At 49.5% G+C, this 57,671-nt stretch carries 54 protein-coding genes and 1 tRNA gene (2 of these 55 running past the window's edge); 25 read left to right on the top strand and 30 right to left on the bottom strand.

Features of this window, described 5'->3' with window-relative positions:
- The 8 genes from fabF to H8K29_RS09290 all read right to left on the bottom strand — a co-directional run.
- Positions 1–103: the beginning of a beta-ketoacyl-ACP synthase II gene (gene fabF / locus H8K29_RS09325; RefSeq protein WP_186885376.1), read on the bottom strand. 1,139 nt of this gene lie to the left of the window's left edge; only the first 103 of its 1,242 coding nucleotides appear in the window; it begins with the start codon at positions 101–103; its stop codon lies beyond the left edge, outside the window.
- Between the two features lie 35 nt (positions 104–138).
- Complete coding sequence (acpP, locus tag H8K29_RS09320; protein WP_008449912.1) at positions 139–378, bottom strand: acyl carrier protein; 240 nt, start codon at positions 376–378, stop codon at positions 139–141.
- A 149-nt stretch (positions 379–527) separates the two neighbouring features.
- A complete protein-coding gene (fabG, locus tag H8K29_RS09315; protein ID WP_186885377.1) occupies positions 528–1,280 on the bottom strand; it encodes a 3-oxoacyl-ACP reductase FabG in 753 nt (250 codons plus the stop codon).
- Positions 1,277–2,209, bottom strand: a complete 933-nt coding sequence (fabD, locus tag H8K29_RS09310) for an ACP S-malonyltransferase (protein WP_186897362.1) — start codon at positions 2,207–2,209, stop codon at positions 1,277–1,279. The genes fabG and fabD overlap by 4 nt, the downstream gene beginning before the upstream one ends.
- A 33-nt stretch (positions 2,210–2,242) precedes the next feature.
- On the bottom strand, positions 2,243–3,229 hold the full coding sequence (locus tag H8K29_RS09305) for a beta-ketoacyl-ACP synthase III (protein WP_222611446.1): 987 nt from the start codon (positions 3,227–3,229) through the stop codon (positions 2,243–2,245).
- 4 nt (positions 3,230–3,233) lie between these two features.
- Entirely contained in the window at positions 3,234–4,304 is a 1,071-nt protein-coding gene (gene plsX / locus H8K29_RS09300) for a phosphate acyltransferase PlsX (RefSeq protein WP_186885379.1), read from the bottom strand.
- A 245-nt stretch (positions 4,305–4,549) separates the two neighbouring features.
- Positions 4,550–4,732, bottom strand: coding sequence for a 50S ribosomal protein L32 (gene rpmF, locus H8K29_RS09295; protein WP_162018712.1), 183 nt, complete (start codon positions 4,730–4,732; stop codon positions 4,550–4,552).
- A 138-nt stretch (positions 4,733–4,870) separates the two neighbouring features.
- Positions 4,871–5,395 (bottom strand): DUF177 domain-containing protein, encoded by a 525-nt coding sequence (locus H8K29_RS09290; RefSeq protein WP_186885380.1) that lies wholly within the window; start codon positions 5,393–5,395, stop codon positions 4,871–4,873.
- A gap of 187 nt (positions 5,396–5,582) precedes the next feature.
- On the opposite strand from H8K29_RS09290, the gene H8K29_RS09285 reads away from it, so the two are divergent.
- From H8K29_RS09285 to H8K29_RS09275, 3 genes are all read left to right on the top strand, one after another.
- A complete protein-coding gene (locus H8K29_RS09285) occupies positions 5,583–6,200 on the top strand; it encodes a Maf family nucleotide pyrophosphatase (RefSeq protein ID WP_255423318.1) in 618 nt (205 codons plus the stop codon).
- 285 nt (positions 6,201–6,485) lie between these two features.
- Positions 6,486–7,238: an SAM-dependent methyltransferase gene (locus tag H8K29_RS09280; RefSeq protein WP_186897360.1), complete on the top strand. Its 753-nt coding sequence runs from the start codon at positions 6,486–6,488 to the stop codon at positions 7,236–7,238.
- Between the two features lie 63 nt (positions 7,239–7,301).
- Positions 7,302–8,462: an iron-containing alcohol dehydrogenase gene (locus H8K29_RS09275; RefSeq protein ID WP_186897359.1), complete on the top strand. Its 1,161-nt coding sequence runs from the start codon at positions 7,302–7,304 to the stop codon at positions 8,460–8,462.
- 171 nt (positions 8,463–8,633) lie between these two features.
- Here the strand turns inward: H8K29_RS09275 and H8K29_RS09270 are convergent, their stop codons facing one another.
- From H8K29_RS09270 to H8K29_RS09245, 6 genes are all read right to left on the bottom strand, one after another.
- Positions 8,634–9,428 carry a HEPN domain-containing protein gene (locus tag H8K29_RS09270; protein WP_186897358.1) on the bottom strand — a complete coding sequence of 265 codons (795 nt, stop codon included), beginning with the start codon at positions 9,426–9,428 and terminating at the stop codon, positions 8,634–8,636.
- Positions 9,429–9,491: 63 nt separating this feature from the next.
- The gene (locus tag H8K29_RS09265) at positions 9,492–10,715 is read right to left on the bottom strand and encodes a hypothetical protein (RefSeq protein WP_186897357.1); all 1,224 of its coding nucleotides are present in this window, start codon (positions 10,713–10,715) and stop codon (positions 9,492–9,494) included.
- Positions 10,716–10,858: 143 nt separating this feature from the next.
- Complete coding sequence (locus tag H8K29_RS09260; protein WP_186897356.1) at positions 10,859–11,617, bottom strand: hypothetical protein; 759 nt, start codon at positions 11,615–11,617, stop codon at positions 10,859–10,861.
- Between the two features lie 9 nt (positions 11,618–11,626).
- Positions 11,627–12,226: a hypothetical protein gene (locus tag H8K29_RS09255; protein WP_186897355.1), complete on the bottom strand. Its 600-nt coding sequence runs from the start codon at positions 12,224–12,226 to the stop codon at positions 11,627–11,629.
- Positions 12,223–12,501 carry a DnaJ domain-containing protein gene (locus H8K29_RS09250; protein WP_186897354.1) on the bottom strand — a complete coding sequence of 93 codons (279 nt, stop codon included), beginning with the start codon at positions 12,499–12,501 and terminating at the stop codon, positions 12,223–12,225. Before H8K29_RS09250 ends, H8K29_RS09255 begins: the two co-directional genes overlap by 4 nt.
- 326 nt (positions 12,502–12,827) lie before the next feature.
- Complete coding sequence (locus H8K29_RS09245; protein ID WP_186897353.1) at positions 12,828–13,307, bottom strand: peptidylprolyl isomerase; 480 nt, start codon at positions 13,305–13,307, stop codon at positions 12,828–12,830.
- Between the two features lie 339 nt (positions 13,308–13,646).
- Between H8K29_RS09245 and H8K29_RS09240 the strand changes: the two genes are divergently transcribed.
- Complete coding sequence (locus H8K29_RS09240) at positions 13,647–14,222, top strand: SAM-dependent methyltransferase (RefSeq protein WP_186897352.1); 576 nt, start codon at positions 13,647–13,649, stop codon at positions 14,220–14,222.
- A 119-nt stretch (positions 14,223–14,341) separates the two neighbouring features.
- Here H8K29_RS09240 and H8K29_RS09235 read toward each other — a convergent pair whose 3' ends face one another.
- From H8K29_RS09235 to ispD, 3 genes are all read right to left on the bottom strand, one after another.
- Positions 14,342–14,614, bottom strand: coding sequence for a DUF4404 family protein (locus H8K29_RS09235; protein WP_186897351.1), 273 nt, complete (start codon positions 14,612–14,614; stop codon positions 14,342–14,344).
- 156 nt (positions 14,615–14,770) lie between these two features.
- Positions 14,771–15,274, bottom strand: a complete 504-nt coding sequence (ispF, locus tag H8K29_RS09230) for a 2-C-methyl-D-erythritol 2,4-cyclodiphosphate synthase (protein WP_186897350.1) — start codon at positions 15,272–15,274, stop codon at positions 14,771–14,773.
- Between the two features lie 154 nt (positions 15,275–15,428).
- The gene (ispD, locus tag H8K29_RS09225; RefSeq protein ID WP_186897349.1) at positions 15,429–16,136 is read right to left on the bottom strand and encodes a 2-C-methyl-D-erythritol 4-phosphate cytidylyltransferase; all 708 of its coding nucleotides are present in this window, start codon (positions 16,134–16,136) and stop codon (positions 15,429–15,431) included.
- A gap of 117 nt (positions 16,137–16,253) precedes the next feature.
- On the opposite strand from ispD, the gene mfd reads away from it, so the two are divergent.
- The 4 genes from mfd (at position 16,254) to H8K29_RS09205 (ending at position 23,312) form a co-directional block, all read left to right on the top strand.
- Positions 16,254–19,685: a transcription-repair coupling factor gene (gene mfd / locus H8K29_RS09220; protein ID WP_186897348.1), complete on the top strand. Its 3,432-nt coding sequence runs from the start codon at positions 16,254–16,256 to the stop codon at positions 19,683–19,685.
- 36 nt (positions 19,686–19,721) lie between these two features.
- On the top strand, positions 19,722–20,582 hold the full coding sequence (gene serB / locus H8K29_RS09215) for a phosphoserine phosphatase SerB (protein WP_186897347.1): 861 nt from the start codon (positions 19,722–19,724) through the stop codon (positions 20,580–20,582).
- 312 nt (positions 20,583–20,894) lie between these two features.
- On the top strand, positions 20,895–21,968 hold the full coding sequence (locus tag H8K29_RS09210; protein WP_186897346.1) for a phosphotransferase family protein: 1,074 nt from the start codon (positions 20,895–20,897) through the stop codon (positions 21,966–21,968).
- Positions 21,969–22,052: 84 nt separating this feature from the next.
- The gene (locus tag H8K29_RS09205) at positions 22,053–23,312 is read left to right on the top strand and encodes an acyl-CoA dehydrogenase family protein (protein ID WP_186897345.1); all 1,260 of its coding nucleotides are present in this window, start codon (positions 22,053–22,055) and stop codon (positions 23,310–23,312) included.
- Positions 23,313–23,420: 108 nt separating this feature from the next.
- Here H8K29_RS09205 and H8K29_RS09200 read toward each other — a convergent pair whose 3' ends face one another.
- Entirely contained in the window at positions 23,421–24,302 is an 882-nt protein-coding gene (locus H8K29_RS09200; RefSeq protein WP_186897344.1) for a DMT family transporter, read from the bottom strand.
- 182 nt (positions 24,303–24,484) lie between these two features.
- Between H8K29_RS09200 and H8K29_RS09195 the strand changes: the two genes are divergently transcribed.
- From H8K29_RS09195 to H8K29_RS09170, 6 genes are all read left to right on the top strand, one after another.
- On the top strand, positions 24,485–25,177 hold the full coding sequence (locus tag H8K29_RS09195; RefSeq protein ID WP_186897343.1) for a glutathione binding-like protein: 693 nt from the start codon (positions 24,485–24,487) through the stop codon (positions 25,175–25,177).
- 66 nt (positions 25,178–25,243) lie between these two features.
- Complete coding sequence (locus H8K29_RS09190) at positions 25,244–26,470, top strand: DUF2863 family protein (protein ID WP_186897342.1); 1,227 nt, start codon at positions 25,244–25,246, stop codon at positions 26,468–26,470.
- A 314-nt stretch (positions 26,471–26,784) separates the two neighbouring features.
- Positions 26,785–27,975: an acyl-CoA dehydrogenase family protein gene (locus H8K29_RS09185; RefSeq protein WP_186897341.1), complete on the top strand. Its 1,191-nt coding sequence runs from the start codon at positions 26,785–26,787 to the stop codon at positions 27,973–27,975.
- Between the two features lie 10 nt (positions 27,976–27,985).
- Positions 27,986–29,125, top strand: a complete 1,140-nt coding sequence (locus H8K29_RS09180; RefSeq protein WP_186897340.1) for an acyl-CoA dehydrogenase family protein — start codon at positions 27,986–27,988, stop codon at positions 29,123–29,125.
- Between the two features lie 218 nt (positions 29,126–29,343).
- Positions 29,344–29,808, top strand: a complete 465-nt coding sequence (locus H8K29_RS09175; protein WP_186897339.1) for a MaoC family dehydratase — start codon at positions 29,344–29,346, stop codon at positions 29,806–29,808.
- Positions 29,809–29,817: 9 nt separating this feature from the next.
- Complete coding sequence (locus H8K29_RS09170; protein ID WP_186897338.1) at positions 29,818–30,270, top strand: MaoC family dehydratase; 453 nt, start codon at positions 29,818–29,820, stop codon at positions 30,268–30,270.
- 82 nt (positions 30,271–30,352) lie between these two features.
- Here H8K29_RS09170 and H8K29_RS09165 read toward each other — a convergent pair whose 3' ends face one another.
- Complete coding sequence (locus tag H8K29_RS09165) at positions 30,353–30,823, bottom strand: CYTH domain-containing protein (protein WP_186897337.1); 471 nt, start codon at positions 30,821–30,823, stop codon at positions 30,353–30,355.
- 133 nt (positions 30,824–30,956) lie between these two features.
- Positions 30,957–32,081 (bottom strand): carboxypeptidase family protein, encoded by a 1,125-nt coding sequence (locus tag H8K29_RS09160; protein ID WP_186897336.1) that lies wholly within the window; start codon positions 32,079–32,081, stop codon positions 30,957–30,959.
- Positions 32,082–32,318: 237 nt separating this feature from the next.
- On the opposite strand from H8K29_RS09160, the gene H8K29_RS09155 reads away from it, so the two are divergent.
- Positions 32,319–32,395 (top strand) — tRNA-Pro (locus tag H8K29_RS09155).
- A gap of 179 nt (positions 32,396–32,574) precedes the next feature.
- Here H8K29_RS09155 and H8K29_RS09150 read toward each other — a convergent pair.
- Positions 32,575–32,820 carry a hypothetical protein gene (locus H8K29_RS09150; RefSeq protein ID WP_186897335.1) on the bottom strand — a complete coding sequence of 82 codons (246 nt, stop codon included), beginning with the start codon at positions 32,818–32,820 and terminating at the stop codon, positions 32,575–32,577.
- Between the two features lie 768 nt (positions 32,821–33,588).
- Between H8K29_RS09150 and H8K29_RS09145 the strand changes: the two genes are divergently transcribed.
- The 5 genes from H8K29_RS09145 (at position 33,589) to H8K29_RS09125 (ending at position 40,877) form a co-directional block, all read left to right on the top strand.
- A complete protein-coding gene (locus tag H8K29_RS09145) occupies positions 33,589–33,744 on the top strand; it encodes a hypothetical protein (protein ID WP_186897334.1) in 156 nt (51 codons plus the stop codon).
- A 114-nt stretch (positions 33,745–33,858) separates the two neighbouring features.
- Entirely contained in the window at positions 33,859–35,163 is a 1,305-nt protein-coding gene (locus tag H8K29_RS09140; protein ID WP_186897333.1) for a dicarboxylate/amino acid:cation symporter, read from the top strand.
- A 296-nt stretch (positions 35,164–35,459) separates the two neighbouring features.
- Positions 35,460–37,340 carry an ATP-binding protein gene (locus H8K29_RS09135; protein ID WP_186897332.1) on the top strand — a complete coding sequence of 627 codons (1,881 nt, stop codon included), beginning with the start codon at positions 35,460–35,462 and terminating at the stop codon, positions 37,338–37,340.
- Complete coding sequence (locus H8K29_RS09130) at positions 37,333–38,664, top strand: sigma-54 dependent transcriptional regulator (protein ID WP_186897331.1); 1,332 nt, start codon at positions 37,333–37,335, stop codon at positions 38,662–38,664. Before H8K29_RS09135 ends, H8K29_RS09130 begins: the two co-directional genes overlap by 8 nt.
- 206 nt (positions 38,665–38,870) lie before the next feature.
- Positions 38,871–40,877: a bifunctional diguanylate cyclase/phosphodiesterase gene (locus H8K29_RS09125; protein ID WP_186897330.1), complete on the top strand. Its 2,007-nt coding sequence runs from the start codon at positions 38,871–38,873 to the stop codon at positions 40,875–40,877.
- Between the two features lie 150 nt (positions 40,878–41,027).
- Here H8K29_RS09125 and H8K29_RS09120 read toward each other — a convergent pair whose 3' ends face one another.
- From H8K29_RS09120 to H8K29_RS09080, 9 genes are all read right to left on the bottom strand, one after another.
- On the bottom strand, positions 41,028–41,642 hold the full coding sequence (locus tag H8K29_RS09120) for a Crp/Fnr family transcriptional regulator (protein ID WP_186897329.1): 615 nt from the start codon (positions 41,640–41,642) through the stop codon (positions 41,028–41,030).
- A gap of 40 nt (positions 41,643–41,682) precedes the next feature.
- Positions 41,683–41,793 carry a cytochrome bd-I oxidase subunit CydX gene (cydX, locus tag H8K29_RS09115; RefSeq protein ID WP_186897328.1) on the bottom strand — a complete coding sequence of 37 codons (111 nt, stop codon included), beginning with the start codon at positions 41,791–41,793 and terminating at the stop codon, positions 41,683–41,685.
- Positions 41,794–41,815: 22 nt separating this feature from the next.
- Positions 41,816–42,952: a cytochrome d ubiquinol oxidase subunit II gene (gene cydB / locus H8K29_RS09110; protein ID WP_186897327.1), complete on the bottom strand. Its 1,137-nt coding sequence runs from the start codon at positions 42,950–42,952 to the stop codon at positions 41,816–41,818.
- Position 42,953: 1 nt separating this feature from the next.
- Positions 42,954–44,573, bottom strand: a complete 1,620-nt coding sequence (locus H8K29_RS09105; protein WP_186897326.1) for a cytochrome ubiquinol oxidase subunit I — start codon at positions 44,571–44,573, stop codon at positions 42,954–42,956.
- Positions 44,570–44,845, bottom strand: a complete 276-nt coding sequence (cydP, locus tag H8K29_RS09100; protein WP_186897325.1) for a cytochrome oxidase putative small subunit CydP — start codon at positions 44,843–44,845, stop codon at positions 44,570–44,572. The genes H8K29_RS09105 and cydP overlap by 4 nt, the downstream gene beginning before the upstream one ends.
- Before the next feature lie 180 nt (positions 44,846–45,025).
- Positions 45,026–45,448, bottom strand: a complete 423-nt coding sequence (locus tag H8K29_RS09095) for a DUF2946 domain-containing protein (RefSeq protein ID WP_186897324.1) — start codon at positions 45,446–45,448, stop codon at positions 45,026–45,028.
- Between the two features lie 99 nt (positions 45,449–45,547).
- Complete coding sequence (locus tag H8K29_RS09090) at positions 45,548–46,915, bottom strand: PepSY domain-containing protein (RefSeq protein ID WP_186897323.1); 1,368 nt, start codon at positions 46,913–46,915, stop codon at positions 45,548–45,550.
- 84 nt (positions 46,916–46,999) lie between these two features.
- The gene (locus H8K29_RS09085) at positions 47,000–48,931 is read right to left on the bottom strand and encodes a TonB-dependent receptor (protein ID WP_255423316.1); all 1,932 of its coding nucleotides are present in this window, start codon (positions 48,929–48,931) and stop codon (positions 47,000–47,002) included.
- A gap of 477 nt (positions 48,932–49,408) precedes the next feature.
- Complete coding sequence (locus H8K29_RS09080; RefSeq protein WP_186897321.1) at positions 49,409–49,831, bottom strand: DUF2946 domain-containing protein; 423 nt, start codon at positions 49,829–49,831, stop codon at positions 49,409–49,411.
- Positions 49,832–50,018: 187 nt separating this feature from the next.
- Here H8K29_RS09080 and H8K29_RS09075 point away from each other — a divergent pair, with 187 nt between their 5' ends.
- The 5 genes from H8K29_RS09075 to H8K29_RS09055 all read left to right on the top strand — a co-directional run.
- Positions 50,019–50,687 (top strand): response regulator transcription factor, encoded by a 669-nt coding sequence (locus tag H8K29_RS09075; protein ID WP_186897320.1) that lies wholly within the window; start codon positions 50,019–50,021, stop codon positions 50,685–50,687.
- A 5-nt stretch (positions 50,688–50,692) separates the two neighbouring features.
- Positions 50,693–52,081: a sensor histidine kinase gene (locus tag H8K29_RS09070; protein ID WP_186897319.1), complete on the top strand. Its 1,389-nt coding sequence runs from the start codon at positions 50,693–50,695 to the stop codon at positions 52,079–52,081.
- 120 nt (positions 52,082–52,201) lie between these two features.
- A complete protein-coding gene (locus H8K29_RS09065) occupies positions 52,202–53,587 on the top strand; it encodes a TolC family protein (RefSeq protein WP_186897318.1) in 1,386 nt (461 codons plus the stop codon).
- On the top strand, positions 53,584–54,747 hold the full coding sequence (locus H8K29_RS09060; RefSeq protein WP_186897317.1) for an efflux RND transporter periplasmic adaptor subunit: 1,164 nt from the start codon (positions 53,584–53,586) through the stop codon (positions 54,745–54,747). Before H8K29_RS09065 ends, H8K29_RS09060 begins: the two co-directional genes overlap by 4 nt.
- Positions 54,737–57,671, top strand: the 5' portion of a protein-coding gene (locus tag H8K29_RS09055) for an efflux RND transporter permease subunit (RefSeq protein WP_186897316.1). It continues 152 nt past the right edge of the window; only the first 2,935 of its 3,087 coding nucleotides appear in the window; its start codon is at positions 54,737–54,739; its stop codon lies beyond the right edge, outside the window. Before H8K29_RS09060 ends, H8K29_RS09055 begins: the two co-directional genes overlap by 11 nt.

The raw sequence follows: 57,671 nt of genomic DNA, 5'->3' as shown, positions 1-57,671 counted from the left end.
TGCCAGCTTTTGCAGCATCCCACGCGGTAGCAATTGAATTGCCAATGGGCGAGATACATCCAAGTCCGGTTACAACGACACGACGTTTAAGCGTACGACTCAAGCGCTTCTCCTGGATTTAAAAACGTGGTAACCGAATTACGCCTTAACGTGTGCAGTAGCGTAATCAATCGCTTGTTGCACAGTTGTGATTTTTTCAGCTTGTTCGTCAGGGATTTCCATTTCGAATTCGTCTTCGAGTGCCATCACCAGTTCAACGGTATCAAGGGAATCAGCACCCAGATCATCAACGAAAGAGGATTCAATTTTGATGTCAGCTTCAGCGACGCCCAGTTGTTCAGCGACGATTTTCTTAACGCGTTGTTCGATATCGGACATGTGTATCTCCAGTGAAAAAATCAAAAATAAGGGCTTACAGAAAGTGCGCGCATTTTAGCAGGTTTGTACGCAAAAAAAGCAAGCCTGACGATTTTAGCAATAACTCCTGTTATTTTCGCAGAAATTACCACCAACTATCGTTAAATAAATTATGCCAGGTACATCCCACCATTAACATGAAGGGTCGTACCGGTAATATAACCTGCATCTGGCGACGCCAAAAAGACCGTTGCTGCCGCAATATCTTCTGGACGGCCAAGTTTCGCCATCGGGATTTGCACCAAAATTGCCGCCTTTTGCTCATCCGTCAGCGCCTTTGTCATATCCGTATCGATAAATCCGGGAGCAATACAGTTAACTGTAATGTTGCGGCTACCGATCTCACGCGCCAATGCACGACTCATGCCAGCCACACCTGCCTTAGCCGCAGCATAGTTCATTTGCCCCGGATTACCGGATGAACCAACCACAGACGTGATATTGATGATGCGGCCATGTTTTGCCTTCATCATGCCGCGCAATACTGCACGGGATAAACGGGCCACTGAATTCAGATTGGTGGTGATGACGTTATCCCAATCCTCTTCTTTCATGCGCATTGCCAGCTGATCCTGAGTAATTCCCGCATTATTAACGAGAATTGACAGACTGCCGTATTCCTTCTGGATTTCATCCACCAATGACGTACAGCGCTCAACATCATTCACGTTGAATGCAACGCCCTTGCCTGCACCAGGGGCAACATCGGCAAGATAGGCAGAAATCGCCTCAGCACCTGCTTCAGTCGTTGCAGTACCGATCACCTTTGCACCAGCCTGTGCCAATGCAATAGCAATTGCCTTACCAATACCGCGCGATGCGCCGGTCACTAAAGCGACTTGATTTTCTAATTGTCGGGTCATTTTAAAGATTCCAATACTTTTTCCAGAGTTACCTGATCGTAAATTGCTTCACCGATCAGTTCTGCATTAATACGCTTAGTCAAACCAGCCAATACCTTGCCAGGACCGCATTCAATAACGTTGCGTATACCACTTGCATGTACCGCCTGAATGGTTTCAACCCAACGAACCGGACTCGCCGCCTGACGAACCAAAGCATCTTTGATCAGCGCAGGATCTGTCACGATCGCGACGTCAACGTTATTAATCAATGGAATCGCTGGTGCCGAAAACGCGATCCCAGCCATATATTCACGCAGCTTGTCAGATGCCGGTTTGAGCAAGGACGAGTGAAATGGTGCGGAAACTGGCAGCGTCAGAGCGCGCTTGGCGCCTTTTGCTTTGGCAATTTCGCAGGCGCGCTCAACAGCCGCCTTACTACCTGCAATCACCACTTGCGCAGGCGCATTGAAATTGACGGCTTCAACAACCTCACCCTCGGCCGCTTCGTTACACGCAGCAATGACATCCTCATCGCTCAAGCCAAGAATTGCCGCCATCCCGCCTTGACCAACAGGCACGGCATCCTGCATTGCCTGCGCACGAAAGCGTACCAGAGGAACCGCATCTTTAAACGCAATCACTCCGGCAGCCACTAATGCGGAATATTCACCGAGGCTATGGCCCGCCACCAATTTAGGTGCAGCACCACCAGCGGCAATCCATGCGCGGTAACAGGCAACCGCTGCAGTTAACATCACCGGCTGTGTGTTCGTCGTTAAATCGAGCGCTTCCTTCGGCCCTTCGGAAATCAGTTTTCCCAGATCAAGCTGCAAGGCATCAGATGCCTCAGCGATCGTTTGCTGAACCACAGGATTATCAGCAAAGCCATTCAGCATGCCGATCGCTTGCGAACCCTGCCCGGGAAATACAAATGCAAATTGGGTCATATTATCTATGTCTCTCTTTGGTTATGTTGATTACTACATCTGCACAATGGCGGCACCCCAGGTAAATCCGCCACCAACGCCTTCTAACAATATTTTATGACCGGGCTGCACCCTGCCATCGCGCACAGCCTGATCCAGTGCCAGAGGAATTGACGCCGCCGACGTATTGCCATGCTGATCAACCGTCACGACCAACTTCTCTAAAGGCAAACGCATTTTCTTTGCGGTACTGTGCATGATGCGCAGATTTGCCTGATGAGGAATCAGCCAGTCAATATCCTCCGCGTTCAAGCCAGCCTGCGCCAATGCCTCATTCGCCACTTTTTCCAACACAGATACCGCCAGTTTAAAGACTGCCTGACCATCCATCTGCAAATAACCACTTCCTGCAATGGCGCCATCCTGTACAGTACCTGGCACAGACAAGATGTCTGCGTATCCGCCATCGGCATGCAACTTGGTCGCCAGCACCCCGGGCTCATTCGACGCACTCATTACCACCGCACCGGCGCCATCTCCAAACAACACGCAAGTGGTGCGATCATCAAAATTCAGAATACGGGAAAACACTTCAGCACCGATCACCAGTACATTTTTATGCGCGCCGGATTTAATCATGCTGTCAGCGATAGACATGCCGTACATGAAGCCGCTGCAAACGGCCTGCACATCCATCGCAGGCGCACCATTGGTCAAGCCCAATTTATTCTGCACCACGCAGGCTGTACTCGGAAATCCACCAATAAAATCCGGAGTGGACGTCGCCAGAATAATCAAATCAATGTCATCAGGCGTCAGCTTCGCTGCTTCCAGCGCTTTTTTCGCGGCCTCGACACCCATATCGCTGGACTTCTCTCCTTCGTCCGCATAATGGCGCGATGAAATGCCACTGCGAGAGACAATCCACTCGTCGGAGGTTTCTATCCCTTTTTTTGCCAACTGATCAGCCAACTCCTGGTTACTGACTTTTTTTGCTGGCAGATAGCTGCCAGTACCTATGATTTTGCTAAAAATTGTCATGCGCTTATTTTGCCATCAGGTCATTATTATCTTCAGGCGAAGCCAGGTCTGCCACTGGCATGAGTTTCGCCATCGAATTAGAAATACGAGTCAGGACATCATTTTTTGCCGCATCAAATGCGCGCTGTATTGCCCACTCATAGCTATATTTATCTGCACTGCCGTGGCTTTTAAAAACCAGACCGCGCAAACCAAGTAAACAACCGCCATTGTAGTTGGAAGGGTTCATCGTCTGCGAAATCGACTTTAAAGCACCGCGCGCAATCAGCGCACCCAACATATTCAATGGATTACTCTTAAATGCGCCAGTCAGGGTCGTCTTTACAAAACGCCCCATGCCCTCGGCTGCTTTCAAGGTCACGTTACCGACGAAACCGTCGCACACCACGATGTCGGTGGTGCCTTTAAATATATCATTACCCTCAACGTTGCCATAAAAATTCAACAACCCACGTTCGTGATCAGCCCGCAGCAACTGCGCGGTTTTTTTAACGACATCGTTACCCTTAATATCCTCTTCACCGACGTTTAGCAGACCAATACTCGGTCTTTCCTTGCCTTCCAGCGCCGATACCAGCGCCGACCCCATAATCGCAAACTGATGCAAATGCAAAGGTTCACAATCAACGTTCGCACCGAGATCCAGCATGTAAGTTGGCAGATTTTTTTGATTTGGCAGCATGCCGCTGATCGCAGGGCGATCCACACTTTGCATGGTCTTCAGGACGTAACGCGATACCGCCATCAAAGCACCTGTGTTGCCAGCTGAGACGCAGGCTTGCGCATGTCCATCTTTTACCTGAGTGACGGCAACGCGCATCGAAGAATCTTTTTTCCGGCGCAGTGCAATCTCGATAGGATCGTCCATTTCCACCACTTCGGTAGCGTGGATTATTTTCATGCGTGGATGATGTTCGGCATGATTCTTTTTAAGTTCAGCCTGGATAACGGATTCAAGCCCGACCAGCAGAAATTCAACATCAGGCTCGCGATGAGCGAAAGCAACCGCCGCCGCCACTGTAACTGACGGGCCGTGATCGCCACCCATGCAGTCTATGGAAATTTTTATTGTCATGTAGTGTTACTAAACTTCGATCCGAAACGACTAGTGTACCAAACGGAGAGGCAATTTCCGTCAATTCCATTTCCACACAGAAATGAAAAAAGAAAAAACAGAGAAAATCAGTCTGGATCCAGAAACGTGTTTATAAAATCAGGGCACAGACAAATCTGAACACCAGAATTCGGGAAAAACAGGCATAAAAAAAGCGGCGCCAAGTACGAGACTCGTCACGCCGCTTCCTTTAACAAGAACAGAGATTACTCGTCGTTCTTAGTTTTCAATACTTTACGACCACGGTAAAAGCCGTTAGGGCTGATGTGGTGACGCAGATGTGTCTCACCAGTTGTTGGCTCGATACCTAACTGTGGTGCAGTCAGGAAATCGTGGGAACGGTGCATGCCACGCTTGGATGGGGACTTTTTATTTTGCTGAACTGCCATGATAACTCCTAATACTTCAAAAAATGTTTCTAAAAATTTACACACCTGGCTAAAGAATGCGCACATCGCAATGCGAACATCGCCAACCAAGAATCCCTAACAATACTTCGACCTGAGTGTTTTTTCAGAATAATGCCACTAGGTACGCCCATTAATTTTCTTCAACACAGCAAAAGGTGATTCTTTTTTACTGACTTCTGCTTCAATCGCTGCAGTAGTATTTGCTGAAGCCAACGATACATCCGGGCATACTGCATGTTTGGGCGATTGGGGTATTGCGAGCAGCGCTTCATCTTCGATCAAATCATTGACATCAAATGCTTTGCTGCCTACTACAACATCGACCTCGTCATCATCAAGCAATGCGTCAATTTCATCGGCATTTTCTTCGTTTTTGGCGAGTATCAATACAGATTCAGAGTCAATTTCATATGCAAATGGTGTCAGGCAGCGCTGGCACATCAGATTCACGCTACCAGTCACACTCAACACCAGCCGTGGATGACCCAGTGCATCTTTACCGCCAGACAAAGACCAGTTCAATGCACCATCGGTGTTTGCACTCTCGCCTGAAAGCCGGGGTAAATCTGCGACTAAAATGCTTCCCGAACGCTGCTCTTCGAGCCGACAATACGCGAAAGCGTCAATCACAAAAGCTTGCATAGGATTATTTGAACCCAGAAAACCTGCGATAATAACAGCACTCGGCCTTGTTAGTCAAAGGCTTACAGGCATTTTTTAAGCCAAAACGACTTACACCGGCTCTTACACCTGCTATTTCCCGCTGAATTCCCTGAATATGATCAAGCACCAGTCTGACTCACCGCACTCACAGCACAACGCAAGCCTGATGAATCCACGCCTGATTCTTGCCTCCAGCTCGGTCTATCGCCGCGAATTATTATCCCGGCTGCAAATCCCATTCGATTCACTGGTGCCGGATATCGATGAAACCGCGCACCATGGCGAAACACCGGACGCCACCGCCTTACGGCTGGCGCAACAAAAAGCGGAAGCCATCGCCGGACAGTTAGCATCGTCTGCTGCAGATCCCGCAGAAAATGCGCTCATTATCGGTTCAGACCAGGTCGCGACACTGAATGATATCCACATCGGCAAACCCGGCGATCATGCCAGCGCATTAAAGCAATTGCAACTCATGCGCGGCAAAGAAGTCATTTTCCATACCGCATTATGCCTGTTGGATACCCGCCCCGGCGCGCAACCCGCCGTGCAATTGCGCGACGTGCAAACCATCGTCCGCTTCCGCGATTTGCCGGATGCAGAACTCGATGCCTATCTGCGCATAGAGCAGCCCTACGATTGCGCGGGCAGCGCGAAAAACGAGGCGCTCGGCATCAGCATTCTGGCGTCAATACAAAGCGACGACCCGACCGCATTAACCGGATTACCGTTGATTGCGCTGACCGACATGCTGCGCAACGCTGGCGTTCAGTTTTATCGCTGATAAATCGCTGACGACTCAGAAAAATGCTCTGTTTTTAGCAAAATTGGGGGAGTATCTGCCTTTTTCGCCTTATTGTCAGCGTAAAACAAGGGCGTAAAAATATACCCCCCCCAGTATTTATAAGCACAAATATGACGTCAGTAAGTATATTTCAGTAAAGTACGGCGACGGCAGAACGCTACAAACAAGAACCATATCGTTGCTGCGACAGTTTTGTGTTGGCATAAAAAAATCATATCAATTTATTTTCAGCTTTATTTTTTAGCTCTATTAAAAGACTTCCCCATGACAGGCACACTATTCCTCATTCCTAACACGCTGGGCTACAACGAAGGGCAACAAGACGGTTTGCTGGCGAAAATCATTCCCGATACCGTGCAATCCATGTCCGCGCAACTCAGTTATTTCGTTGCAGAGAATGCAAAAACCACCCGCGCCTATCTGAAATTTCTCGGTCAGCATCATCCCTTAAAGCTGGCGATGCAGGATATTCAGATCAGCGAACTCAACGTCAATACCCCGGCGCAGGCGCTCGAAGGCTTGCTGCAACCGCTGCTGCAAGGACATGATGTCGGTCTGATTTCTGAGGCTGGCGTTCCCGCCGTCGCTGATCCCGGTGCCAATCTGGTACGGCTGGCGCACCAGCGCAATATCACGGTCAGGCCGCTGGTCGGGCCGTCATCCCTGCTGCTGGCTCTGATGGGTAGCGGCTTGAATGGTCAGAGTTTTGCCTTTCACGGCTACCTGCCTACCGATGCCGCATTACGCGCAAAACGCATCAAAGAACTGGAAGACCGTTCGCGCAAAGAAAAGCAAACGCAATTGCTGATAGAAACGCCGTATCGCAATGCCGCCATGCTGGAAGCCCTGGCAAACCAGTGTCAGGTACAGAGCCTGATTTGCGTCGCCACCGATCTGACATTGCCAACCGAATCCATACAGACGCGCACCGCAGCAGAATGGAAGAAGCGACTTTCCGCTGGTCAAGCCCCTGATTTCCATAAAAAACCAACCGTATTCCTGTTCCTCGCCAGCTAATTGCGAACGACCGATCTATTTTTTGAATTTACGCTAAGATAAGACTTTCTCAAGGAGACGCCCATGTTGAATTTCGATTTCTACAATCCGACTCACATCCTGTTCGGTAAAGGCCGCATTGCCGACATCCATCAAGCCATTCCGGCAGATGCCAAAGTATTGCTGCTGTATGGCGGCGGCAGCATCAAGCAAAACGGTGTGTTCGATCAGGTCATCGCCGCACTCGGCAATCTCAGCGTAACCGAATTCGCAGGCATCGAGCCCAACCCAAGTTATGAAACGCTGATGAAAGCAGTCGACATCATCAAGCAAGGCAATATTGACTTTCTGCTGGCGGTCGGCGGCGGCTCGGTCATTGATGGCACTAAATTCATCGCAGCCGCAGCGCTGTTTGAAGGCGGCGACCCGTGGGCGATTATGGAAAAACACGGTCGCAACGTGACCAAAGCCCTGCCCTTCGGCAGCATCCTGACCTTACCCGCAACTGGCTCAGAAATGAATGATGGCGGCGTCGTCACGCGTCAATCAATCAAAGCCAAACTCGCCTTCAGCAGCCGCCATTGCTTCCCGAAATTTTCGGTACTCGACCCGACCACCACCTACACTCTGCCACCGCGCCAGATCGGCAATGGTGCTGTTGATGCGTTCGTCCATGTGATGGAACAGTACATGACCTATCCGGTCAATTCACCAGTGCAAGATCGCTTCGCCGAAGGTCTGCTCAAAACCCTGATCGAAGAAGGCCCGAAAGCCCTCGCCAATCCAGAGGATTACGATGTACGCGCCAATCTGATGTGGTGCGCCACGATGGCATTGAATGGTCTGATTTCTACCGGCGTACCGCAAGACTGGGCGACCCACATGATCGGTCATGAACTGACTGCCCTGCATGGCATCGATCACGCACAAACACTCGCTATCGTGTTGCCTAGCATGCTGCGCGTACGCAAAGAAGCCAAACGCGCGAAGCTGCTGCAATTTGCTGAACGCATCTGGGATCTGCGTGAAGGCAGCGAAGACAGCCGCATCGACACCGCCATCAGCCGCATGCAGGATTACTTTGAGCAAATGGGCGTCAAAACCCGCCTCAGCGATTATCACCTCGGTGTGGACGACATTTCACCCGTCATCGCCGCACTGGAAACCCACCGTATGCTCACCATCGGTGAAAAACGCGACGTCACGCTCGACGTCAGCCGTCAGGTGTTGGAATTGAGTTTGTAAGCAACTAAAACAAAAAAGGGGCGACTATCAAAGTCGCCCCTTTTTTTATTTGCAGTTATTTCGCCTTTAATGGATCAGCACGCGCTGCTGTCTCGATGGCCGCTTATCACGAAGCCCCCCCCCATTTAATTCTCGCCTTCGATTTTTTAACGGCTTCGTTTAAGCCACAAACTAAATCTTCATTTTTTCCTCTAGCCATTGCAATGCAATTGACGGAGCATATTGTTCTCGATGTTTCTTCAGATAGCCCAACCAGGTTGAGTTTAGCGAGTGGTGGATAGAGAATTTAGAACTTGGGACGATTGAATGAGTTACCGAATTGTGCGCAAAGTGGTAGTTATTATCATAAAACGTATCAAGCAAATCCTTACTGATACCTTTGAACGAATTTTTAATAACTGGAACGCCAACTCTTTCCCTAAGGTGGTAAACGAAGGCATCCAAAGCAAATAAGTGTCCCGTATTAAAAATCACTCCAGAGGCGTTATAACGGTTGGCTGCTGCCCCAAAAACTGATAGTTCGCGAAGATACTCAGCAACTGTGAACACTTTTACTTGAGCTAATATCTGTGCATCCATCTTTATTTCATTATGAATCGCAAGTGAAATATTTTTAATTTCAGGATCAATAGTAATTACCGCATCGAACAATGGCTCCAACGAATGTCCATTACTTAATCTCTTAATCCCATAATCATGCATCAATAAATAGGCTTTGAGATACTTCTCCAAAGCCTGCGATGCAGACCAAAAGAAGCCTCTGTGGAGATTTTTCTGAGCCAGCAACCTCGCCATTAAATAATCTTCGTCGGCAGGGATGACGAATGAATCATAAATAACATTCACGATATTTTGCTCAATCGATGTCTGTATTTCCTCTGTCAGTTGACGAAAAGGTGAAAACACCTTTTCTACCTTAAATGTATAGACAAAATCGTTAGCGACATCGGAAACATCGTTTGACATACATGATTCCTTAACAAAGAGGTTGATCGTGAACGATGAAACAACAAAAAGTATCTGGCAGTTTTATTTAGTCCCCGCCTTCTGAATATGGCAATGCATCGTCAGAAAACGGATTGCACCGGTGAGGTAGGTATCCCAGTCGTCGAGCAAGTATTGGTTGGCTTCTTCGACGAAATTATGCCAGTCTTCCAGCAAGCCTTCCTGTTTTTCATGCGGCGCGGATTCATTGATCCAGGCGGTCGCCAGCGCATGATCAAAACCTTCGTTGCGGAATTGTTTGATGATGGTTTTTGCGGCTTTTTCTGTCAGTGTGGTTTTCGGCGGAACGCCCGCTGAGATACATAAAAACAGGGTCATCAGCGAATCAACGTCGGTCTTGCCTTTGGTCAGGCGCGTCCATTCTTTCGATACCAGCGCATCGTATTCCGAGGTATCTTCAATTTCATGATCGCCAAGGTAATAACGCTCTTTCAGCGCAAACACCAGTTGTGCCAGTGGCGTTGTTTTGTTTTGCAGTAAGGGTAGATCGTGTTGTTTGATTTCGTCGATGATACGCTGCACCACCGGCAAAAAATGAGGTGGCACTTCTGATAAATCGGCTGATGCCAGCGCTTTATTTCGCTTCGCCGGTGTCATCGCGCGTATCGATTCCAGCAAGGTCGCAAACTGAATCTGATTTTCGATCGTGGCGTCGGGGCCGCCAAACATGTGTGCCAGCAAGGCGGTGCGGACGACGCCCACGGCTTCCACATCTTCATCCTGCAGATAAGATGGCGTCAGCCCCAGCCATTCGCCAAACCAGTATCCAGCCTCGATTTCCAGCGCGTTTAACTGACGGTGTTCAAGCGCATTTCTGTATTCCTGCGGCTTTTCTTTGAGCGACCAGGCGTCCAGAAAATCTTCGACCTTGCCTTTGGTTTCACGACCGAGCAAAGCATATTCCGGCATCGCAAACAAAGCTTTCAACAAGCCGGAGCCGCCACGCGAGAGACTCAGAAAAGTATTGTCGCGTATCAGTTTAGCCGCCAGTTCCAGATCGCCTTTGGATGTCTCGATCAGATACAGGCTGGCCAGGTTGACGATGCGTTTGCGTGCCAATTCGATTTCGGGGCGCAGATATTTACTGCCAAACGCTTCCGCGATCTGCACCATGCCTTTTGGTGCTTCAGCTTCGATCGCCGTAATTTTGCTGCTGGCAATGATGGCTTTTTGCACGCCATAGCGTAATGCAGACTCAAAAAATGGCCGGTTATCAATCAGGGCAATATCGTAAACAGAGGCTGTCATCGTATCTTCACTCGCTTTTTACTCGGTTTTTACTCGCTCTTTACGTCAATTTCCGTAAGCAACTTACCGGAATTAGGGAAACTAACAAAAAATGCAGAACACGGTCGCCGCGCTCTGCATTGATTCAGAATGCCGACAGCAAATTACAAGGCGGATTCTTCGTCATCCTTGTCATCGCCATCATCATTGTTTTTAGGACGTTCATCTTCTTCTGCTTCGCTCTCGCCGCCTTCGAGTTCATCGCTTTGCTGGCTCGCCAGATACGCTTTATAGCGGGCGCGCAGCTTCATCAGCACTTCGCGGAAAATTTCCGGCAATTCGTAACGCAACAGATAGGTAACCTGCATCCAGTCGTGATCTTCCAGATTCGCCATATCGAGCGGCGACGCCAGACTTTCGGTATCACGATCCAGATTCATCAGATCGTCTTCCTGCGCCTGGGTTTTTGCGCCGTCGCCATATTCGTATAAATCGAAAGTCGCATATTTATAAAAATGCTCGACCATCGGTGCACGATCCAGCAGGTAATCAACCAGCGCATCGTAGCCACCTTCGACTTCGGCGATTTCGTACAAAAATTCTGCCGGATCAGCACCTTCGCGGAAGATGACGGAGTTGATCATGCCGCGCAATTGTTCATGCGTCTGATCGCCATAACGGCGTTCCAGCACGACCGCCTGCGCGAATTGTTCAGGCGTCACCAGCAGATTCACCAGCGACTCTTTAGACGCATCGTATTCACGGATGATCGCCAGCAAATCTTTGGCCGGAAAATCATCCAACGCGGCGACCAGCGCTTTGTCGCCTTCGGTTTCAGCGATATTTGCCAGTGCGAATTCCGCGCCGGCGATATCGCCCGCCATGATCAGGTTTTGCGCTTCAATTAATGCAGGTAAGCTCATCTTGTATCCTTAGTCTTTGCGGTCGAAACCTTGCTCAGCCAGCCAGTCTGCGCCTGCTTCGTCAAGATCATAATCGTCACCATCATCGCCATCATCGCGACCGTGGCGACCATAGTTACCATCGAGGTCGCCGTTTTCTTTCAATTCTTCATCAGCGTCGTTGGTTTCTTTATCTTCGTCGTCGGCTTCCAGCGTATTCGTGGCGCTGTGTTTGCGCGCTTGCTGACCACGATTCAGGTATTCGAGCGCTGCTGCAATCACCAGAAATTTTTCACCGCCCGCTTCTTGCAACACAATCTTGCTCAGCGGCTCTGCCCATGGTTCGAGCTTGACGGCAGCGGATAAACTTTTCCACGTTGGCAGTTTGGCTTCTTCGCGGGTTGACAGTGATTCCAGCGCCAGCGGGTTCAAGAATATAAATCCCAGATGAAATGCCGATGCCAGCATTTCCGGATTGGAGTCCATCATCGGCAACAACAAAGGCAATTGCTCGCCTTTTTCACGCAGACGCGCCTTCAGGACATTTTTGCCTTCGGAATCTGATTTCAAATCTTCGATTTCGGCGTTATACACCGCCATCAGATCCTCAAAAAAACGGGACAATTTCACTTCAATACTCCTGATAAATAATGCTTCCAGATGTCTGCCGCTGTTTCCAGCGGCGAATCGAGCAAGTTACGACGACGATTTTCATCGTAAGCAGCACGCGCCGCATCGTCAGACAAAATGTCGTAGGCTTCTTTTACTGCATGAAATTTTTCTGGCGCCAGTTCCGATGTGTTCCGGTCAGGATGGAACTCTGCCGCTTTCTGGCGGAAGGCTTTTTTCACATCCGACAATGACGCATTCGGCGCAATACCGAGAATGACGTAATAATCTTTCATCTGCTTTTCGCTTCCATTTCTCATTCACACTCGCAGAACCATAGCAGCTATTGGCATCAGGCTACACAATTCAGGCAATATGAGCGTTGCATGTGCAGCAGGCGCAACCTGCATGAACAGCGGCTGTGAATCCGCGAAAACATCGCCTGAGTGCCAAAAATGAGATGATTTTGGGGAGTATGCAGCAAAAACAAGCATTTCCCCTATATTAATCAAGGGTGTTTACATATACCCGGGGGAGTATATGTAAGCTGACAGATTGCGTTCTGCACAGTATTGATGCCGACCAACATCAACTGTCACCGGCAACAATTCAGTCGCCTGGATTAATGGTGGTGACCGTGTTCGCCATGGACGTGACCGTGCACGATTTCTTCATCAGTCGCTTCGCGGATATCCAACACTTCAGTGTCGAAGCGTATCGTCATGCCCGCCAGCGGATGATTGCCATCCACCGTCACAAGACCAGCATCAATTTTGGTCACGCGGAATTGCATGGTTTCTTCAGTTTCCGGATCGCGGGTTTCAAACATCATGCCGACTTCGATATCCGGTGGAAATGCGCTGATGTCTTCTTCGCGCACGAATTCAGACTCGATTTCACCAAAGCCATCTTCCGGCGCCAGCACCACAGATACCTTGTCTCCGACCTTTTTACCATCCAGCGCGGCTTCAACGGCAGGCAGAATATTGTCGTAATCACCGTGCAGATAAACAATAGGATCACGGTTCTGATCAATGATGTCACCGTTCGTATTGAACATCGTGTAATTCAGGCTGACAACGGAGTTGGCTTTAATTTGCATGGCGTATATCGTGTAAGTGTGGGTGAAATTTGAACAAGGGCGACGCTGAGAGCGTGCTGCACAGATAGCATCGAAAGCGCGGATTTAAAGACAGGCAAAGAAAATACTACGCCCTTTTGCAATCACAATCAGCATCCCCGACCCGGAACAGGGGCTGTATTGTAGCAGAGACGGCGTTTCTGACTGAAATAGTGCTGAACTGAACGTATGCAAACACCCTGCGATGGCAAAACCGCCGCAATCCGGATGCTGTGCAAATAAAAACGTAAAAGAAACAGCAAGAAAAGTACAAACAGGGTATATTCCGCGCCTTTCATTTCACCCGCATCCGGAACCGCTATGCTCATCATTACGATCAAACAAGGCAAAGAAAAAGCATTGCTGGAGGGGCAACCCTGGATTTACCTTTCTGCGATTGAACGCATAGACGGTAAATTTGGCGAGCGAATCAAATCCGGCGCAACGGCGCTGGTTCGTTCCTCTTCCGGCCAGTTTCTGGCACGCGCAGGATGGAGCCCCAAATCACAGATTCGCGCCCGGATCTGGACGCTCGATGAAAAAGAAGCGGTGGATCACGCCATGATCAAACGCCGGGTTCAGGCGGCGTTAGCGAAATCGCGTGCAATCAAAAGCAAAGCGGGCAGCGCAAAACGGCTGATTAATGCCGAAGCCGATCAGTTGCCGGGCTTACTGGTCGATTTTTACGGCAACAAGCCTGGCTATCTGGTCTGTCAATTTCAGGCGGCGTGTGTGGATGCCTGGAAAGTCACCATCGTCAAAACACTGATCGCTGAAACTGGTTGCCCGAACGTGTATGAATATGCGGATGAACTGGTACGCAAAGGTGAAGGCTTACCGTGGAATTCCGGCGCCCTCGCTGGCGAAGCGCCGCCGGAAGAATACGGGTTTGATTGAGCCCAGCCTGTGTCATTGAGCCTTTGTTGTTGAACGAAGGCGCATAAAAAAACCACGATTTCGTCAATGACAAATCGTGGTTTTTTTAATTCCTGATTTTGTCTGCTCAGACAGCAGATTCAAACACCGATCTTCGCCAGCATAGAGCCCAATTCACGCAATACCGGTTCCAGCTTAGGGTGTTCGGCAGCGAATTTTGCCGACAAAGCCAGAGAGCGTTCACTCAGCGTGTCAAACACGGAGACATCATGCGCCTGTTCGGAACTCAGCACCTGATGGATATCCTGATTTAAATTTTCCAGCAAAGCCTTTAACTCATCATCGACTTTTTCGGTTCCCGCCAGCTGTTGATGCGCTTCCGCCAGAAGTTGTTTCAGATTTTCATGTTTCATTTTTGTTTTCCTATTTTATTTTCAGGACTTATGCAAAAGTGTTCCGGCAAGGCTTGGTGACGGAGACCGCGCTGGCTATACGACCAGAAGCCATAACGCTGCCGGGGTGGTTTTGCGTAAATCACAATACTGTAAGACTTACCAAGACGAGACAGCTTACTGACTATCGGCCTGAAACACCAGTACCACGGCTTCTGCCGCAATGCCCTCTTCACGCCCTAAGTAACCCAGTTTTTCATTGGTCTTGGCTTTGATATTGACCTGATTGACATCGACCTGCAGGTCTTCGGCGATATTTTTTACCATTGCTGCGATATGCGGCGCCATCTTCGGTGTCTGTGCAATGATGGTCGCATCCAGATTACCGATCACATAGCCTGTCGCATGCAAACGCAGCACGGCCTCACGCAATAACACACGCGAATCGGCACCTTTAAAGCGCAGATCGGTATCGGGAAAATGCCGCCCGATATCACCCAGCGCCACGGAGCCGAAAATCGCATCGGTAATCGCGTGCAGCAACACATCGGCATCCGAATGTCCAAGCAGCCCCTTCGTGTGCGGAATATCCACACCACCGATAATCAGCCGCCGTTCAGACACGAGTGCATGACAGTCATAACCTTGCCCTATGCGGAAAGGAAGTATCTTATTTTTCATCAAACAACCTCAATTTATTGATTCTCTACCACTTTGCTTTATTTACAGGACTTACGCAATTTGCCACGGCAAGGCATGGCGACGAAGACAGTGCGAATAGTACGGCTAGGAGCCATAACGCCGCTGGGGCGATTTTGCGTAAGTCCTGATTTACTTATTTATTTCTTTGTAGATACTGCGCCGCCAGCAACAGATCAGCGGGTAAGGTCACCTTCAGATTGCAGGCATGGCCTTCGACCAGCACAGGCGAATAACCCATTAATTCAAGCGCACTCGATTCATCGGTGACCTGCTCCGCCTGATCCAGCGCCTTGCAGAGCAAAGCATAACGGAACATCTGGGGCGTCTGGGCAAGCCATAAACCTTCGCGGGAAACGGTTTCTACTTTTCCATCCTGAACACGTTTGACCGTATCCACGACTGGTAGCCCAAGTAAGCCGCCAATCGCGTGTGAACCAACCTGTTCAATTAATTTCTGCAATAAGGCCGATGTCAGTCCCGGTCGGGCAGCATCATGCACCAGCACCCAATCTTGCGCATCAAGCTTATCTGCCAGATATGCCAGACCATTCCGCACACTGTCACGACGAGTCTCACCGCCGCAACGCAAAATAGTCATGCGGTCGCTTGCAAGCAAGGCTGTATCTGCAACAGCATCCTCTTCGCTGACCACCACATAAGTATGACTGATGCCCGGAAAATTCAAAAATGCATTCACAGTATGTTGCAGTATCGTTTTACCGCCTATCGTCAGATACTGTTTCGGGGAATTCGCCCCCATACGCGCACCAACACCTGCTGCCGGAATCAGGGCAACATAACGTGGCAACTGGCCTTGCTGTTGTTTTAATTCTTCAGACATAATCAGATCAGTGGCGTTTCAATGCCTAACTGCCCCTTCGTTTATAATTGAACGCTCATTTTAACCGCGTATCTTGTTCCGTAAGATCGTTTTACGGCATCTTCCTGTCTAGCCGCAATGTCATTTGATTTCAGTAAATCCTTAGCAAAACCCGGCCATCGTCTGGCGCTCCCCAATCTGCATGGTTCTTCTGATGCGTACGCGCTGGCGCAAGCCGCCACGGCGCTGAAGTCAGAAAAACGTATGCTGACCGTGTTCGTCGCTAATCCCGGCGATGCGCAACGACTGCTGGACGAGATACCGTGGTTCAACGCTGAATTGCGCTGCCATTTGCTGCCGGATTGGGAAACCTTACCTTACGATGCATTTTCACCACATCAGGATCTGGTCTCTGAACGCCTCGCCAGTCTGTATGAAATTCAGAATGGCAATTGCGATGTATTGCTGGCACCGGCAACCACCGCCCTGCTACGCATGGCGCCGCCGTCATTCCTCGCCGCGTACACTTTCTTTTTCAAAAAAGGTGACACGCTGGATGAAGCGAAGCTGAAATCTCAGCTGACGCTGGCAGGTTACAGCCATGTCAGCCAGGTGATGTCGCCCGGCGAATATTCGGTGCGTGGCGGCCTGATCGATTTATTCCCTATGGGTTCCGCACTGCCGTATCGACTTGATTTATTTGGCGACACGATAGAAACCATCCGCACCTTTGATGCTGATACCCAGCGTTCGCTGTATCCGGTGCCGGAAGTGCGCCTGTTGCCAGGACGCGAATTTCCTATGGATGAGCCGGCACGCGTTGCGTTTCGCAGCCGCTGGCGCGAAACATTTGAAGGCGATCCGTCGCGTTCGTCCATTTACAAAGATATAGGCAATGGCATCGCGTCTGCCGGTATTGAATACTATCTGCCACTGTTTTTTGAACAAACTTCCACCCTGTTTGATTATCTGCCAGAAGCGCCGCATTTCGCGTTGATCGGCAATATCGACGAGACGATACAGCGTTTCTGGACTGATACACGTTCGCGTTATCAATTTTTGAAATCGGATCGCGAGCGTCCGGTATTACCGCCTGAATCTGTTTTTCTGCGCGATGAAGATTTTTTTGCGGCGCTCAAAACGCAGGCGCGCTGGGTCATTGCTGACACCGAAAAAAACGCTGCGGCATCGGAAGTATCGGGCTTCCTGCCAGATATCGCAGTCAACCGCCGCGCAGATGATCCGCTGACGAATTTGCGCTCATTTCTGCTGCAAACCGATAAACGCGTGATGATTTGCGCAGAAACTGCCGGTCGACGCGAAACCTTGCAGCAGTATTTCAATGAATACAATATCCAGCTCAGTCTGTGTGAAGGCTACACTGACTTTGCTACCGCCAACGCCAAACTCATGCTGGGCGTTGCGCCCTTACATGCAGGTTTCGTGCTGGCAGACGATCTTGCCTTTATTACGGAAGCCGAGTTATATGCGGGCAGTGGCAAACGCATAGGCCGCAAAAAGCAGGAAGCCACAACGCAAGTCGAGCACATGGTGCGCGATTTATCCGAACTCAAAATCGGCGATCCTGTTGTGCATAGCAATCATGGTATCGGACGATACATGGGGCTGATCAGCATGGATCTGGGTGAAGGCGACACCGAATTTCTGCATCTCGAATACGCCAAAGAAACCAAGCTGTACGTACCTGTATCGCAACTGCACGTGATCTCGCGCTATTCCGGTGCTTCACCGGACGATGCGCCTTTGCATACGCTGGGTTCTGGACAATGGGAAAAAGCGAAGAAAAAAGCAGCCCAGCAAATCCGCGATACGGCGGCAGAACTGCTGAATCTGTATGCCCGTCGCGCTGCACGTCATGGTCATGCGTTTGAATATTCAGCCAAAGATTATGAAGCTTTTGCTGAGAGTTTCGGTTTTGATGAAACCCCGGATCAGGCCGCCGCAATTACTGCGGTGATCGGTGATATGACATCAGGCAAACCTATGGACCGCCTGATTTGTGGTGACGTCGGCTTTGGCAAGACCGAGGTCGCCTTGCGCGCTGCTTTTGTTGCGGTCATGGGTGGCAAACAGGTCGCGATTCTGGCACCGACCACCCTGCTCGCCGAACAGCATGCCCAGACCTTTGCCGACCGCTTTGCTAACTGGCCGGTCAAAATCGCTGAATTATCGCGTTTCCGCTCCGGCAAGGAAATCAATCTGGCGATCAAAGGTATGGGCGATGGCACCGTCGACATCGTGATCGGCACACATAAACTTTTGTCGGATGACGTGAAATTTTCCCGACTCGGTCTGGTGATCATCGATGAGGAACATCGGTTCGGCGTACGTCAGAAAGAAGCGCTGAAGTCGCTGCGGGCCGAAGTCGATGTGTTAACACTGACCGCGACGCCAATTCCGCGCACGCTGGGCATGGCACTCGAAGGTTTACGTGATTTTTCGATTATTGCGACAGCGCCGCAAAAACGTCTGGCGATCAAAACTTTTGTACGTAGCGAAGATGATTCAGTGATCCGCGAAGCCTGTCTGCGCGAATTGAAGCGCGGCGGTCAGGTTTACTTCCTGCACAACGAGGTGGAAACGATAGAAAACCGCAAGGCCATGCTGGAGGCACTGTTGCCAGAGGCGCGTGTGGTGGTGGCGCATGGTCAGATGCATGAACGTGATCTGGAAAAAGTTATGCGCGATTTCGTCGCACAACGCCATAACATCCTGCTGTGTACGACAATTATAGAAACCGGTATCGACGTACCCACCGCGAATACCATCATCATGCATCGAGCCGATAAATTTGGCCTCGCGCAGTTGCACCAGTTGCGCGGTCGGGTTGGCCGCTCGCATCATCAGGCTTATGCGTATCTGCTGGTACATGATGTGCAAGGGCTGACCAAACAGGCAAACCGACGGCTGGAAGCGATTCAGCAAATGGAAGAACTCGGCAGTGGCTTTTATCTGGCGATGCATGATCTGGAAATCCGTGGCGCGGGTGAAGTGCTGGGTGATAATCAGTCAGGTGAAATGCATGAAATTGGATTCCAGATGTATTCCGACATGCTCAATGAAGCGGTACGTGCGCTGAAGAATGGCAAAGAGCCTGATCTTGCCGCACCTTTATCGTCAACCACCGAAATCAATCTGCATATCCCAGCCTTATTACCAAACGACTTCTGCGGTGACATCCACGAACGGCTGTCGATATACAAACGCCTGGCCAATTGCAGCAAAGCCAGCGCCATCGATGATATGCAGGAAGAAATGATCGATCGTTTCGGCAAGCTGCCGGAACAGGTTAAGTCTTTGCTGGAAACCCATAGGCTGCGGGTCGCGGCCAAGCCGCTGGGCATCATCAAGATTGATGCCCACAACGAAGCGGCGACTTTGCAATTTGAACCGCAGCCACCAATCGATGCGATGCGCATTATCGAGCTGGTACAAAAGAATAAACACATCCGTCTGAATGGTCAGGACAAACTGCGCATTACTGCCAACATGCCTGACCTCGCAAGCCGGGTTGCACAAATCAAGGCCACGCTTAAAGCGCTGCATTGATTTGTCACTGAGATTTCCTTACTTATTGATCCATTCATGACCATCACACAATTGACCATACAAGGCGTGCATCCCATTCATGGGCCGCATCAGACTTTACTGCAAGAAATTATCGATCACAGCAAGGCAAAGGCATCCAGCCAGTTGAATGACTACGCGCTGCGTCTCAACGGCGTCAGCCTTGACGATGCGGCATGGGCGCAGATACAGCAGCAATGCTTCGACGCTGAGCTGGATGTAGCCGCGCAAACACAAGCACGCTCACTCTGTGACTTTAAATTGGTCGCGATGGATATGGATTCGACGCTGATCACCATCGAATGCATCGATGAAATCGCGGATATGCAAGGTCTGAAACCACAGGTCGCAGAAATCACCGAAGCCGCCATGCGCGGTGAACTTGAATTCTGCGAAAGCCTGACGCGCCGGGTTGCGCTACTCAAAGGACTGGATGCCTCAGCATTGCAACGCGTCTACGATGAACGTTTGCAACTATCGCCGGGGGCAGACAAGATGCTGAAAGCGATTCAACAGGCTGGATTGAAAACCCTGCTGGTCTCTGGTGGTTTTACGTTCTTCACCGATCGCATGAAATCTCGTCTGCAGCTCGATCATACCCATGCCAATGTACTCGAAATCGAGAATGGCAAACTGACGGGCAAAGTGGTCGGCGGCATCGTCGATGCAGATGAAAAGAAAAGAACCGTTGAACGCGTCTGTGCAGAAATGGGCATCACACCAGATCAAGCCATCGTGATGGGCGACGGTGCTAACGATTTGAAAATGATGAAAATATCGGGTATGTCCGTGGCCTTTCGCGCCAAACCCGTGGTCCGCGCACAAGCCGATGTCGCATTGAACTTTGTCGGGCTTGATGGTGTGTTGAATTTATTCTGAACGCGTTTCGACTTGCTGTAAGTTTCCCATTAGTAGCTCCCGCCATTTAATTTTTCACGCTTTTATGCATAAGGACTTCAGACACAGAGTTTGAAGCCCTTATGCATTCCGACACACAACACAGTTCACCGAACCTGTCACAACAACATGCCGAGAGGCGCTCTCTGCGTGTCTGTTTTCGTTCACGATAAAACCGAAATAAAAAATAGTACGAACGTTCGATTACTTAGGTTAAAATAGTTTCGACCATCTACTCTGGCGTTCATCCGGGGTTAAGATCACATAACAATTTATATCCGCCAGGAGACATTGATGTTTGAAGAATTCATGGGCACCATGCCGGTTGCTGATCGTCAGAAATTCGATATAGGCGCACTTGCTGACTATATGCGGCAACATGTCGAAGGCTTCGATGCCTCATTAGCCGACCAACTGGTGGTCGAACAATTCAAAGGTGGCCAGTCTAACCCTACCTTCAAACTCAGCGCAGGTAATCAACGTTATGTGATGCGTGCCAAACCTGGCCCTGTCGCCAAGCTACTGCCATCTGCACACGCGATAGAACGCGAATTCAAGGTCATGAATGCGCTGAATAAAGCCGGCTTTCCGGCTGCCAGACAATACGCACTGTGCGCCGATGAAGACGTGATCGGTCGTGCTTTCTACATCATGGAATTTGTCGATGGCCGCGTGTTGTGGGATCAGTCTCTGCCAAGCATGACGCCAGCGCAACGCGGTGAAATTTACGATGAAATGAACCGGGTCATCGCTCAATTGCACACCATAGACTACGCTGCTATCGGTCTGGCTGATTACGGTAAGCCAGGCAATTACTTTGCGCGTCAAATCGACCGCTGGACGAAACAATACCGCGCGTCGGAAACCGAAAAAATCGAAGCGATGGATAAGCTGATTGAATGGCTGCCGCATAATATTCCAGCCGGTGACGACACCAGCATCGTGCATGGCGACTATCGTCTAGATAACATGATGTTCCATCCGACGGAACCGCGGATTCTGGCGATACTGGATTGGGAACTGTCCACACTCGGTCATCCGCTGGCAGATTTTTCATATCACTGCATGAGCTGGCATGTGACACCGGGGCAGTTCCGCGGCATCGCGGGTCTCGATCACAAGGCGCTGGGCATTCCTTCCGAGCAGGAATACATCGCAAAGTATTGTGAACGTACGGGTAAAACCATACGTCCGGAAGATTTCAATTTCTATCTTGCTTACAATCTGTTCCGCATGGCAGGCATTCTGCAAGGCATCATGAAACGGTATGTGGACGGTACGGCATCCAGCGCGCAGGCGAAAAAGTCTGGCGAATCGGCTAGACCTATGGCGGAGCTTGGCTGGAGCTACGTACAGAAACAAGCATAATAGTTTTTATCGTTCTTATCGCTTAATAAGAACACAAGCAGCAGGCAATTCATTTTCATCGTAAAAACAAAAACCGGAGACAAAATGGAATTCGAATACTCAGATCGCTGTAAAGAGCTGCAAGCTAAATTATTGCGTTTCATGGATGAACACATTTATCCGAATGAACAAGCCTACAAAGAAGAGATAGACCGCAATGGACTGGAAAAAGGCAACCGTTGGATCGCAACGCAGATCATTGAAGATCTGAAACCGAAAGCCCGCGCAGAAGGCTTATGGAATCTTTTCCTGCCAAAGTCAGCGCGCGCACCGGAGGGTTTATCGAATCTGGATTACGCACCTTTATGCGAAATCATGGGTCGAGTCGGTTGGGCGCCGGAAGTATTCAATTGCTCCGCACCGGATACTGGCAACATGGAAACCATAGAACGTTACGGTACCGAAGAACACAAAAAACAATGGTTAGAACCGCTGCTGCGCGGTGAAATCCGCTCGGCTTTTGCGATGACTGAGCCTGGTGTTGCTTCATCAGATGCCACCAATGTGGAAACCCGTATTGAGCGCGACGGCGATCATTATGTGATCAACGGCCATAAATGGTGGATATCCGGCGCTGGCGATCCGCGTTGCGCAGTCTATATCCTGATGGGGAAAACCGATTTCAATGCGGCACGCCATGCGCAGCAATCGATGATTTTAGTCGATGCAAAAACGCCGGGCATCACGGTGAAACGCCCTCTTCCTGTCTTCGGCTACGACGATGCACCGCATGGCCATTGTGAAATCCTGTTTGAAAATGTGCGCGTGCCAGCGTCGAATATTCTGCTCGGTGAAGGCCGTGGTTTTGAAATCGCTCAAGGCCGCCTTGGCCCTGGACGCATCCATCACTGCATGCGTGCGATTGGTGTGGCAGAACGTGCGCTGGAATTAATGTGCAAGCGTCTGAACAGCCGCATCGCATTCGGCAAAAAGATTTCTGATCAAAGCATCTGGCGTGAGCGTATTGCGGAATCCCGCATTCAGATTGATACAGCGCGTTTATTGACGATGAAGGCGGCATATCTGATGGATACGGTAGGCAACAAACATGCGCAGGCAGAAATCGCGATGATCAAGGTACTGGCACCGAATGTCACGCAGCAAGTACTGGATTGGGCGATACAGGCACACGGCGCTGGCGGTGTCTCTGGCGATTTCCCACTGGCAGCGCAATGGGCTGGCAACCGTACCCTGCGCCTGGCGGATGGCCCGGATGAAGTTCACCGCAATGCGATTGCGAAACTGGAACTGGCAAAACACATCGATCTGAAAGAAGATTTGGGCTTGCCGATTACCCGTTCCTGATCTGCATCACGAGCAATTCACCCTTGCTCAAACCAAGCAAAAAGGCGAAGAATATCTTCGCCTTTTTTTATTCTGAGGGCAACCAGCCCGAGAGTTTTTTGTGCAGGATCATTGCGCCTTCCCGTGCCAATAGGATACTGCCACCGTCGCTGAAATCACGATAGCGCAACCTATCAAAGCCCGCAGATTCGGGGTTTCATGTAACACGAGATACGCAATGGCTATTCCATACACGGGTTCCAGCGAGGTCATCAAACTCGCAAACCGGGTAGAAACATGGCGCAGGCTATACATGAACAAGCCGTGCGAGATCGCAGTAAACACAACCCCCATCAGTGCCAGCCCCCACCATGCGTTAGCAGAAATCTGGCTGAGCCCACCATTCACCAACACAAATGGCAGCAAGGTAAGAGTGGCGACGCTATTTTGCAGAAATGCCAGCCGGAACGGCGCAATATGGCCGCCCTGCCAGCGATTTGCCAATACCAGTAACGCAAAGCTGAATCCAGAAAAAATACCAAGCAATAAACCCGTTAATGGCGATTGTGCTGCCACATTCGCAATATCGCCGCCACCAGTATCACTGACCATCACGGCCATACCAATCACGACGGCGAGTGCCGCGTACCAGTCTTTACCATCCCGTTTTTCCTTGAACAGCCACGGCTCCAGCCATGTCACGAACAAAGGAAAGCTGGCGAACCCCATCAGGCCATAGGTGACAGGCGCCACCTTCATAGCAGCAAAAAAACTCAGCCAGTGCACAGCTAACAAAGCGCCGCACAGGATCACCGTTTTTGGCACCGCGCGAAAAGAAAATTCACGCTGCACCAGCAACAAAGGAATCAGGCTGAGGCTGGCAAACAAGGTTCGCCCGAACACCAACAATAACGACGACACCGCCAGCACTTTACTCAACACACCCGCGCTACCGAACAAAAATATCGCAAAATGCAAAGCTACATAAGGCACAACCGAACTGTTTTTCATCAATCTGTACACGCAAGCAAGACAAGGATGTTGCATGATGCCATCATTCTCGGCATCTGGTAAGGCAGAAAGCCTGAGACAATGAAAAAGAGGATTCTGTGCGCAAATTGACAAATCTCTGCATAATAAGCATCAGATCAGTATTTAACACCTGTCCGACAAATCCATAATGGGAGCACACGATGATAGACGTTTATTCCTGGCCTACACCGAACGGTCACAAAGTCCATATCATGCTGGAAGAATGTGGTCTGGCGTACCGCGCGATTCCGATTGATATCAGTGCTGGCGACCAGTTTAAGCCTGAGTTTCTCGCGATTTCTCCGAACAATAAAATTCCGGCCATTGTTGATGCCGACGGCCCCGATGGGCGGCCAATTTCTTTATTTGAATCCGGCGCCATTTTGCTCTATCTCGCCGGGAAAACCGGTAAATTTCTCGGCAACACTGACAGAGAAAAATATGACACCCTGCAATGGCTGATGTTTCAGATGGGTGGCTTTGGCCCTATGCTGGGCCAAGCACATCATTTCCGCGTTTATGCGCCGGAAAAAATTGACTACGCAATTGATCGATACACCAATGAAGCAAGACGACTATATGGCGTCATCGACAAAAAACTTGCAAGCTCTGAGTATCTCGCTGGAGAGGAGTACACGGTAGCCGATATTGCCGTTTTTGCCTGGGCGCGCTCCTTTGTCAATCAGGGAATCAACTGGGCCGATTTCCCTGACGCAAAACGCTGGTTTGATGTCATCAGCGCCCGCCCTGCGGTTCAGAGAGGCGTGCAGGTTCTCGCCAATTTACGCAAACCATTAGAAACTGATAAATCAAAAGACATCTTATTTGGCAAAACCCAGTACGCTAAAAAATAACGTTAACCACTCACAGAAGGAAGCGCGGCGAAGATAATAATCCGCCCGTTTCTTACCAGGATTTATATGCGCCGACCTGTAAAACGAAATAGAATCAAGCTCGCCGCAGAAAGCCAGAGACTGGTAAATTTGTCACTGGCGGTCGCACAATCAGCGAGTCGCATCGAGGATCTGACCTGGCAGGAAAAGCTTGATCTGTATGTCTCGAAAAATCTGAGACAGCATCATCAGGAAATCGTTGATGCGGCGGCAGAGAATTTATTTGCATCCCATCCCAACGGTTACGAAGTCCTGGTTGAAACACTGGAAACGGTCAGCACCTGCTCCAGCGTTGAAATACAAGGAAAAAAATTCACGACGCTACTCATCGCGGCACCAGTGCTGGCATGGACCCGCTTCGAAATCGCATCCGGGGCGATTCCAGCTGACATACTGTCGCAACTCTCCGGAAAACTGATAAACAATATGCTGATGCCGTCCACTAAGCTGCGTCTGCTGCCGCATTTATATTCAATCGATCAGTTGCCACGCAATCACTGCGAGACTTATGCGCTACTGGAACGCCATGCGATGGCGGTACTGAAAGACAGTAGTTATCCGGTTGAGACTGAGCACGCACAAACTGTTCCTTTTCTGGCGGATATACGCTACGTGCTTGGCGTGCTGGTGGCACCGGCCGACGCGCCGATTTTTCAGTGGCAGGCATTAGAAGCCCCTTATGATTGCGCAACTGCAAAAAGTAATGCCCTGCTCGCGTGGCAGGAACAGGCTGCCCCCGCCATCAAACACCTGCTGCCTGGATGTGGCATTGAACTCCTGTTACCAGAGGCGTTTTACACCGCTTGCCGCGAAGCCGATGTCAAAATTCGACCGGCATCAATACGCTCAGCGATATTTTATCTGACGCAGACATTGAACAAAGAAGCGTCGCAACTCAGCGTTGTGATTGCCTCTTGTGGAGTGCAGGACACACCGGGTCAGATAGACGAGTTCAGAATCAGCTTTTGCCTGGCTGATGCTCCCGAAGTGATCTATGGCGTGGTCTGGCCACTGTATCAGGCAGAAGATCAGCTCACCGCCGTCAGCCTCGATGAAAGTGGAAAACTGACTGGCGATATCCCGGATATACTGACTGATTGTGGCATTAGTAATATTCTTCAGATAGACGAAATTTTTGCGATGGAATTTTGCGACGATTGCGGCACGCCATTATTCGCAGACCGCGATGCCGAACTGGTACACCCTGAAATGCCGGACGACACTCCGTCTCCCGGCACGGCACACTTCCACTAACTCATCCCGACGTTCATCTGACCAGCGATACATTTGCTGGTCAGATGTTATCCCGCTTATTTCGCACATTTCGTCTTTTACTTCGCAAAATCCTCTGCCCAGCTTCGTCTGAAGTGATATTTTTTCAGGCAAGCACATTTGCAGTCACCGAAATTTAAATCCGTTGTACAATAAGTTTTGAACGGTCGTGCTTTTTTATTTCAATCTGAAACTGTTGTCAGTTTTGTAGAAGGAAATCAGAAAGAAATACAAGGCTCACACGCGCAGTAAAAACAGACCGTCAATCATCCAGGCATTCAACCTCAGGAGACAATATGGATTTGAATTACACACCGGAAGATCTCGCCTTCCGGGATCAGGTGCGCAGTTATCTGGAAGCAAACCTCCCGACTGACCTGCAGCAAAAGGTATTGAACCACAAACGCTTATCCAGAGAAGATTTTGTCCGCTGGCACAAGATACTGGCGAAACAAGGCTGGGTCGCTACAGGCTGGCCGAAAGAATACGGCGGTACCGGCTGGACGCCGACGCAACGTCATATTTTCGAGGAAGAATGCGCGCGCGCAGGCACGCCAGCGATCCTGCCATTCGGCGTGAATATGGTGGCGCCTGTCATCATGGCGTTTGGTAATCAGGCACAAAAAGACTATTACTTGCCGCGCATACTGAATTGCGATGACTGGTGGTGTCAGGGCTATTCAGAGCCGGGTTCAGGCTCCGATCTCGCTTCACTCAAAACCCGTGCTGAACGCGCCGGTGATCATTACATCGTCAACGGCCAAAAAACCTGGACCACGCTGGCGCAGCATGCAGATATGATTTTCTGTCTGGTACGCACAGAACCTAACGGTCGCAAGCAAGAAGGCATTTCTTTCCTGCTGATCGATATGAAAACCCCGGGCATTACAGTACGCCCTATTATCATGCTCGATGAAGACCATGAAGTGAATGAAGTGTTCTTCGATAACGTCAAAGTGCCGGTACAAAACCTGATCGGAGAAGAAAACAAAGGCTGGACTTACGCCAAATACTTGCTCGGTCATGAACGCACGAATATCGCTGCGGTTGGTCGTGCAAAACGTGAATTACAATTCCTGAAACGTGTCGCTGCTGAACATCATAAAAATGGCCAACCGCTGATCGATGATCCGGTGTACGCGAATAAAGTCGCGACTCTGGAAATCGAAATCATGGCGCTGGAAATTACGGTGATGCGTGTGATTTCTCAGGATAGCGGACGTCCGGGGCCGGAAGCCTCTTTACTGAAAATCAAAGGCACAGAGATACAGCAGCGACTGACGGAATTAATGGTGGAAGCAGTCGGTCCGTATGCGCAGCCATTCGATCCTGCTTTCCTCGAAAGCGAGAATGAGCACAGCATCATGGATGACGACGATGCTGCCGCCCTTGCCGCTTACTACTTCAACTTCCGTAAGACCTCCATCTATGGCGGCTCTAACGAGATTCAAAAAAATATCATTACCCAAATGATTTTAGGACTGTGAGGAGAGCACCATGGATTTCGCATTAACACAGGAACAGACACAATTTGCCGAAGCAGTTCGTCGTTGGGTAGAAAAAGACTACGGCTTTGAACAACGCAAACACATCATCGGCTCTGCCGAAGGTGTGTCAGCACCAGCTTGGTCTGCGTTGGCAGAACTTGGTGCGACGGCCTTGCCAGTCCCCGAAGATCAGAGCGGCTTTAACGGCAGCGCAATCGACATGATGGTCGTGATGCAAGAGCTTGGGCGCGGTCTGGTCATCGAGCCGTATTTTGCGACCGTATTTGCGGCGGAGTTTCTGAAGCAGGCAAAAGCGCATTTCGACGTGCTGGAACAGGTTGCTGGCGGAGAAATCAAACTCTCAGTCGCCCTGCATGAGAAACAATCGCGCCACGATTTAACCGATATCGCAACGACAGCAATAAAATCTGCCGACGGCTATACGCTGAACGGTAAAAAGACCGTGGTGTTACATGGTGCTCAGGCCGACAAGCTGATTGTTTCAGCCCGCGCCAGCGGTGCCGCGCGCGATAAGAATGGCATACAGTTGTTCATTGTCGATGCCAATGCCGCAGGTGTAACGCGTCAGGATTACCGCACCATCGACGGTTACCGTGCGGCGGACATCAGTTTTACTAACGTTCAGGTTCCCGCGATTGCCTTGCTCGGCCGCGAAGATGGCGGCTGGGAATTACTCGATGCGGTGTCTGACTATGGCGTTTCTTTACTGTGTGCAGAAGCCATCGGCATTATGGAAGCCATCACCTCGGCAACGCTGGAATATCTGAAAACACGCCAGCAATTCGGTGTCCCTATCGGTAAATTCCAGGTGCTGCAACACCGGATGGCAGACATGTTCATGGAAATGGAGCAGGCGCGCTCGATGGCAACGTTGGCGGCCGTCAAGGTGTCATCAGAGAATACTGAAGAACGTCGCCGCACTTTGTCTGCAGCCAAAGCTCGTGTTGGTCAGGCCGCGAAATATATCGGCCAGCAGGCAGTACAATTACATGGCGGCATGGGGGTGACCAATGAATTGCCGGTCGCGCACATGTTCAAACGACTGACCATGATAGAGCTGTCGCTCGGCGACACCGATCATCATCTGGCCCGCTTCGTTGCACAGCCTGGTTTTAAAAACGCTGCGTGATAAAAAAGTCCCGACCCTGTTCGGGACTTTTTTCTATGTCCGTCACACCAGTGTGGCGAATATCGTTCGAGCAGCGATAGTAAAAACAACATCTGAATATTCATGCGCCTGACAGAGGGAAAAACCGCTGTGAAGCGCATCAATACTCAGAGAAAGCTCAAAAAACGTAAAGAAATTCAGATAAAACCCAATAAAAATAATGTCATCAAGGAGACCGTATGACGAGCAAGCAATTCACCTGGTATTTTGAAGATTTCATTCCCGGCAGCGTGATTCCACTGGGACAACGCACCGTCACCGAAGAAGAAATCATTCACTTTGCGCAGCAATTCGATCCGCAATCTTTTCACGTTGATAAAGACGCCGCCAAAGCTTCGATCTTCGGCGGCGTCATCGCCAGCGGCTGGCACACCTGCAGCATGATTATGCGCATGGTGGTCGATGGTTTCATTGCCGATTCGTCGAGCATGGGTTCACCCGGTGTGGACGAAGTGCGCTGGATACTGCCAGTGCGCCCCGGCGATACACTGACCGTCAGTGCCGAAACAGTTTCGGTGAAATCATCCACATCAAAACCAGACCGGGGTGTCGTCAATACCGTCTGGAAAGCAGTCAATCAGGATGGTCAACTCGTCTGCACGATCAATGGCATGGGCATGTTTGGCCGTCGCCCGCAAGCATAAGGAGATGGTATGCGTGAAATCAAATCCCTCGCAGAACTCAAAGCTCTCGTTGGCACTCAGGTAGCAAGCTCAGACTGGATCAGCATATCCCAGGAAAGGGTGAACACCTTTGCCGACGCCACTGGTGATCATCAATGGATACACATAGATGTGGAACGGGCAAAAAAGGAATCGCCATTTGGCGGCCCGATTGCGCACGGTTTCCTGACCCTCTCTTTGCTCCCCATGCTGATGGCAGACGCGCTGCACCTCAGTTACGTCAAAATGGGCGTGAATTATGGGCTCAACAAAGTACGCTTTCCAGCACCAGTGCCGGTCGGCAGCCGTTTGCGTGCTCACCTGACATTGCTGCAGGTCGACGACATCAAAGACGGCGCGCAAATGACTTGGGAAGTCAGTATAGAACGCGAAGGCAGCGACAAACCTGTCTGCGTTGCAGAATCAATCGCGCGTTGTTACTAACGTCAGAGAAATTTTAAATTTGTACGGATGGCAAATCGGTGTTCACGATTTGCCACTCGTCGCTTTCTTTAACAGCGAAACATCATTTAGCCCACGAACAATAGGGATGTTTCAGCAAATTCGCGTTCGCATAACGACGATCATGGCTGACTTCTTCCCCGAGCCACGCAGGTCGTTCAAACACCTGATCTTCGGATTGCAATTCCACCTCCGCCACTACCAAGCCGGCGTTGTCACCAAAAAATTCATCGACTTCCCAGATCAGATCCCCGGCAGCAATGCGATAACGGTTTTTCTCTATCAAGGGTTGTTGGCATACCTGATCAAGTAAGGCCTGCGCATCCGCCAAAGGAATCGCATATTCCCATTCCCCACAGGCTATGCCGGTCGACAAGCCTTTAATCGTCAGCGCCGCAGCATCACCGTCAATCCGCACGCGCACGATACGTCCCGGCTCAGCACTGATATACCCCTGACGCAAATAAGTTGCCACGCCCTGCTGCTTCCACTCATCGCCAACGACGAGAAACTTACGCTCTATTTCTATACCCATGTGCTTTTAACCTTATGCATGTTCATCGTCCCGAACCATTATTTTCCCTGCTTTTAGCGTTGAAGAAGGCAATGCACGAAAAAAAACACCGCGCAAATACTGCCGGTGTCTTTTTTTATCAAATTAAACTTGATCAACTATTCAATGAAGTTAGAATCGGTTGCAACATCGCCTCACCCAGTTTGATACTGCGGGCGCTGTCCCATCCGGTTTCTGCATCCGGCAAATTCGCATTGTCTTTGAACGGTAATTCCAGTGTCAGTGATACGCATTTAAATGTGTGACCAATATACTTAGAAGCCAATTTCAACATGTCTTCATTGTATTTCGACGCCTCGTAACCAAACTTGGTCTGAAAATCAGGGCTGGCAGCGCAGAAGCTATCGACAAATACTTGCTGCTCTTTTGCCTGCTTCTCGGTGAAGCCTTCGATCATCTCACTACCTGCCACAAATACATATGGCAAAGCCTCGTCGCCATGAATATCCAGGAACAGATCGCAACCGGTTTCATTAATCTTGTTTTTTACGTGGAATACTTCCGGACTGGTTTCCAGTGATGGCGTCATCCATTCGCGGTTCAGATTAGCACCGGCAGCATTCGTGCGCAGATTGCCGCGCGCAGCGCCGTCAGGATTCATATTCGGCACGATATACAATACCGCCTTATCCAGAATACTGCGGGCAATTGGGTTAGCCGTATCCAGCAAGGCGCCCAGCAGTCCTTCGACCAGCCACTCCGCCATCGTTTCGCCAGGATGTTGACGGGCAATAATCCAGATCTTTTTCTCAGCCGCAGGATCGCCAACCACCACCACATTCAGATCGCGCCCATCAACGGTATTTCCCAGATCCACGACTTCAACCAATGGTGAATGCTGAACACTGCTCAGTAAATCGAGGTGACGTTCCCAACTGTATGGCTCGAAATAAGCGTAATACACGCTATCGTATTCAGGCGTATGACGTATCGTCATCACCTTACCATCAAATTCCGTATCGACACGGAACCAGGTTTCACGGTCATAACTTGCCACCGCACGATAATTTTCCCAACCCTTAGCATAAGTCGCCTCGCCCGCATTCAGAATACGCATCACTGTTTCCTGATGACGCGCACCTTGCAAACGGAAATGAAACCATTGCCAGATATCGGCATGTGAATCTTTACGCAACTTCAGTTCGATCGTATCTGCCTCTTCTGCCTTCACCACTTCGATCGCTCCCGCGTCGAAATTCTGACTGATTTTTATGGTCATAAATATGTATGTTGTGTAGTTTTATTCCCCACCGCAGCGCCAATTCACGTCAACAACATCAGGAATTCACGCATACGACCTGTGTGACTGTATTTTTACAGCTTTTCAGGAAATATGAAAATATTTTAGTCAAATATTCAAAATAAATTGTTAAATTCTTTCGGGGATTTTCTGCAAAACGACACTGACAAGCATGGTAAAAACGCCATTCATGCACTATAATCTTTGGCTCGGAGTCGGGGCGTAGCGCAGCCTGGTAGCGTACGTGCATGGGGTGCACGGGGTCGTGTGTTCGAATCACACCGTCCCGACCAATAAAATCAAGGACTTAGGCCAATCATGCGATTGGCCTTTTTTCTTTCTGAGGAATGTACACAAACAGATTTTTCTTCTTTTTCCGACGAAATGAAGTTAGCCAAGGCTTCCGTTAGTTCAATAACCTCATAAGGAAGATGCTGGCACATTAATCGATATCGGCCAGCTTTTCTTTGCGTCATGGGAATGTCATGTCCAAACCGATCAGGCGGCTAAGGACGAAGGTAATCAGCCCCAAGCCCAGCAGCAACAGCATGAAAACTACGACCACCTTGCCGCCCGTGCGCAGCACTGCGCGCATCTCCGCTGCACTGTCTTTCTGCTTCTGTCCTTGATCGTAATGCCATTTGATGGCGAAAAACATGCCTGTACCAAGCACGAGAAGTTTAAATATCACGAAGACTATTGGGGTCCAATCCATCATTTTGCGTATTTCCAGGCTATTACTTAACAGTATTTATCGTAAAAGGCGCGACCTTAAAACGCTGCGTTAGCCATTACACTTTTTGCTTGCCCATTTCATCAGGCATTCAGTTTGAATTGTTATTCGATTTATCGATAACACGAGGCGCCTAAAGCGCAGTGATAGGCCGAATAGTGCCGAATAGAAACGAATGCAGATGAAAGATGAAAAAAGAGAAAACCTTAACGACTGTCATGCAAGCGCAGCATTACTGCACGCACTCAGGCATACTACTTCAAAACAATTTTCATACCTTGAGACAAAATGTCTCAGTTGAAAAACGTACAATAAGAAAAGTACCTATCTGCTTACCAGGATTCGCAGTACACAGTGCGCCACGCCTGATGAAGATGGCGCATTCGTCGCAGATCAACCGATCTTGAGCTCGTCACAGCTGGTACGTGCAGCACGCAGCGTGAGCATCATTCGAGAGTTCAATGAATGTAGTCGCACATTACTTCACTGCTTGAGTGTTTATTTATCATGATCTCAAGCGGGAAGATGAGCCGACCGCAAACACCTCTATCTTTTTTCAGGCGAAATTCGTTCGGAAATCCGAATATCAACACCAATCATTTTCCGGAAAACCGATCCTCTCGCGTATTTACACCTAAAAATTACCTATATAAATCAATAGCTTATAGATTATTTAGTAGTGGCATGATCTGTGCGATAGAAACACCAGCCTCGCACTCGCGCGGCCAACAAATAAATAACGGAGACAAACCCATGAGTGCAGTAAGAACTCACATGGAGCACGGCCAGTCCGGTAACAGCAAAACCCTTATCAACAGCGACAACATCGGCCGCGTGTACTGGCAAAACGCGACATCACTGTCGTCGATGTTCATCGTACTGGAGAAATCGTGCTCAAACGCAAAATGATAAGCCTTGGGCAACATGCTGAAATTCATCGCCCCGAAGTGCTGATCGCGCCACCAATGATCCCGAATATGACCGTCTGAAGTCCACTTCACGTCAAAACAATAGGAAGCCATTATGAAATTGAACAAATTAACGACGCTGATCATGGTTGCCATGGTATTCGGCATCATTGTCGGCTATGCATGCAACACCCTCGCTACAAGCCCTGCTCAAGCCAAGGAAATAGCCTCTTACTTCAGCATACTGACCGATATTTTTCTGCGCCTGATCAAGATGATTATCGCCCCGCTGATTTTCGCCACTCTGGTTTCAGGTCTGGCTGGCATGGGTGATACGAACGCAGTCGGTCGTATCGGTGCCAAAGCTCTGGGCTGGTTCGTCGGTGCGTCGCTTTGCTCGCTGGCGCTGGGTCTCGTCTTCGCGAATTTATTGCATCCCGGTCTGAATCTCGGCATTCCTTTGCCGGAAGTCGGTAGTTCTGTTGGCTTAAAAACCAGTGCGCTGAATCTGAAGGATTTCATTACCCACGTTTTCCCTAAGAATATTTTTGAGGCAATGGCAGCGAATGAAATTCTGCAGATCCTTGTATTTGCGGTGTTCTTCGGTGTGGCACTTGGTCATATTCATAATCAATCCGCCCGCAGTCTGGTTAAAACACTGGAAGAAGTCGGCCATGTCATGCTCAAGGTCACCGATTACGTGATGCGTTTTGCGCCCGTCGGCGTCTTTGGTGCTGTTGCTGGCATTATCACGACGCAAGGTCTGGGCATGTTGATGGTTTTCGGAAAGCTGCTGATCAGTTTCTATGTCACGCTGGGCGCTCTTTGGCTGGTGCTGATTCTGGCTGGTTACTTCGTACTGGGTAAGGAAGTTTTCCGCCTGATCAAACTGATTCGCAGCCCGATGCTGTTAGGTTTTTCTACCGCCAGCAGCGAATCGGCCTATCCGAAATTAATGGAGCAACTTGAAAAATTCGGCATCCGTGACCGCATCACTGGTTTTGTACTGCCGCTCGGTTACTCGTTTAACCTTGACGGTTCAATGATTTATACCACCTTCGCAGCGCTGTTTGTCGCCCAGGCTTACGGTATCGAACTGAGTATCACCACGCAGATCGCCATGCTATTGGTACTGATGATCTCCAGCAAGGGCATTGCCGGTGTACCGCGTGCCTCGCTGGTTGTAGTCGCCGCAGTATTGCCGATGTTCAACCTGCCGGAGGCGGGTTTGCTGCTGGTTCTCGGCATTGATCACTTCCTCGACATGGGACGCACTGCCACCAATGTGCTTGGCAACGCAATTGCCACCGCCGTCGTCGCCAAGTGGGAAAATGCGATAGACAATGTCGACAATTCCCTGGCTGAAGCAGACGAAGCATTACCTATCACAGATGATCTGGTGATGACTAAAGCATCCTGATTTTTACTTGCTCTCTGGTTCAGTACGGTCTTTTGGACTGAACCAGAGAGCAACACCCGATCAGTCCTGTAATACCTGATTTTAGGGAGTGAACGACGAAAAGTTACACCTCTTTCTTGCGTTCGTTTCGACTGCAATACCCTCATCAGGCTGGCCGGCATCAGAAAAAATGGCTCCGTTTTTTAGTTTCCGCCATAGAGCTAATCACAGAACCAACAACGACCAGAGAGTGCCGCCTGTTTGTCAATCATGGTCGCAAATTCCTCTATAATAGGCCGCCGAACCACCCCGCCACCATGTCCAGTCATCGTCCCCTACGCTACCTGTTGCTTCTGATATCGCTCATCATCCTGATGGTAATGAGTGGATTTGGCGCGTATCGCATTGCCCAGCAACTAGGTCTGGCCGACCTGCAAACCACGGGTTTGCATCGCCTTGATCTGTACAGCGCCAGCCTGGAACGTGAAATCGGTAAATACGCATTTCTTCCCGGCACGCTGGGTCTGGAGCGTGACGTTCTGGCCTTGCTGGAAAAGAGTAACCATGACAAGTCGGGTAAGCTGGAGCCGCAGGTCAACGCTTACCTTGAGCAACTCAACGAGCGTGCCGGCACGCTTTCTATCTATTTAATCGATACCAACGGGCATGTCGTTGCCTCCAGCAATTGGCGTCGTGCTGACAGTTTCGTCGGCGAAGAGCTTGCGTTTCGCCCGTATTTTCGTGAGGCGATGGAAAGCGGTCATGGCCGCTTCTTTGGTATTGGGACAACCCGCGGCGAGCCCGGCTATTACCTGGCCTCGAAGCTGACTGACGATACTAAGACGCTGGGCGTTGCCGTCATCAAAGTCAGCCTGGAACAACTTGAAAAATCGTGGACTACCGTCGAAACCCCTGCCATGGTCAGCGATGAAAATGGCGTCGTCATCCTCGGTTCGGTCGCCAACTGGAAATTCACGACTCTGCGTCCACTGGAAGAAAAGACCCGCACAGCCTTCGATCAGACGCAGCAATACAATCGGCGCGCCCTGAAGCCCTTAGGCTTGAAAGAGTTGCGCGAACTCGATCACGGCGCAAGACTGGTCAGCATTGCGAAGGATAGTCCTGAGATCGCCTCGGTCTATCCAGTAGCTGGTCGTTTTCTGGCGCAATCACGACCATTACCCGGCACACCATGGACGCTGACCGTACTTTCGCATCTGAAACAGGTCGATGATATTGCACAAAGCCGTGCCGCGGTTGCAGTTGTCGTCACCGCACTACTCTTCATGTTTGGTCTGATGGCCAATGAACGACGTCGTCATCTGAAGGATAGGCTGGCTGCCCGCGAAGCGCTGCAACAAGCGCATGACGAGCTGGAGCGCAAGGTAAATGAACGCACTGCTGACCTGTCCGCAACCAATCTCCAGTTACAGGACGAAATTACGGAACGCATACGCGCCGAGCGCACATTGCGTGCCGCACAGGATGAACTGGTGCAGGCTGGCAAGCTGGCGGTAATCGGGCAACTATCGACGGGCATCGCACATGAACTTAACCAACCACTGGCTGCCCTGCGCACACTCTCAGGCAATGGCGTGCGCTTCCTGGATCGCGGCGATTTCAATACTGTTCGCACTAATCTCGAAAGAATTGCCCAACTGACGGATCGCATGGGTCTGATTACCGGCCAACTGCGTACCTTTGCCCGCAAGTCCAGCGGTCAGTTACAGGCGGTTCCGCTATGTAATGCCCTGGACAATTCGTTGGCACTGCTTGAGCAGCGCTTGATTCATGCCAATGCCGAGGTTCGCCGTTACTGCCTACTGCCCGAACCAGTCGCGCTGTGCGATGTTAACCGACTGGAGCAAGTATTAATCAATCTGATCGGTAACGCACTTGATGCCATGGAAGGTCAACCCTCGCCCGTTATTGAGCTTGGCTGTGAATCAATCGGTCAACAAGCCCGCCTGACGGTGCGCGACCACGGACCAGGGCTGAACGACGCGGCCCTGAGCCATTTGTTCGAAGCGTTTTTCACCACGAAACAGGCCGGTGGCGGACTGGGCCTGGGACTGACGATCTCTGCCGACATTATTCGCGATTTCGGTGGCACCCTGACCGGTACCAACCATCCCGAAGGTGGTGCTCTGTTCACATTAGAAATCCCTCTCATAAACAAGGCTGGGCAACATGAGTGAAGTTCTGAAAGTACTGATCATCGAGGATGACCCTGACGTCGCACTTGGCTGCGAACAGGCATTACAACTCGAAGGCATTGCCGTCGAATGTGTCAGCAGCGCCGAGCAGGCACGCCGCCGGCTGAGTCGTGACTTTCGCGGTGTCGTCGTCAGCGACATCCGGCTACCTAAAATGGATGGCATGAGCTTCCTGCGTGAGACGCTCAACATTGACCCGGAATTGCCAGTAGTTCTGATCACCGGACATGGTGACATTTTAATGGCCGTGCAAGCGATGAAAGATGGTGCACACGATTTCATCCAGAAACCTTTCGCTCCGGAATATCTGGTCGAAGTCGTGCGCCGGGCGCTGGAAAAACGTCGCCTTGTAATGGAAGTGCGCGATCTGCGGCGTCAACTCGACCAACGCGACCTGCTCGAAGGAAAAATGATAGGCCGCGCGCCATCAATGCAAAAAATCCGCGACATGGTCGCCCGCCTCGCCGACAGTGCAGCTGATGTACTGATTCACGGTGAAACCGGGACTGGCAAAGAACTCGTCGCCCGTTGCCTGCATGAAGCCAGCTCGCGCCGACACGGTAACTTCGTCGCCATCAACTGTGGCGGGCTGCCGGAAACCTTATTTGACAGCGAAATTTTCGGCCACGAAGCTGGCGCATATACCGGTGCTGCAAAAAAACGTATCGGTAAAATTGAGCACGCCAGCGGTGGCACGCTGTTCCTTGATGAAATCGAGAGCATGCCGCTCGCCATGCAAATCAAATTGCTTCGCGTACTGCAGGAACGCACCCTGGAACGTTTGGGCTCGAACACACCGATAGCAATTGACTGCCGCGTCATTGCCGCGACCAAAACTGACTTAGTCGAACTGGCCGCCACTGGCGCCTTCCGTAACGATCTGTATTACCGCCTTAGCGTCGCCACACTGGATCTGCCGCCACTACGCGAGCGACGTGAAGATATACCGCTGCTTTTCGAACATTTCCTGCTGCTGGGTGCCGCACGCCATCAACGCGCGGTACCGGAGACAACAGCCAACCGCATTCGCCAATTAGTCGGTTATGGCTGGCCGGGAAACATCCGCGAACTTCGGAACGTTGCTGATCGCTGCGTTCTCGGTATAGAGAGCGGCTCACCACCTTTTGGCCAACCACAAACAGACGGCGCAATATCACTAGCCGAGACCGTCGATGCCTTCGAACGAGCGCTGATCGCCGATGCCCTGCACCGCCACCGCAGCCTCGCGCGCACGGCAGAAGCACTGGGCGTCGCAAAAACAACACTGCACGACAAGATAAAAAAATACGGACTGGATGGAAATTAAAGGCAGTGAATAAAGGCAGTTAAGCAAAGGCGACGCCTGCTGATCCGGCCACTCACATTTACTAAGGCCTTTCAAATCACGTCTCGACAGACTCGTCTGACTGCCCCGCTAATTGTCAAACACCGTTAAGCATTAACAAAAAGTAACAGTGCAAGCGAAGGCCTTTTAATATCATGGAAGATTACCCGACCGTGTAATGGAAGACTATGTTGCAGCACAGGACTCAGATATGGCATGAAACTCTGCGTAATCACCCACGAGGTCTGGTTGTTAACACCGCGGCGATTCTCGGTGCCACTTTAATTGTCGGCCATACGCACTCGCACTGGTTCTGGCTCTGGGTTGTCATTTCTCTGGGTGTTTCCGCTGCGCGGTATGGTATTTATGTGTATTGCGGTCATTTCATCAAACAGCACTCAGCGCAAGCCTTACCAAAGCATCAGATAGTCCTGCTTCACTTGTCAATTTTAAGTGCTGCTATCAACTGGATGATCGTTGCCTGGATAGGCATTCCTGAATTTCAGGCAAAAGATAAATTCGCCATACTGATTATTATTTCCGCCCTTGCAGGAGGCGCAACCGGCACGCTGGCATCGTTAAAAATCACAGGCAAAATTTATATCGCGCTGCTGATTATCCCTGCATCCTTACGAATGTTGTTGATGGACGACCCGAGCTTATCCGTTCTTGCAATACTCGGATTTATTTTTGCCTGGGTCATGATGAGCAGCCATCAGAATAATTTCAGGCTACTCGAGCGTTCCTTGCATCTGGCAAGAAGCAACGAAGATCTGATCTCTCAGCTATCCGTCAAAAATACAGAAATCAGCAACATTAATTCAGAGCTGGAACAAACCGTTGAAGACAGAACCAAGGAATTGCAATACCTGGCAAATCACGATCTGTTGACATCCCTGTTGAACCGACGTGGATTAGCGGAGCAATCTTATCAGCCTAAGCCAGTAATACATCACCAGTTATTTCTGTTCATTGACCTTGACCGCTTTAAACATATTAACGACGGATTAGGCCATGACTGGGGCGATCTGTTGTTACAAGCGGTAGCACATCGCCTGAAAGAATTGGTGGATGAGCTGGCAGCCGAATGTGGCGCCTGCCATCACTCAGTTTGTCGCTGGGGAGGTGACGAATTTGCAGTGCACTTTATCTGCGAAACGTTCTCTGCAAAAGACGTACATCCTGCTTGCCACTATCTGCAGGTAATGTTGTCGCAACCTTACCAGATCAATGGTCGCCAATTACATATCGGAGCCAGTATTGGCGTCTTTGAAAAATGCGGCGAAAAACTGACCAACATTGCTGATGCGGTGAGCTGCGCAGATATGGCTGCGTCAGAAGCCAAACGTTTAGGTCGTGGCAGGATTGTATTTTATTCTGAGGTACTGGCAGATATTCAGCGGCGCCGGCTGGCGCTATCGATTGCACTGGCAAATGTGCACAAAGACGGTTCTTTGAAACTGCTTTTTCAACCTATTGTCGCGGCAAAATCAACAGAAGTTGTTGCGTTGGAAGCTTTACTTCGATGGACGTGTGCTGAAATTGGCCCCGTTTCTCCCGATGAGTTTATTCCTCTGGCGGAGGAGTCCGATCATATTATCAACATCGGCAAATGGGTACTCCAGCAAGCATGTTCTGCAGCCAAAGCCTGGCAAGACAAAAACGATGATCACATTGCCCCAAAAGTCGCAGTGAACACATCGATCCGACAATTGATACAAGCATCGTTTGCCAATGAGGTACAAGCTATCCTGAAAAATACAGGGCTTGGTGCCGATCGTCTGGTGATTGAGGTTACCGAAAGTGTTTTCGATGAACAGAATATGCAGCAGGCCCTGATCAGCCTGCTTGCTTTGCATGAGATGGGAGTAGAAATACACCTTGATGATTTTGGCACTGGCTATTCGTCGCTGTCACGTTTGCACGAGTTCCCGATCGATGCCATCAAAATCGATAAGAGCTTCGTCATGTCAGCAGATGAAAAATCTCTGGCGGTTGTTGAAGGAGCGCTGCTGATTGCCAAAAAATTTGGATTGAAAGTGATAGCGGAAGGTGTAGAGTCCGCCCAGCAACGTGAAAAATTAATGGTACTTGGGGTTGACGAATTACAAGGCTATTTCTTCGGAAAACCGACAGAAATAGCAACACTGTCATTGACAGAGACTAGCGTGTCCAAGCTGACAAACAACGCATAGTGATCGAACCGCCACGATTCCATTTCATTGACTACGTTGAGCCTTACTTTAAGCTCTTCCTAGTTTTTAAATCTACGCTTTTAAATAACAATTTCAAAATAAAAAAGCCTGATCTTTACAGATCAGGCTTTGCAGAGACATAAAAGATTCTTAATGCGAAAGTGCAGCCTCCCCCGCCATACGACGAAGACGACGCGCGGGTTCGGTTCGCTTCATTTGCTTGCGATTCTCATTCGTCAGAGAATTCGCCCCGCGTAAGCTGGTCAGAACCCGGCAGACTGTTTCTCGGGTTGAATGCACAATCTCCGCCATATTCCCCAAACTCGGCAAAGTATCCGAGGCAAATTCGCTGAATACCTGATTGGCATCTGGCTTCAGCATATGCAGCAAGCGTTTGACACGTTCGTCCACCGTACCAGTTCTCAGACTGACAACCTGACGGCAGCGAATATGGTTGGTAGCAATCGTTTTCATCAGTAAGGCCGTCATTGCCTTATCATCAGCGACATCGACCGGCTGCAATTTTACCGGCGTAATTGCCCGGACTTGCAGTGTTTCGCTCACCCCTGAAAAACACTCGACACCCAACAAATCGCCGGGTAACGCCAATCGCACAAAATTGATTTTGCTTTCGTCTGACTCATCCACACTATTGATACGTACCGTGCCAGATTCTATACGCCACAAGGCGCTTAACTCATTCATTGTTAAGACCTGACGCGGCAGCAAATACCGCTCAGATCTGTTCATTATGCTGGATTGCATAAGATCTCCGTAAAATTAACAAATGATGTATTTGCTCGAATTATTTTTCGTCGTCGTGATCTCTGGCACTTTGCGCCTCGAACCACAAAGCATTAACGACTGCCAGCAATACCGCCATCGACGTTCCCAACATCCAACTGAAATACCACATAATGATTCCTTTCTGAGTGCGCTTAATACAGCGACTTGCTATTCGCCTGAATATTGGCAACCGTAACTTTTCCACGCATGACGCGGTAAGCCCAGCTGGTGTAGCCGACGACAATTGGCGTCATCACCAGTGCAACCCAAAACATAATGTTCAGCGTACGCTGACTGGAGACGCAATCCCAAACCGTCAGACTGTGATCAGGATGTGAACTGGATGGCAGCACAAATGGGAAAATCGCGGAGCCTGCCATCAGAATAATGCCGGCACAAGCAATACCACTGCCGATAAAAGCGATACCGCCACGGCGTGCCAGCGTTGCGATCAATCCAAGTGCAATTCCCGCATAGGCAAGGCCAACCAGCAAAAAGATCAGCGGATAACGTTCATAGTTACTCCACCATCCGCCTGTCTGATGCAACACCGTTTTTGTCAACGGTGAAATGCCTTCACCAACGAGTATGTCTGAGGTGATCCGGTAACCTTCCATCCCGGAAACCATGACACCCGCCACCGTCAATACCAATGCAAGCACTAAGGCACTGACCATACTGACGCGACGGGCGCGCTGCGCAATTTGTTGTTCGGTGCGTAATTGCAGATAGTTCGCGCCGTGAAATACCAGCAGCGTCAGACTGGCAACGCCGCACAGCAATGTGAATGGCGTAAACAATACCCAGAAACTGCCGGTATAAACGGGAAGCATATTGTCTTCAAAGTGAAATGGAACACCTTTAATGACATTTCCTATCGCTACCCCAAATACCAGTGAAGGCACTGCACCACCGACAAACAAGCCCCAATCCCAGGCCGTGCGCCAGCGTAGATCGGCAACTTTACTGCGATAGTCGAAACCAACCGGACGGAAAAACATGGCCCACAATACGGCCATCAGGGCAAAATAAAACCCGGAAAATGCTGTTGCATAGACCAGTGGCCATGCGGCAAAGATCGCGCCGCCAGCAGTAATAAACCAGACCTGATTACCATCCCAATGTGGCCCTACCGTATTAATAATGACGCGGCGCTCATCATCATTGCGACCGATGAACGGCAACAGTGTGCCGACACCCATGTCATGCCCATCCATAATGGCAAAGCCGATCAACAGTACGCACACCAGCAACCACCAGATTAATTTCAGTAATGTGTAGTCAAGCATGTCACACCTCTTTTGAAGACAAAGCGGCCGCATAGACGGGCGCATTCACACCAGTAGCGCCGGCGTCAGGATTGGCTGATTCCAGGGCATATTTCCCGGTACCGAGACTTGATGGTCCAAGCCGCACGTATTTCAGCATCAGATACACCTCGGCAATCAGCAACAAGGTATAGAACAGCAAGAAGCCACCAAGTGAAAACAGCACATCGTTTCCGCTTAATGCCGACGTCGACAAATGCGTCGGCAACATCCCCTGCACTGTCCATGGCTGGCGCCCGTATTCAGCAACAAACCATCCCATTTCGCAGGCAATCCACGGCAGCGGCACACTCCATACGGCCCATTTCAACAACCATGGACGAGACCCTATGCGATTCCGTGCCGCCGACCAGAACGCTACCGCAATCAGCGCCAGCATGGCAAAAGCAACAGCAACCATGATGCGGAAAGTCCAGAACATAGGCGTCACTTTAGGGAAAGCATCGCGCAAGGCTTGGGCTTTCATTTCTGGCGTTGCCAGACGTACGTCAGAGATATATTTTTTTAACAGTAAGCCATAACCCAGATCTGCCTGCACCGCTTTAAAGTAAGCCAGCTTTTCAGCATTTTTGGGATCTTTGCGCAAAGCCTCCAACGCAGTAACAGCGACGATGCCACGCTCGATGCGACTCGCAATCTTCACCTCCAAGGCATCAATACCGGGAATGACCTTGTCGACGCTGCGAGTGCCGATCAGCCCCAGAACATAAGGTATGCGTATCTCTGCATGATTCGTTTTATTGACTTCATCAGGAATACCAAACAGCGTCAGGCCCGCTGGAGCCTCTTCCGTTTTCCACATACCTTCCATCGCTGCCATTTTTGTTTCCTGGGTTTCAGCAGCGGTATAACCAGACTCATCTCCAAGCACAATGACCGATAAGACCGATGCCAATCCAAAGGCAGCAGCGATGCGAAATGAACGCAAGGCAAATGCTGTGTCCCTCTTCTTAAGCAGATACCAACTGCTGATGGATAAAACAAAGATCGAACCTGTGACATAACCAGCGCTGATGGTATGCACAAATTTTGCTTGCGCTACAGGATTAAAAATCACGTCGGTGAAACTGCTTAACTCCATGCGCAGGGTCACAGGATTAAACTCGGCACCGACAGGATTCTGCATCCAGCCATTCGCAATCAATATCAGTAATGCAGACAAATTTGATCCGATCGCAGTCAGGTAAGTGACGCTGAGATGCCCGACCTTACTCAACCTGTCCCATCCAAAAAAGAACAGCCCGACGAAAGTGGATTCCAGAAAGAAAGCCAGCAAGCCTTCTATCGCCAACGGCGCACCAAAAATATCACCGACGTAATGCGAGTAATAAGCCCAGTTGGTACCGAATTGAAATTCCATCGTCAACCCGGTGGTCACACCAAGCGCGAAATTAATACCGAATAATTTTCCCCAAAATTTGGTCATGTCACGATAAATTGTTTTGCCCGTCATCACATAGACGGTCTCCATAATGGCCAGTAACAGAGACAAACCCAGCGTCAGGGGGACAAATAAAAAATGGTATAAGGCGGTGGCAGCGAACTGTAGCCGCGACAAATCCACCAAAGATTCTGAAATCATTGCTTTTCCTTTGCATCTGTTTCATTTCCGTTGAGATCGCCTGCTCTGCTTTGCTGATCTTTAGTTGCTGGCAACATGCGTTCTTCCATACCGTGCACCGCTGCATCTGCTGGCAAACGTTGTGGAAAAAAAGCAGCTTTAATTGAAAAAAGCAGTACCAGCTTGAACAGCAACACCAGAATAATTTCCCGCTTTAGTTTCAATTTCTGCGAACGATGCGGGGTCTCAGGAGTATCAGTCTTTGATACTCCTGCTGTATTTTGCAAAGACATAACCTGTCTCCGGAAATGAGATAAAAATCGGAAGTAAGCTACCTGCCACAATCACGACGAGAGCCAATATTGATGGCAGGCGCGTCATGACAGTCTGGTGGTATTACTTCTTTCTGAAGATGACGGTAGTGCTCCACAACATCAGAAAACCGATATCGTGAAACAGAACGTCATCTGGAATCAGAAGGCGGCGGGAGGTGCGCGAACGGAAGGTACCAGCCACGCAATTTTTTTTGCGACGGCCAGCGTTTGAAAAGAGAAAAACTGACTTTCACTGATCGTGACAGGGAAAGTAAATTCAGGAACGGGAGGTAATGCAAAAGAAGCCGCATTCGTCAGACAATAAGCACAATGCTCGAAATGCGCGGCATCAGAGACATCGGCGGGCTTGACGCTCGTTTTTTCGAGTACGGCCCCGGCAGGGGAAAATAAAACCCAGCTCAATCCATTCGATGCACAAATTTCTTTCCATTCGCCCGCTTGAATACTGCTTTTAGCCGATGAATGACTGATGGCCTGCGAAGCCAACGGCATCAGAGAATTCAACAGAATCGCCAGAATGGCGACCCAGCTAAAACCCTTACTGCGTCGACGATTTCGCATAAAAAATGAAATAAAAAGTAAATCCACAGGATAGTGTACGCGCTCAAATGAAGGATTATTTGATCTGGCGCATACAGCCGTTCAGCAAATCAGAAGAAATCAATCTACGGTATTGCGTCGGATAACGAATACGTAATCCAGCGCCAACATCAACAACATAGAAATCCCTACCAGAGGGAAGATGATACCGCCCGCCATCAACAATATAAAAACAACTTTTAACGCGCGGCGATTGGCTGGTAACGGTGGAATTCCTATCGTCCCAGCGGGACGCCGCTTCCACCACATCACAGCAGACGAAATACAGATCAGCACGATTGCACAACAAACCGCCAGCATCAGCAGTTGATTCGTCAGACCAAATTCCTGCCCCAGATGAACATTGATGCCCCACTCCAGCCCTTTACCAACCGGACCGTAATCGGCAAAACTCATATCAAGTAACACCTGTCCGGAGAACTGGTCAAGATGAACGACTCTTTGCTTTGCAAGGTCGTTTGGATAGACAGAACCGGTGAACACACTAGTGGCAGTGACTGGTAAATTGATCGCATAGGTTTTCGCAAGACCCAGTTGATCAAAAATAGAAACCGCTTTATCAAGACTGATCTGAGTATGCATAGTTGCATCGCTTGCAGGATGGACATGAGTAGCGGAAACAGGTGCTTTCGCTTGCTCCAGTGACCACGCAACAGGGGCAACATGATTGATATGTTCGTCCGACATGGGTACGCTGACGCGCACGCCAGCGGGATAACCAAAGTTGCTGCCATTAGCCCACTGATTCACTTTGTCGCCCCACACTATCGACCACGGCATGCCAGTGACGGCGAGGAAAAGAATAAATACCCCGGCGATGATTCCGGTAACGGCATGCACATCACGCCAAAACACGCGCTGAGACGGCACACCACGCACCTTGAGTACGCCATCCAGTGACGATGTGTTTTGCCTCGGCCACCACAAATAGGTGCCAGTGATCACCAGCAAAATACACCACCCCGCAGCCACTTCAATCATGCCATTGGCGATCGGGCCAAAATATGCGAGGCTGTGCAGTCGCCGTATTGTCCACGATACAGTACTCCGATTCGGCATACGCCCTAACACCGTACCACGATAGGGATCAACGAAGATGGCCATCACATCACCACCATCACCTTTAATATCCACCTCAGCAGAGCCGGATTCAATGGCAGGAGGAACATAGCGCAAGGCCTGACCGGGATAGGCCGCTAACGCCGTCTGCACAATATGTTCATGTGAATGCGGCGATCCGGCCGTCGCTTTAACGATCTTGATGTCGCGATAAATATAATCATCAATCTCGGTGTGGAATAAATAGATAGCTCCCGTTACAGCCAATATCAGCATAAACGGCAGCACCAGTAAGCCTGCGTAAAAATGCCAACGCCACACCGCCCGGTAAACATCGATAGGTCGCGTTGCAGAAAAAAATGTACTCATGCGGTATCTATTAAAATTAGTTAGCAGCTATCAGGTCTGCCTGATCACCGTATAGAAAAACACTGATCAGGCAGATCATTTCACTTAAAACTTCATATTGGCAGAAAGATAGAATGCCCGGCCGTCACCAGGAGAATGACGTGTCTGATCGTTAATCCACACATATTCGTAGTAACGATTAGCCAGATTTTTCACCTGGAATTCCAACTCTACCGATGAGGTGAATTTGTATTTAGCACCGACATTAAACAACGCGTAAGCACCATATTTACTTCCAGTGTTCGCCGTGGTCAGATAATAATCGCCCTGCCCGTTGCCTGATACGGATAACTGCAATGCCGGCGTGACCTGAACATCATAGCCAGCGGAAAATATATATCCGGGTACGTGGTCAATTTCTTTACCTGCCGTTATTGGTGCAGTTGGGTCTGGCACAACAATTTTTGAACGTTGGTGTGAATAGGAAAACCATGCGCTGCTATATTGGTCAGGATGGATATTTACCTGCAAGTCTATACCGCTGCGTCTGGTGCTGCCGACGTTTTCAGAATCGCCGGATGGATCATTCAAACGGCGCTTTACTTCATCCGATGCACTTTGTTCCCACACAGAAAAGCGACCATTTATCCAGCTGGCTGGTGCCAGTTTAACGCCAGCTTCCCAGCCATCATTAATCGACGGGCGCAAATCATTTTTATTCGATTTGTATGCTGCAGCACCCGCTCCAATCTGGAATGTCCGCCCCCAATTGCCATAGATACTGGCTGAGTGCAATGGCGAGTACACGATGCTCAGTTTGGGCTGTCCAATCACCCCATAATCCTGAATACCGTAGTGCACATTTTTGGATACGTCAGTAAAACTGCCATCAAATTTATCCACGCGATACGCAGGAATAATTTTTAAGGTATCCGTTGCCTGAATGGCGGCCTGAATATATGCCCCGTAATTATTCAGCGTAAATTTTTGATCTCGGGTCGTCGTCACCCTTACCTTGTTCGACGTACTGTAACGCGGACTTTTATCATCCTGATGTTCAGCATTGACGCCCGCCTCAATCGCCAGATCTTTCAACCAATCGGTTAATGCAAGACCTGGGCGATACGTCACAGAATTCAGAATGCCGACATGCGTTTCATCGATAACACGTTCCTGTTGCGATGTTGTACTGGAATAGCGTAACCAGCGCTGATCTTTTATCTGATTCAGATACACCTTTGTCGCCAGCGATGTTTTATCTGTAGGATCAGCATCAATATGGACGCTTAATTGATTCATCTGACGATTGCCACCTTCAGACTGTGCATAAGGATACGATATCGTCGGACGAGTATAAGCATCTGCTGCCGTCAGGTAACCGGCTTCATCTCCATTACTTTCTGTATGACGCGCAATGATGCCAAATCGCATACGAGCATCATCAGTGGTGTAAAACCATTTGCCACCCACGGTGGATTTTTCAAAGGTCGCGTTATCACGATATCCGGCTGATTTCAGATAACCGGCAAAATAATTCTGCGACCAGTTATTGCTTTCCCATCCTTTAGCGAGCTGAACCTCTTTTGTATCAAAGCTGCCGTAAGTCACCCGCGCATCGTTGTAGTTGCCACCGCTACGAGTAACGATATTCGCATTTCCGGCGATATTGTGCAGTCCATAACGTGGATCATTCGTTCCACGTACGACCTCAATCGATCTGATTTCTAACGGAAATAACATGTCCAGCAGTTGCATGCCGCCGCCATTATCATTACTCGGCACACCATCGATCAGCAGCTTGACCGCATTCACTTCACCTTCACCATTGAATCCGCGGAAAGACAACTTGCCTGATTCACTCCCTTGCCTGAACTGGGTCATCATCACACCAGGTGCTTTACTGAAGAGCTCCCACGTATTCACTACCTGTTGGGTCTGTATCAGATCGGAACCAAGAATATCGACGGAACTGAGGACACTTTTTGCCGCTATCGGGCCAATTTTTTGGCCGCTGATTTCGACTTTACCAATTTCCATTGCTGAATCATTGAGCCCGCCACCGCTATTGCCTACAGTTTCCGCTGAGGCGGTGGTAATACCGACAGGAGTAAATAAACTCGCAATAACAAGCGCACAAGTCCTTAAAACAGGAAGGGAAAATCGCTCTGAATGAGCTTGATGAATTAAACGGTTAGCAGACGATGTACAGAAAAACATAAAGATCCTTGGTCACAATAGTGCTCACCCGTTGCCCTGAAAAGGTAAGACGGGTTTTAACTTACGAGTACAGCGGATGTCGCACGCTTCAGCGAAAACATTCAGTTGTCTGTCGTAAATTGCGTATCAGGTAGAAAGATGTACGCCGGGATGCATTTAGCATCACAATCAGCAGCGTACAAACAATGCTGAGGTGTCATGGCGACAGAATGAATGTGCAAACGGATAGAAACAGAATGACATCTGCTCGAATCACAAAAAATTCAATAATAGTCGCGAAGACAATCAGCCAATCAATCAGCCGATAACAGGAGGAGCGCGCGGATGCGCATGTAACCAGGAAAATAATAGCTTAGGGGAATGGTAAAACAGGAAAGGCAGCAAGGCGTGGCCAACAGGCACCATCCACCGCACAGACAGATCAACCGGCAACGCAAATGTTCCGGCATGCGTCGCACAAAATGAACATTGTTTAAACTGGTGATGCGTAGTATCGGGAGAAGACTTACTGAGCAGAACTTGCTCGGCCGGAAGAAATTTTGTTCCGGCAGCAGAGCATATTTCTACCATCTCTTGTGGGGAGATTGCTTTTGAAACGGCATAATCCAATGACGGTAGCAGCGCATTCAAAAAGATCGCAATACATGCGATCCAGATGCTCTTTTCATACCAGTTTCGATTGATTATTCCAAGTTTCATGTCAGTATTATAATTCAACATAACGCATTTTATAACTCAGCTTAGCACTCAGATCATCGTCCGCGCGACAAAACAGTACGACGACGATGCCGCGCTTCCATCTTCGTAGCATGATGCGTATTTAAGAGCGGCTCTATGTCAACGCTCATGCAATAATGTCCCGAAACAGTAAACGTCCTCAATCGCCAATCATTCTTCCTTTTCATTTATGCATATTCTTTTAGTCGAAGACGATCCGGTGCTGGCAGAAGGCATCTCTCAGATGTTACGCGAGCATGGCATGTTGGTGGATGTCGCCCGCAATGGTAAAGATGCCTGTTTTATCTCTCAGGAACAAAAAATCTCGGTCATGATTTTGGATATCGGCTTGCCGGATATGGATGGTTTTGATGTACTGCATCACATACGGAAAATTCAGCGTAATAATTTTCCCGTCCTGATGTTGACTGCAAGAGATGCGATCATGGATCGCGTCAAAGGCTTTGAAATGGGAGCCGATGATTATCTCGTCAAACCTTTTTCGACGTTGGAATTAGTCGCACGTTTAAAGGCCTTGGTCCGACGATCATCCCCTGCTTCGGTCGGAATCAGGCTTGGTCTGCTTCATCTTGACTCACAAACGAAGCGGGCTGCAGTTGATGGTCAGGTCATCGATTTATCTGCACGTGAATGGACAATACTTGAATATCTGCTTAAAAATGAAAACCGTGTCGTGTCCAAACAGCAGATCATCGATGCCATCTTGCTGCATGACGGAGATATTTCGCTCAACGCAATTGAAGTCTATGTCTCACGGATACGCTTAAAGCTCAACAACGCTAAGGTGATGATCCGCACAATTCGTGGCTTTGGCTATATGCTGGAAGAGGAAAAGTGAAACTGATGAGTTCCGGACAGCCAAGCATTCGTCGCAGTCTATTAGGATGGTTAATCATTCCCCTTTTATTAGTGAATTTCATCGGCGGCGGTCTTGTGTACTGGCTTGCATGGGAGCCGGCTCAACTTGCGTTTGACCAAAGTCTGGCTGATACATGCTGGGCACTGGCGACCCGGTTAAATAAAACAGAAGCTGGCATCAGCGTAGATCTGCCCTCTTCTGTAGAGCAGGTACTAAGGGTTGATCATATCAACACCATCTATTTTGCGATCCGCAATCAAAAAAATCAGACGCTGGCTGGCGATTCCGACTTTCCGACTCTGGCTCAGCCGGAGAATCTCGACGAACCTCATTTTTCAAACGGCAAAATGCGTGGAGAAGAGATCCGTATCATTAATATTAAATTTTCAGCCGGCGATCAGGATGTCGTCATTTATGCTGGCGAAACGCTAAAAAAGCGTAATGCGATCCGTACCAGAATATTGACAGCGTTAATATTTATCGAAGGAGCTTTAACCTTTTTACTTCTGGGCGTGGTGTGGATCGCGGTAACAAAAGGTTTGTTACCGCTGAAGAAAATACAGGCGGATCTGAATCAACGCGATTTTGATGCGTTGTCAGCGATCCCGGTTGAAGAGAACGCGCTGGAACTTGGTGCTGTGGTAACGGCCATTAACCGTTTGCTCAAAAAAATAGAAATCGGGTCCAATGCCCAACAAGAGTTTCTGGCCAATATTGCGCATCAGTTACGCACGCCTTTAGCCGGATTAAAAGCACAAATCGAATGGCTACAGGACAAATATGCGAGCGAGACAACAACAGCCAGATCCATCTCGTTAATGATGATTTCAACCGAACGGATGATACGGCAAACAAATCAGTTGCTTTCACTCGCAAGAGCAGAACCAAGTAAATTTGAACGAAAACGACTAGAGCCCGTATCGCTCGATATGATCGTGACTGATTGCATTCCTCATTTTCTGGGCACGGCTGATAAAAAAAATATCGACTTAGGTTTTGAGCTTGCTCCGACGCGTATTTCCGGCGATGCTTTCTTACTGCGCGATCTGATAGAAAATCTGATCGATAACGCGATCAGTTATACCCCAGAGGGTGGAGTCGTCACGGTCAACACCTTTACCGAAGGCGAACAAGTAATTTTTTCCGTTGAAGATAACGGCCCGGGCATACCTGAGGCAGAGAGAGAATTGATTTTTCACCGTCACTATCGCATCTACGAAGGAACAGGTGAACGTGTCAAAGGGAACGGTATCGGACTGGCAATCGTTGCCGACATTGTCAAAGATCATAATGCGCAAATCACGATCAGTGACGCCGAAGCAGGAGGTACCATATTTTCGGTTCACTTTCCGGCAATTCGCGATAATGAATGACGGCTAAAAAATAGCGGTTATATTTTTACTTGTCAGGATTTTGTCAGCAAACTGTCATGTTTTTGACAGTTTGCATTTGCATAATGGGGCAACGTATTACTCCCATCATGCAGGATAAAAATGACTAAACCTTGCCCTACACTGGCAAAGTTTAATTGGGTCGTCAGGATAGCCATTGCCGCAGCATGTAGCTCAGCAATACATAGCTATGCTCAGTCACTCATTGAACCAGTTCAGAACCAATCAAACAAGGCAAATAACAATACCGACATTTCCGGAAACATTCCGGAAGCGGTCTTATCGCCACTCAGTCTGGAACGTGCAATTCAGTTAGCACGTCAATACAACCATGATTTGAAGCTTGGAAAAACCAATGTCGCCAATGCAGAGGCGGCAACGACAATCGCTGGCGCAGCCCCCAACCCAAATCTGACAATTCAAACCAGCGGGATCAATCCCAGACTAGGTATAGGTCCAGGTTCGCTGAAAAATAAAACCGTCGATAGCACCCTCAGAATTGATCAGCTTGTCGAACGCGGTGGCAAGCGTGAATTACGGCTTGAAGCTGCGACGCATCTTGAAAAGGCCAGTCGGCTGGACTTTAACGACACAGAGCGTCAATTAAAACAAATGATCGGTGCGGCTTATTTTGATCTGGCGGCAGCACAACACAAATTACGTATCAGTAAAGAAAATTCTGATTCTTATCAGGCGACCTTAAACGCGGCGGATAAGCGCAAAAAATCAGGGGATATTGCCGGTGCCGATGTTGCCCGGGTACGTGTGGATGCGTTGCGGGCAGAAAATGATCTGCTGCAGTCAGCCAGTGAACTTAAACGTGCTCAAAGTGCTCTGGCCTTACTCATAGGAATCAAAGCTCCGCCCATGTCGATACAGGTCATGGATGACTGGCACACTGAAGATGCGTTGCCTGCAAGCGTTCTTTCCGACGAATTAATTCAGAAACGCACGGACGTTGCGGCGGCGAAAGCCCGACTGGACGCTGCGCTGGCGGCACGGAAATTAGCCCTCGCAGCAAGGACACGTGATGTCACTGTTGGCCTGCAATTCGAGCATTATCCAACCAGCCCCGCCAATCAACTGGGTTCCGGAAATAGCTATGGCATTTCCATACAAATCCCCTTGTTCAGTCGCTACGAATTTCAGGGAGAAATCCGCGCTGCGGAAGTCGCCGTCGATGCGGCGCAAGAAAACTTAGCAAAAACCATCGATGCCGCACGCAACGAATTGAGCCTGCAATTTGAATCGCTGCAAACATCAAAAACACTGCTGGCGCGCTTTCAAAATGAATTACTTCCGGCGGCTCGTAAATCAGCAGAGGCGACTGAATTCGCCTTTAAAAATGGCGCCGTCCCCGTCATGGATGTATTGGATGCGCGCCGCACTTATAGGTCAATCGAGTTAGATACGATCAACGCCAAAGCTGATCTGGCGAAAGCCAGCATGACACTGCGTATCAGCCTGGAAGAATTGGAACACAAATGAAATTACGTCAAATCCCTGTTGTACTTATCGCGCTCGCTTTCGCTGGCATCACTGTAATCTACTCCGCAAAACTGGTCACCGCGACTGAGAAAAAGACAGACACTCCGCAGACAGTAAAAGCGGAAATCGGAAAAATAAGCTATCCGGCAAATGCACCGCAACTTGCTTCAATCAAATTAGCACCCATCAGCGAAGTCAGCTTGCCCATCGCGGACACGATGAATGGCAAACTCGCTTACAACGAGAACGTCACTAGCCGCGTCAGCTCGCCTGTTGCAGGACGCGTCATCCGCTCCACTGTCGAGATTGGCGATTACGTTAAGAAAGATACTCCGCTTCTGATACTGGACTCGCCGGATATGGCAACGGCAGACGCCGACTTCGCAAAAGCCAAAGCTGATCAGCAGCGCAAAAAATTAAATCTGGATCGGGCGCAAAAATTACTCGAGCAAGAAGTGATTGCGCGTAAGGATGTTGAATCTGCCGAAGCTGATTATCTGCAGGCTGCAGCAGAAACAAAACGCGCCGGCTTGCGTATGCGCAACCTGAATGCACAAGGCAGCGAAAATGGAAAATTCATTCTGAAAGCCCCGATCAGCGGGCTGGTGACAGATAAGCAAATTAACCCAGGTCTGGAAGTACGCCCCGATGCCGCGGCTCCATTGTTGACGATAACGGATTTAAACCGATTGTGGGTGCTCGTTGATGTCCCTGAACGGTATATAGGCAACATCAAGAACGGACAAAAGATTCAGCTTGAATTTGACGCTTATCCCGATCAGATTTTTGATGCACTTGTTGATCGTGTTGGTTTAGCGCTTGATCCGACCACACGCCGGATACAAATCAGGGGGATATTAAATAACAAAGACGGGAAACTCCGTCCGGAAATGTTTGCCCGCGTGTCGTTTCTGGCCGATAGCGATAAGAAAGCGTTTCGTATACCGAATGCTGCCCTGATCGTTGAAGGTCTGTATAACTATGTTTTCCTGGAAAAACGCGAAGGTGAGTTTCAAAAACAAAAAGTCAACATTGTGCGCAAAGACCGCGATGTCAGTTATGCCGATGTGGCATCGAATGCTGCACTGAACAACAAGCAACGTATCGTTGAAGAAGGCGCTCTGTTACTCAACTCAGAGGTTGCATCACATGCTCAATAAATTCGTTGATTTTGTTCTGACGCAGCGCGTTTTTGTTTTAGTCCTGACGGTCGCCTTAATTTTCTTCGGCTATCGCGCTATGAGCAATTTGCCGATTGAAGCGTTTCCAGATGTGCAGGATGTACAAGTACAGATAGTCACGCAATTCCAGGGACAGGCGGCCGAAGAAGTTGAACGTGCAGTGACATTACCGATAGAACGCGAAATGAGCGGCGTTCCCGGGCAGACGCAATTGCGCTCCGTTTCAATTACAGGCCTGTCGGTGGTGACCATCACATTTAAAGATGGCACCGACGACTATTTCGCGCGCCAACAGGTACTCGAAAGACTGCAAGGCGTCACATTGCCCTCAGGCGTACAGGCAACAATTGCACCGCTGACGACAGCCGTTGGTGAAATCTATCGGTATGTGCTGGAAGTTCCCAAGGACATGTCTGAAAATGATGCGCGCAGTTTACAAGACTGGACGATACGTCCGGAATTACGGATCGTATCTGGCGTCGCCGATGTGGTCAGTTTTGGCGGCACGGTCAAAGAATATCAGGTACAGGTCGATCCGAATGCCTTAAAACGTTACGGTGTCACACTCGATCAGGTCAGTCAGGCACTGACCAACAACAGCAGCAATGTCGGTGGCGGCACGATACGCCGTGGCGATGAAGCGCTGGTTGTCCGTGGTCAGGGTCTGTTTGAAAAGAAAGAAGATATCGGTCGCGTCATTATCAATGCAAAGAATGGAAAAACTGTGTTGGTATCCGACGTGGCAGACGTAGAAATTACGCATCGCCCCCGCTCTGGAATCGTCTCGTATAACCAGGGTGACAGCTATGTTCTTGGCATCGTACAAATGACCAAAGGCGGTAATGCCGCAAAGATCATTGAAGAATTAAAGAAAAAAATAGACATCGTTAATGCCAAATTACCTCAAGGCGTGAAGATACGCCCGATTTATGATCGCACTGATTTATTGCATCACACGATCATGACAGTCTTTGAGAATCTGGTCGTTGGCGCCGTGTTGGTTGTCGCGATTCTGATCGTATTTCTGCGCAACTGGCGCGCGGCCCTGATTGTCGTCACGGTGATTCCCTTATCGCTGATGTGCGCCTTTATCATGCTTGATCTGCGAGGGATTCCGGCCAATCTGATCTCACTGGGCGCTGTTGATTTCGGCATCATTATCGACAGTGCTGTCGTGTTGGTTGAAGCATTAATGGTGAGACTGGCACTCAAGCATAATGAAGAACATGGGAATCTGTTTCTATGGAGAAAACATGTTCTCAAAGATACCGTCGTTGAAATGGGCCATCCCATCCTGTTCGCCAAAGCCATCATTATTCTGGCGTTCATTCCCATCTTCACGTTTCAACGAGTGGAAGGAAAAATATTCTCGCCAGTCGCGCTGACCTTAAGTTTTGCCATGCTCGGCGCCTTGATTCTGACGATCACCCTGATTCCTACTTTGTTGACTCTGACAATGAAAAAGCACAGCCTTGCTGAGCGACATAGTCAGTGGATGGAGAAAGCGCAACAGTTCTACCGGGAATTGTTGCAGTCTGCGACAAAGAAAAAACATGGCGTCATTTTTGTCTCGACATTAATTCTTATCATTACATTGGGTCTCGCGCCCCAACTGGGCAGCGAATTTCTTCCTAAACTGGATGAGGGAAATATCTGGCTGACCATCAGCCTGCCGCCATCCACTGCTTTAGAAAAAACCAAAAATATTGAGCGTCAGGTGCGATCCATTTTACTGAGCTATCCGGAAGTAAAATCCGTTGTGGCTCACGTTGGCAGACCTGATGATGGTACGGACCCGAAAGGTCCGAACAACATGGAAATTCTCGCCGAACTGAAACCGCACAGTGAATGGAAATTTAAAGATAAAGAGAGTCTGATTGCCAATATGACTGCCAAAATCGGCGTCTTACCTGGAGTTCCGACCAATTTTTCGCAGGTGATCCAAGACAGTGTTGAAGAGTCTTTATCCGGCGTCAAAGGAGAAATTGCCATCAAAATCTTCGGTCCGGATCTTGATGTTCTGACCCAGAAAAGCGAACAGATTGCCAACATCTTACGCAGCATAGAAGGTGCAGCCGATGTCGATGCAGTCAAAATCGGCGGGCAAACTGAACTCAATATCGTGATAGATCGCGAAAAAATTGCGCGATTAGGTATTAATGTCGTCGATGTGAATAACGCGATTCAGACTGCGCTCGCGGATTATCCAGTGAATACTTTTTTTGAGGGTGATAAACGGTTTGATATTACCGTTCGACTGAAAGCAGCTTATCGCAACTCCATTGACAGCATAGGCGCCCTGCAAGTCAATTTGCCGAACGGAGCTGGAACCATAGATCTGGCGGATATTGCCAGAATATTTCTGAAACAAGGTGCCGGTCGCATCAGCCGTGAAGCTGGCGGTCGTAATGCCTCTGTGAAAGCAAACTTACTGGGCAGAGATCAGGGTAGTTTTGTCGCCGAAGCACAAAAGAAAGTCAGTGAACAAGTGAATTTACCTCCTGGTTATTTTGTGACCTGGGGCGGTCAGTTTGAAAATCAACAGCGTGCAGTGAAACGTCTGGCAATCATTGTTCCAGTGACTATTTTCCTGATTTTCGCCTTGCTATTCTGGGCGTTCAGATCAATCAGAATGGCCTTACTTGTACTGGTCATGGTGCCATTTACCATGGTCGGTGGCATCGCTGGCCTCGCGGTCGCAGGCTTGCACTTTTCAGTATCCGCTGCGGTCGGCTTTATTGCCGTTGCAGGTATTTCTGTGCAAAACGGCGTCATCATGCTGGAACAAATTCTTGATTTCGAAAGAAAGAAAGATATTACTTTCCCTAGCGCGATTGAAGGTGCCGTTGCCCGTTTGCGCCCTATTCTGATGACAGCCTTGATGGCAGGTCTGGGGTTATTGC

This window comes from Undibacterium sp. CY21W (genome assembly GCF_014284265.1).
Classification (GTDB): domain Bacteria; phylum Pseudomonadota; class Gammaproteobacteria; order Burkholderiales; family Burkholderiaceae_D; genus Undibacterium; species Undibacterium aquatile.
Note: the sequence above shows the minus strand (reverse complement) of the source record. Positions and strands in the feature narration are given on the sequence as shown.

Coding starts and splice junctions, on each gene's coding strand:
- acpP (WP_008449912.1), bottom strand. CDS start 378: ATGTCCGATATCGAACAACGCGTTAAGAAAATCGTCGCTGAACAACTG.
- fabG (WP_186885377.1), bottom strand. CDS start 1,280: ATGACCCGACAATTAGAAAATCAAGTCGCTTTAGTGACCGGCGCATCG.
- fabD (WP_186897362.1), bottom strand. CDS start 2,209: ATGACCCAATTTGCATTTGTATTTCCCGGGCAGGGTTCGCAAGCGATC.
- H8K29_RS09305 (WP_222611446.1), bottom strand. CDS start 3,229: ATGACAATTTTTAGCAAAATCATAGGTACTGGCAGCTATCTGCCAGCA.
- plsX (WP_186885379.1), bottom strand. CDS start 4,304: ATGACAATAAAAATTTCCATAGACTGCATGGGTGGCGATCACGGCCCG.
- rpmF (WP_162018712.1), bottom strand. CDS start 4,732: ATGGCAGTTCAGCAAAATAAAAAGTCCCCATCCAAGCGTGGCATGCAC.
- H8K29_RS09290 (WP_186885380.1), bottom strand. CDS start 5,395: ATGCAAGCTTTTGTGATTGACGCTTTCGCGTATTGTCGGCTCGAAGAG.
- H8K29_RS09285 (WP_255423318.1), top strand. CDS start 5,583: ATGAATCCACGCCTGATTCTTGCCTCCAGCTCGGTCTATCGCCGCGAA.
- H8K29_RS09280 (WP_186897360.1), top strand. CDS start 6,486: ATGACAGGCACACTATTCCTCATTCCTAACACGCTGGGCTACAACGAA.
- H8K29_RS09275 (WP_186897359.1), top strand. CDS start 7,302: ATGTTGAATTTCGATTTCTACAATCCGACTCACATCCTGTTCGGTAAA.
- H8K29_RS09270 (WP_186897358.1), bottom strand. CDS start 9,428: ATGTCAAACGATGTTTCCGATGTCGCTAACGATTTTGTCTATACATTT.
- H8K29_RS09265 (WP_186897357.1), bottom strand. CDS start 10,715: ATGACAGCCTCTGTTTACGATATTGCCCTGATTGATAACCGGCCATTT.
- H8K29_RS09260 (WP_186897356.1), bottom strand. CDS start 11,617: ATGAGCTTACCTGCATTAATTGAAGCGCAAAACCTGATCATGGCGGGC.
- H8K29_RS09250 (WP_186897354.1), bottom strand. CDS start 12,501: ATGAAAGATTATTACGTCATTCTCGGTATTGCGCCGAATGCGTCATTG.
- H8K29_RS09245 (WP_186897353.1), bottom strand. CDS start 13,307: ATGCAAATTAAAGCCAACTCCGTTGTCAGCCTGAATTACACGATGTTC.
- H8K29_RS09240 (WP_186897352.1), top strand. CDS start 13,647: ATGCTCATCATTACGATCAAACAAGGCAAAGAAAAAGCATTGCTGGAG.
- H8K29_RS09235 (WP_186897351.1), bottom strand. CDS start 14,614: ATGAAACATGAAAATCTGAAACAACTTCTGGCGGAAGCGCATCAACAG.
- ispF (WP_186897350.1), bottom strand. CDS start 15,274: ATGAAAAATAAGATACTTCCTTTCCGCATAGGGCAAGGTTATGACTGT.
- ispD (WP_186897349.1), bottom strand. CDS start 16,136: ATGTCTGAAGAATTAAAACAACAGCAAGGCCAGTTGCCACGTTATGTT.
- mfd (WP_186897348.1), top strand. CDS start 16,254: ATGTCATTTGATTTCAGTAAATCCTTAGCAAAACCCGGCCATCGTCTG.
- serB (WP_186897347.1), top strand. CDS start 19,722: ATGACCATCACACAATTGACCATACAAGGCGTGCATCCCATTCATGGG.
- H8K29_RS09210 (WP_186897346.1), top strand. CDS start 20,895: ATGTTTGAAGAATTCATGGGCACCATGCCGGTTGCTGATCGTCAGAAA.
- H8K29_RS09205 (WP_186897345.1), top strand. CDS start 22,053: ATGGAATTCGAATACTCAGATCGCTGTAAAGAGCTGCAAGCTAAATTA.
- H8K29_RS09200 (WP_186897344.1), bottom strand. CDS start 24,302: ATGAAAAACAGTTCGGTTGTGCCTTATGTAGCTTTGCATTTTGCGATA.
- H8K29_RS09195 (WP_186897343.1), top strand. CDS start 24,485: ATGATAGACGTTTATTCCTGGCCTACACCGAACGGTCACAAAGTCCAT.
- H8K29_RS09190 (WP_186897342.1), top strand. CDS start 25,244: ATGCGCCGACCTGTAAAACGAAATAGAATCAAGCTCGCCGCAGAAAGC.
- H8K29_RS09185 (WP_186897341.1), top strand. CDS start 26,785: ATGGATTTGAATTACACACCGGAAGATCTCGCCTTCCGGGATCAGGTG.
- H8K29_RS09180 (WP_186897340.1), top strand. CDS start 27,986: ATGGATTTCGCATTAACACAGGAACAGACACAATTTGCCGAAGCAGTT.
- H8K29_RS09175 (WP_186897339.1), top strand. CDS start 29,344: ATGACGAGCAAGCAATTCACCTGGTATTTTGAAGATTTCATTCCCGGC.
- H8K29_RS09170 (WP_186897338.1), top strand. CDS start 29,818: ATGCGTGAAATCAAATCCCTCGCAGAACTCAAAGCTCTCGTTGGCACT.
- H8K29_RS09165 (WP_186897337.1), bottom strand. CDS start 30,823: ATGGGTATAGAAATAGAGCGTAAGTTTCTCGTCGTTGGCGATGAGTGG.
- H8K29_RS09160 (WP_186897336.1), bottom strand. CDS start 32,081: ATGACCATAAAAATCAGTCAGAATTTCGACGCGGGAGCGATCGAAGTG.
- H8K29_RS09150 (WP_186897335.1), bottom strand. CDS start 32,820: ATGATGGATTGGACCCCAATAGTCTTCGTGATATTTAAACTTCTCGTG.
- H8K29_RS09145 (WP_186897334.1), top strand. CDS start 33,589: ATGAGTGCAGTAAGAACTCACATGGAGCACGGCCAGTCCGGTAACAGC.
- H8K29_RS09140 (WP_186897333.1), top strand. CDS start 33,859: ATGAAATTGAACAAATTAACGACGCTGATCATGGTTGCCATGGTATTC.
- H8K29_RS09135 (WP_186897332.1), top strand. CDS start 35,460: ATGTCCAGTCATCGTCCCCTACGCTACCTGTTGCTTCTGATATCGCTC.
- H8K29_RS09130 (WP_186897331.1), top strand. CDS start 37,333: ATGAGTGAAGTTCTGAAAGTACTGATCATCGAGGATGACCCTGACGTC.
- H8K29_RS09125 (WP_186897330.1), top strand. CDS start 38,871: ATGTTGCAGCACAGGACTCAGATATGGCATGAAACTCTGCGTAATCAC.
- H8K29_RS09120 (WP_186897329.1), bottom strand. CDS start 41,642: ATGCAATCCAGCATAATGAACAGATCTGAGCGGTATTTGCTGCCGCGT.
- cydX (WP_186897328.1), bottom strand. CDS start 41,793: ATGTGGTATTTCAGTTGGATGTTGGGAACGTCGATGGCGGTATTGCTG.
- cydB (WP_186897327.1), bottom strand. CDS start 42,952: ATGCTTGACTACACATTACTGAAATTAATCTGGTGGTTGCTGGTGTGC.
- H8K29_RS09105 (WP_186897326.1), bottom strand. CDS start 44,573: ATGATTTCAGAATCTTTGGTGGATTTGTCGCGGCTACAGTTCGCTGCC.
- cydP (WP_186897325.1), bottom strand. CDS start 44,845: ATGTCTTTGCAAAATACAGCAGGAGTATCAAAGACTGATACTCCTGAG.
- H8K29_RS09095 (WP_186897324.1), bottom strand. CDS start 45,448: ATGCGAAATCGTCGACGCAGTAAGGGTTTTAGCTGGGTCGCCATTCTG.
- H8K29_RS09090 (WP_186897323.1), bottom strand. CDS start 46,915: ATGAGTACATTTTTTTCTGCAACGCGACCTATCGATGTTTACCGGGCG.
- H8K29_RS09085 (WP_255423316.1), bottom strand. CDS start 48,931: ATGGAAATTGGTAAAGTCGAAATCAGCGGCCAAAAAATTGGCCCGATA.
- H8K29_RS09080 (WP_186897321.1), bottom strand. CDS start 49,831: ATGTTGAATTATAATACTGACATGAAACTTGGAATAATCAATCGAAAC.
- H8K29_RS09075 (WP_186897320.1), top strand. CDS start 50,019: ATGCATATTCTTTTAGTCGAAGACGATCCGGTGCTGGCAGAAGGCATC.
- H8K29_RS09070 (WP_186897319.1), top strand. CDS start 50,693: ATGAGTTCCGGACAGCCAAGCATTCGTCGCAGTCTATTAGGATGGTTA.
- H8K29_RS09065 (WP_186897318.1), top strand. CDS start 52,202: ATGACTAAACCTTGCCCTACACTGGCAAAGTTTAATTGGGTCGTCAGG.
- H8K29_RS09060 (WP_186897317.1), top strand. CDS start 53,584: ATGAAATTACGTCAAATCCCTGTTGTACTTATCGCGCTCGCTTTCGCT.